The sequence below is a fragment of the Anabaena sp. UHCC 0187 genome (assembly GCF_009712035.1).
GTDB lineage: Bacteria > Cyanobacteriota > Cyanobacteriia > Cyanobacteriales > Nostocaceae > Dolichospermum.
The window spans coordinates 171,957-216,186 of record NZ_VILB01000001.1; the positions used below are offsets into that span (position 1 = coordinate 171,957).

Below are 44,230 nucleotides of genomic sequence, written 5' to 3' on the forward strand. Positions count from 1 at the left end.
CCCAAGGGATAGAATTAAGTAAGCTTGGACAAAATTAACCAAGTCTGTGAACAAAATATTTGTTTATAAATCCAGAAGTTATGTATAGTATTAGTGCCAATTCATCGGTTATAGCCGTAGCTGAACCGGGGGGATCATATCAATCTCAAACAAAATTGTCTCAATGGGTGGAAGTGCTTGTAGATCGTCCAAAATATCTAGATCGATTGACACAGAAGACACCAGCACAGGACTTATTGATACAGAAGACATCAGAACAGGACTTATTGATAGATGAAATACCAGAACAGAACCTATGGACTGATAAAATACCAGAAGAAGACCAATTATTAACCTATAAAATACCCGAACATTTAGAAATTAAACCAGGGGATATTTTAACTGTTCCCCTTGGTCAGATGCAGGTAGGTGGTGTTGCTATTCGTTTGTTAACTCAACCACCAGCAGACTTAGCACTGGAGAAAATTCGAGAAGTAGAAGATGTGGTTGTTCAAGCATTTTTTCCTTCTACTTATTTTACATTACTCAATCGTGTTGCAAGCTATTACTACACGCCCCTGATTCAGGTAATTCGTGTCGCTTTACCACCGAGTTTATTAAGAAAATCGCAACGTCGTCTGCGTCTTCGACCAGAAAATATTCCTCATGGTGCAGAGGAGTTTTTGCGTTCAAAAGCTGCACGCGAAATCCTGAAAATACTCCAATCTCAACCAGATGGAGACTATAGTTTTAAATACCTTAAACGTCAAGTTCAGGGCTTTGATTGGGGAAAAAAACAATTACTAGATCGAAAGTGGGCGGAAATCTATTTAGAATTACCTAGACGGTCTAAACCTCAAACAAAACAAGCAGTAACGCTAGTTGATAAGGGATTATACATGAACCTCAATAAGCGTCAATATGAAATCTTGAAACTTTTAGGAGATCATGGTAGTGAGTTGTGGTTGACTGAGTGTGTAGAGATTTGTAAAACAACAGCATCTACTTTAAAAGGGTTAGAGCAAAAAGGTTGTATTGTAATTGAAGACAGAGAAATATTACGCCGAGAAAAAGGGCCCACAGTAGCGGGAGATTGGGCGAAATCCTTAACACCAGCCCAAAATAACGCCTTAGAAACGATTAATTCCTTAACTGGATTTGCTCAAGTATTGTTACATGGGGTAACAGGTTCAGGAAAAACAGAAGTATACTTACAAGCGATCGCTCCCTTAATTGAACAAGGAAAATCCGCCTTAGTTTTAGTTCCTGAAATCGGACTCACACCTCAACTCACAGACAGATTTCGCGCCCGATTTGGTCAGAAAGTCCACGTTTATCACAGCGCCCTTTCCGACGGTGAACGTTACGACACCTGGCGACAAATGCTCACGGGAGAGCCACAAATCATCATCGGGACTCGCAGCGCCATTTTCGCTCCTTTACCCAATATAGGCTTAATTATCCTGGACGAAGAACACGATAGTAGCTTTAAACAAGATTCCCCCATTCCCACCTACCACGCCCGCACCGTCGCTCAATGGCGAGCCGAATTAGAACATTGTCCTCTAATTTTAGGTTCAGCAACTCCCTCTTTAGAAAGTTGGGTAAGCCGAAATCATCAATATTTATCATTACCAGAACGCATTAATTCCCGGCCATTACCCCCGGTAGAAATAGTGGATATGCGTCGAGAGTTAAAAGAGGGAAATCGGTCTATTTTTAGCAGAAAGCTGCAAAATGCTTTACAACAATTAGAAGAAAGACAACAACAGGGAATTTTATTTATCCACCGTCGCGGACATAGTACCTTTGTTTCTTGTCGCAGTTGTGGTTATGTGTTGGAATGTCCTCACTGTGACGTTTCCCTGGCTTATCATCATGTGGAAGAGGGAGCGCCAGAATTATTACGCTGTCATTATTGTAATTATGGGCGCTTACATCCTCCCCATTGTCCCGAATGTAGTTCTCCATATTTGAAGTTTTTCGGAAGCGGTACTCAACGGGTAGCCCAAGAATTAACTAAACAATTTCCCAATTTGAAAATAATTCGCTTTGATAGTGATACTACTAGCAAAAAAGGTTCGCACCGTGAACTCCTGACTAGATTTGCTAACGGTGAAGCCCATTTATTAGTGGGAACACAAATGTTGACGAAAGGATTAGATTTACCCCAAGTTACCCTTGTGGGTGTAGTCGCTGCGGATGGATTATTGCACTTATCTGATTATCGCGCCAATGAACGCACATTTCAAACTCTTACCCAAGTTGCAGGGAGAGCCGGAAGAGGAGATGATCCAGGTAGGGTAATTGTTCAAACTTATACTCCAGAACATCCGATTATTGAAGCGGTACAAAAACATGATTATCAATCTTTTGCTGATGCAGAACTAGCACAAAGACAGGCATTAAATTATCCTCCCTATGGCAGATTGATTTTATTGCGGTTAAGTAGTTTAGATCCCATTCAAGTCCAAAATACAGCCCAAATCATCGCCACCTTTTTGAATGATAAGGAAGGATTTGAAATATTAGGCCCCGCACCAGCTAGTATTTTACGAGTAGCTAACCGTTACCGCTGGCAAATATTACTTAAATTTGCTCCTGACGCATTACCAAATTTACCAGATTGGCCAGAAGTGCGATCGCTTTCTCCCGCTTCTGTGAGTTTAACAATTGATGTTGATCCTATTAATATTATGTAGTTGCGGAAAATGAAGAAGGAGTCAGGAGGAAGAATATAATACGTTTCCCCTAGTACATCAAAGAAGTTGTCGCCACAAGCAACACAGAATTTTAGTAGCAAAAAAGAAGTGAAAAATTTTCCCTCTTTTTGAATAAAACTTAATGCCAATTTGACTATACTATTATTGATATTAGTTGAGATTGCTTCAAAACTATTAGCTACAGTCAATGTTTGTTACATAGAAAAACGACAAATTATGAACAACAAATTATTTACTAGCATATCTATTAAAGAACAAGAAAATACTTCTGGTGGTGCGGGTATTCCTGATATTTCTGGTATTCTTGATATTTCTGGTATTCCTGATATTACTGGTATTCCTCCTTCTCTAATTTCACCACTAGGAGCTATCTATAGTACAACAGTGGTTGATTTATTAACTAACATATTACCAATATTTGGTTATAGAGGTCAAATTCCTAGTTCCATTAGTTTTTAGTTAATCAGCAAAAACAAAGCCTCTAGTACCGCAAGGCGGAATTAAGAATTAACAATTAAAAATTAAAAAAGCAGATTGTATAAGCTTTTTAGGAATTTTCAATGGTTATCTTACTTACGCCGTACTGTTCTAGAAGCATTTCTAGAGGCTTTTTATAGTAATTCCAAGAGTCAAAATTATTGGTTTATTCTGACTCCTTCTGCAATAATTTATCTTCTAAACTTCCGTTGTAAAAAAGCAATAATTTGTTCCCACGCTGAAGTAGTAGCAGCAGCATCATAACGATAACCATCATCTCTCATAAAAGTATGTTCTGCTTCATACGTGAAAAATTGATGGTGGACTTTGGCATTTTCTAAGGCATTAATTATAGTATGTCGATCATGTTCAGAAATATGGGGATCTTCAGTTCCAAAAATTAATAACATCTCTCCTTTAATTTCTGCAAATCTGTGCAAAGTATCCGCCACACCTTTACCTAATTTACCGCTAGGAATACCAGTCGGATAGCAACAAACAGCCGCTGCAATTTCACTTTCAAAAGCAGCGCGAAAAGCCAAATGTCCACCAATACAAAAACCCAAAGTTCCGATTTTATCAGCAATAACTGAACTATCATTTTTGAGAAAATCAATCACCGCACGAGTATCAGCATCATATTCAGATATTAACGTTTTTCGGGCATCATCATTACCGCGCATTCTACCAAGATCATTAGGTTCAATTATAGAACCCACAGGTTCAATTCGGTGAAAAATTTCCGGAGCAGCGACAACATAACCAAAACCAGCTAAATAATTAACTAACCGAATTATGGCATCACCTAATTGATAAATATCACTGTAAAAAATAATTCCTGGATATTTACCTGCTGTTTTAGGTGCAGCAACATAAACCCGCATTAAACTATCATCAACTCTTAATTCAATATTGCGTTTAACAATTTGCACTTTGCATATTTTGGTAATGTGTTAATTTGTAATTCTCCAGATTTAATAATAATCAGTAAATTTTTAGAAAAATATCTTAGACTTTTTGAATTTGAAAAGGTTAGTCTTTCTAAGACAATGTTTTCAAAGTGAACCCAAGTCAAAAATCATGTAAATCGTGAGTGAAGAAGTAATTAATATCGCTGGAAATTAAATATGAATTAATCTCATGGCTATTACTTATAAACAAAAATTATATATGTATAAATATCACAATACAAATTTATTATTTTCACAGTTTTACAGCCATAACCAGACCTTGATATATTCACAGAAGTATTTATATAAACAAGGTAAAAAAAATAACACTGAAATTTTTAAATTTCTTTTATAAAAAACCAGCCTAGCCGTGCTAAGGTTTTGATCTTGTTATCTTCCTTAGCTGCTTCAGCTTATGCATCTGCATTCTTTACATCCACAACACCTTGAAGAATTAGTCAAGAGTAGTGGTATAAACTTAGACTTAATTCGTTTAAATTTTACATCGCTCAATGGTACTAATGCTTATGAATATTTGCTAATTTCTGACCAACTTCCCCGCACTAATACGGGGATGATTAAAAATGCTTGGTTACAACGCTATACCCACATTACAGAGGGTGGCTGGTGGTGTTCTGGATTAGATCCCCTTAATGATTGGCATAAGATGGAATGGGGATGTTTTAAACCCAACCAACCGCGACAAAATCAAAAAGGCAAATCAATCAAATATGAACATCCTCCCAGCACACCCACACGCGTATTTTGTTTACGCATATCTTTACAAATTTGGCAACAAGTTGGGCAACGTCACAATTTAAGCTTACCGGAAAATATCACTATTAATCATGATGGTGAAGCCGAAGGTTTTTGGGAATGGGTAATTAAAAATAAAATATCTATTGTCATTTGTGAAGGTGTCAAAAAAGCCGCAGCCCTTTTAAGCCAAGGATATGCTGCTATTGCTATTCCTGGTATTAATAGCGGTTATCGAGTTATTAAAGATGAATTTGGCAAAGTTACCTGTCGGCAATTAATACCTGATTTAGCCGCATTCACAATTACAAAACGCAACTTTTATATTTGTTTTGATTTTGAAACTCAATCCAGAAAAATTGCGGCTGTGAATAATGCTATTTCTCAACTAGGTTGTTTATTTCAACAAAAAAATTGTCCTGTTAAAGTTGTAGAACTTCCAGGAAAAGAAAAAGGAGTTGATGAATTTATCATTGCTAAAGGTGTCACAGCCTTTGATAAAATTTATCGTCAAAGTGTAGATTTAGATATTTATATTGCCCAAACTAAACCCCATACAGAGTTAACAATTCCCGCTGCACTTACTGTTAACTGTCCTTATTTGGGAAAAATTGCCTTTCCTACTTCTGGCTTAGTTGGTGTAAAATCAGCCAAAGGAACAGGTAAAACCACAGCATTACAAAGTATTGTTCAACAAGCAAAAAGCCGCAACCAACCAGTTTTGTTAATTACCCATAGAATCATATTAGGACGTTTCTTATGTGAAAAAATTGGAATTAAATGGGGTATTGATCATGCAGCATGGAGTATAGAAGCTGATGAATTACCTGTTAAATGTCCTTTACCAATTACCCCATCTTTAGGATTATGTGTAGATTCAATTTGGAAATTAAAACCTGAAGATTGGCAAGGAGCAATATTAATTTTAGATGAGGTTGAGCAGTCTTTATGGCATTTACTCAACAGTGATACCTGTAAACAAAAACGAGTTAAAATTCTCCGCATTTTTCAACAACTAATTTCTACAGTTCTCACAACTGGAGGTTTAATTATTGCCCAGGATGCTGATTTATCAGATGTATCTTTAGAGTATTTACAGACTTTAGCAGGAATTAAGTTAACTCCTTGGGTGGTTGTGAATGAATGGAAACCAGAAAAAGGTTGGGATACCACTTTTTATGATTCACCCAATCCTACACCCTTAATTCATCAATTAGAATTAGATTTAATTGCTGGACGTAAATGCTATGTTACTACCGATAGTCGTTCTGGTCGCTACAGTTGTGAAACTATTGAACGTTATTTAAAAGAACGGTTGCAAAAACTTAGAAGAGAATTTCCTGATACCTTAGTAGTTAGCAGTCATACTACTAATACACCTGGCCATGAAGCCGTTGATTTTATAGCTGCTATTAATCAAAAAATTACTGATTATGATACTATTTTTGTTACCCCTAGTTTGGGAACAGGAATTAGTATTGATGTTCAACATTTTGACCGAGTTTATGGTATTTTTCAAGGGGTAATTCCTGACTCAGAAGCCCGTCAAGCTTTAGCAAGAGTGCGTGATAATGTCCCCCGTGTGGTTTGGTGTGCTAAACGGGGTATTGGCTTAATTGGCAGTGGAAGTACCAATTATCGGTTACTATCTCATTGGTATCAAGAAAATCAAAAAGAAAACTTAGCTTTATTAAGTCCATTGCATAAAATAGATGTAGATTTACCTCTAGTTTATGATCCTATTCATTTACGTACTTGGGCAAAATTATCAGCCAGAGTAAATGCTTCTATTCGTCTTTATCGTCAATCAATGCAAGATGGATTGATAACTGATGGACATCAAATTCAAATGCGAAGTAATGAAGTCCAAAATAATATTCTTCGTGATTTGCGGTTAGCATTTTTTGCCACTGAGCGTAGTGATTTTGAAAACCGCAAACGGTTAATCTTAGAAATCGTCAAAGTTCAAAAAGATTGGGGACAAAGTATTCAAAAAGCCAAGGAAATTAAACGCAAAATTAAAGAAATTAAGCAGCAAAATCAATCAGCAGCAGCAAATTCTGTAGCTACCGCTAAGGATATTGATTATGTGGAATATGAACAGCTATTAAATAAACATTCTCTCAGCAATGGAGAACGTCATCAACTTGATAAATATATCCTCAGACAAAGGTATGGCATTGTAGTTACTCCCCAACTCAAATTACAAGATGAAAAAGGATATTATGGACAATTATTAATCCATTATTATCTCACTCATGAAAGTGAATATTTTCATGTTAAAGATCAGCAAGAATGGAGTCAGCAGTTATTGTGGGGTGAAGGTAAGGTTTTTCTTCCAGATTTAAAAACTTATACCCTAAAAGTTGAAGCTATGCGGGCTTTAGGAATGCTGCAATTTCTGGAAATAGCAAGAGTATTTAAGGAAAATGACGCTGATTTAATTTGGCTGAAAAATGTGGCTGCACAAAGTAGTAGACACATTAAACGAGCTTTAGGGATTGATTTAGTCAGGGGAAAAGAATCTGTTTCAGGAATTAAAATATTAAGCCGACTTCTAAGTTTATTGGGTTTGAAGTTACAACAAGTAGATGATGGGTATAAAATTGACTTGAAAACTTTAAATGATGGTAGAGAAAAAATATTTGCAGTTTGGCAACACCGTGATGATTTGATGCTGACTTCTTTACATAATATGAAACATGAAATGGTTGATTTACCTGAGAAGTCTCGATATGAAGCTGTACTCATAAGTTAAATTCCCATATCCACAATACCTATATCTCTGACTTCTTTGAGAAGTCGGGGATCTATCTGTGGTAAAATCAGTTTTGTATCTGGACAAAGTATGAACAAATTTTTTACCATTTATGAATAAGAATATCAATTTTGATGTTGTTAATGCTTTACACCAACAGGGTTTAGATCATTATCATAGTGGTAATTATCAACAAGCAATTGCTAATTTTGATGCGACTTTAAAATTATATGCTAATTTTTCCATGGCTTATATTAATCGAGGTAATATCTTTCATATTTTAGGTAATTATGAAAAAGCTATTGCTGATTATAACCAATGTATAAAAATCAATCCTAATTTTGCTGAGGCTTACCATAATCGTGGTAATAGCTATTATGCTTTGCAAGAATATCAAAATGCGATTTCTAATTATAATCGTTCTCTAGAAATTAATCCCAAATTTAGTGCGGCTTACTACAATCGGGGTTTAATTTATGCCCATCTTCAAGATTATCACCAAGCAATTAAAGATTATAATCAAGCATTAGCAATAGTTCCTGATGATATTCAAGCATACTATGAACGGGGTTTAGCCCATAGCAATTTAGGAAATTATGAAAATGCAATTATTGATTATAATCAAGCATTACAAATTAATCCTACACTAGCTTTAGTCTATGGTTTTCGAGCCAAGGCACATCACCAACTGGGAAATTATGAAAATGCAATTATTGATTATAATCAAGCATTACAAATTAATCCTCATTTAGCTACAGCTTACTATGGCAGGGGTATGGTACAGGAAGCTATGCAGGATCTTGTTGGTGCAGTTGCAGATTATACCCAAGCTATAGAAATATCCCCGGAATTTGCTCCAGCATACTGTAAACGGGGTGATGCTCACAAGCTGTTAGGGAATATACAAACAGCAATTCAAGACTATAACCAAGCCTTAACAATAGATTCCGATTTTTTAGCCGCTTATTATCACAGAGGCAATAGTCGTTATATAGTTAAAGATTTTACTGGAGCAATTAGTGATTTTACTGAAGCTTTGCGGTTAGATTCCCAGTCTGCTGTATTTTATAGCGATCGCGCTAATGCCCGTTATGCCCTCAAAGACTATCAAAAAGCAATATCAGATTATACTCAAGCAATCAAGATTAATCCTAATTTAGCTGAAGACTGGTTTAATCGTGGTCGTAGTCACTTTCTTTTGGGAGAATTAAATAAAGCATTAACAAATTTAAACCAAGCTATACAATTACAGCCGCGTTATTCTTTAGCCTATTTAGTTAGAGCAGATATATATAGGCATCTAGGAAATAAGCTAGACGCAATTAATGATCTACGCAAATCCGCTGATCTCTATTCTCAGTCAGGAAATACGCGATACTACCAGGAAATTATCAATCTGATTTCCAGAATCGCTGAGTTATAGTTGTAATGGTTATCACTTAGATGAGATCCGGCAAAACCTTTGATTAATCAGCTTTACACTACTTGTTTATGTCCCTGATCTGAGAAAAAATTTTTTTGATGCCCACTTTGATAGAATAGGAATGGATTCTATATTCATTTTACTGTCAAACTCCCAGCAGCGACGGTAAAATTAAAATATCCGATTGAGTCCTATAATTAAGGTAAAAGTCCATATTCTTTAAGGTATTGCTTATTTGCTATTAATTAACTTAAAATATTCAAATTATTGACTATTGTTAAAATGATCAAATTAATCTTTTTAGGATCAGGTTCAGCATTCACAGTTGGAGCAGATAATTTTCAGTCAAATATGTTGATAGTTAATGAGCAAAACCAGAAGCTGTTAATAGATTGTGGCACAGATATTAGGTTTTCTCTTCATCAAGCCGGATTTTCTCATTGTGATATTACTGATATTTACATTAGTCACCTCCATGCTGATCATGTCGGGGGACTAGAATATATTGCTTTTAATACATTATTTGATCCCAGATGTAAAAAACCAAAACTATATACAAGTAAAGATATTGCTAGTGATTTGTGGGATAGAACCTTATCTGGTGGACTTAGGTTTCTGAATGATGATATTGCCGATATAGGTAGCTTTTTTGAACAGGAAAAAATCAAACATGAAGGTTATTTCCATTGGCAAGAAATCCAATTTAATCTTGTCCGAGTTACTCATGTTGATAGTGGGTATTATCTAATGCCTAGCTATGGACTATTTTTTCAATTAGCAGGAGTCAAGATATTTATAACTACAGATACTCAATTATGTTTAAATACAAATAATAAATTCTATGAGCAAGCTGATATGATCTTTCATGATTGCGAAACCTCTCTCTATCCCAGCCCTGTTCATGCTACTTACCAACAATTAAGCAACTTACCAGAAACAATTAAAAGCAAAATGTGGCTTTATGGTTATCAACCAATAGCACTTCCCGATGCTAAAAAAGACGGATTTTGTGGCTTTGTTCAACGGGGACAAATTTTTGAATTTCCTGCATTAACTAAATAATATTTATCTTACTAAAAATAAACTTATTAGGGTGGGTTAGACTGTTGTTAACCCACCATTCTTTAAGCAAATAATCCTAAATTTCTCAACTAAGAATTAATTAACAGATGAATTAATTTCTCGATACCGTTCCTGAAGATCCTGAATCGTAAATAAAGCCTCAAATTGCAACCCAGCAGACTCATATAACTCCCCACCTCCTTGCAACCTATCTATCAGGGAGATTACTCGATCTACCGTATAACCTGCTGCCTGTAAACGCTCCACAGCCTTGAGCGCAGATTGTCCAGTGGTGACGACATCTTCCAAAACTACGACTTTTGCCCCTGGAGATAAATTGGGGCCTTCAATATAAGCCATTGTCCCGTGTCCCTTGGCTTCCTTGCGAATAATCAAAGCTGGCAGCGGTCTATTTTCATACACAGAAACCACACTTACTGCTGATACAATGGGATCAGCCCCCAAGGTTAAACCGGCTACAGCCTGAGTATCTGCTGGTAACAGGGGTAACAGCAATCTTGCCATAGCCAAAGCGCCTTGGGGATGAAGTGTTACTTGTTTACCATTAATATAGTAAGAACTACGTTGACCAGAGGAAAGAACAAAATCACCTTCTTGATACGCAAGCTGGCAAAATAAATCTAGTAGCTTTTGACGGAGGGTAGTTAAATCAGTATTAGCTGCCCAAATATCTGAGTTGCTAGGGGTTTGAGTGGAATAAAACATTACAAACCATTAAAAGTTGTGTTACACCAAAGTTGAAACTCAACAGAGTTCTCAAATTAAGCATAAATTAAGATTCACCCAAAAATTGAGGAGTTGGCAATATGGGTATAAAATTTAAAGCCTTGAGTGGATTACTGGTACTTCTAGCTACCAGTTCCGCCTTTCCTGGGGTGGTTACGGCTCAAACTGAAACACCTAACGAGGAAACAACCAGTAATGCTTTTGAACGAGCTTACTTTCGCCATGATCCTAATTTTTACGATAATGGCAGTTTAAAACGGCAGGTAGATTCTTTACTTGGGCCTGGGAGTAAATTTGGTACTACCTTCCCTGACAATGAAATCGCTAAAGATGCTGAGTTAGTAAATACTCTCTATCATGATGCACTCGCGCAACAAGCGACAAATGATCCCTATCTTCGCACACCTGATTTACCCAATCCCTACGACTCTTCTCTGTTAATGTCTCCCCGCTATAATGGCAACAAGCTCAAAATCGGTACTGAATACCGTTTTGAAAACTTACCATCTCGGTAAACATCATCAGTTCTGGGTTTTGATTCACTCATCCCAGAACTTACTTTAAAACTTTTATTAACTGCGGAACTAAAGATTTTAAAGCATTACCACGATGACTAATTGACTTTTTTAAATCTGTCGTCATTTGGGCAAAAGTCAATTGTTTCTCTGGTACATAAAAAACTGGATCATAACCAAAGCCACCATCTCCACAGGGTGCAAACAAAATTTCACCGTGACAAATACCTTCAGATTGAATTACTATTTCTCCTTGAGGATTGGCAACGGCCATCGCACAAACAAACTGGGCTTGGCGATTTTTTTGATCACCTAATTCTTTTAATAACCTAGCAATGCGTTCTAGATCATTGTTACCATAACGAGCAGAATACACTCCTGGCGCACCATTGAGGGCATTTACCGCTAAACCAGAATCATCAGCGATCGCCCAATTACCTGTAACTTTGGCAATTTCAGAAGCTTTTAAACAAGCATTTTCCGCAAAAGTTTCTCCTGTTTCTTCTACATCTAAATCTTCCGGTTTTAAAGTTAATTCCCAACCAGAATCAGCTAAATAAGCTTGCATTTCCCGCAACTTTCCGGGGTTTCCTGTGGCTACTACGAGTAATTTAGTCATTAGTTAATTGTCAGTTGTTAGTTGTGAGGAAATAGGTAAAAGATAGGGATTTTATCAATTACCAATTACCAAATTACCAATTAATTTGATTCCGCCCAAGTTTTCGCCCAAGCTAGAGTTTGGTGAACTTGTTCTATTGTCGGGGCTTCACAATAAAGGCGTAAAACTGGTTCAGTTCCGCTAAATCTAATCATTAACCAACTTTGATCAGCTAGACGGAATTTATAACCATCAATTGTTTGACAACCGATTACCGTTTTACCCGCAATTTCTGTGAGAGGTTGAGATTGTAACTGTTGTAATAGTCGCCCTCTGACTTCCATATTTGCTAAAGGTAAATCAATGCGATCATAGGTTGATGAAAAATCAGTTTGTTGTTGTAAATAGCGATAATACTCGCCTAAATCCAACCCTGATTCCACCACAGCTTCTAATACATAAAGCGCCGATAATAAGGCATCACGTTCGGGAATATGGCTACCATAACCAATGCCGCCGGATTCTTCACCACCTAGTAATACCTGTGTAGCTAACATTCGGTCAGCAATGTATTTATAACCTACTGCCGTTTCATGGACAGAAAGGTGATGTAGGGCGGCTACACGGGGAATTAAGTCAGAACCGCTCACAGTTTTGACAATTTCGCCCTGAAAGTGACGGCGTAGGGTGAGATGGTCAATTAAAATGGGAATCAAGATTTGAGAACTGAGGAAATTAGCATCTTGATCTACTGCGGCAATGCGATCGCAATCGCCATCAAATACTAAACCTACCGTTAAACCCGTTTTATTGGTTTCTCGATGAGTTTTCATGACTGTAAATAGCCGGGAAAGATACTTTGGTAAAGGTTCAGGCGCACCACCTTCAAACAGAGGATCACGTTCGCTATTAATTTCCTGAATTTGTTCCCCTAATAGTCGTGCTAATCCTCCAGCCGCCGCCCCGTGCATGACATCCACAAATATTGTTAATTTGCCAGAAGCAATCACTTTTTTAATTTTGCCAAGATCCACTTTAGCCGCTAATGCTTGACAATAACTCGGCCAAGGATCAAAGGTTTCTTCTTTGCCTGGAGTTGCTGCCGGTTCAACTGTTTCTGATAATAAGGCTTCTATCTCTTGCGTAACTTCCTGTGGGACTGAACCACCAAAAGCACTTTTAACTTTTAATCCTAAATATGCACCAGGATTATGGCTGGCTGTAACAACTAATGCCCCCAACGCCTTGAGTTCTTGCGCCGCCCAGCTATAAGCCGGAGTTGGTGCAAAAGTTTCGCTAAATAAGACATTAAAACCAACTGCGGTGACAGCATTAGCCACAACCCGGGCAAATTCTTCCGCCATAAATCGGCGGTCATAACCGACAATAATTGTCCGACTACCCACTTCAGAAAAGTAAGTTTTATGTAAAACTTTGGCTGCTACAGTTGCTACTAAGGCCAGGCGTTCAAAGGTAAACTCCTCACCTATCACACCCCGCCAGCCATCCGTACCAAACTTGATTGGGTTAGTTAAAACTGGCATAAAAATATCCTAAATTTCTAGTTGACGATTTTAGCATTTATACAGGTAATGGGTCATGGCCTATTTCCTTTGACTTAACAGGGAAATTGCCATTGGTAAAATTCGATGCTCCTGTACTTGAATTCTAGCGTGTAGTGTTTCCGATGTATCATTGGCTAGAACTGGAACAGCCGATTGGATTAAAATTTCGCCACTATCAACTTCTAAAGAAACAAGATGTACACTACAGCCAGTAATTTTGACTTTAGCGGCTATTGCCTGTTCTACAGCTTGTACTCCCTTAAAACTCGGTAATAAACTGGGATGGATATTAATGATGCGATTAGGAAAAGCGTCAATTAAAACTTGTGTTACTAATCGCATCCATCCCGCCATAATTACGAATTCCACATCATACTGCTGCAATGTTTGGACAATTTTACTATCAAATTTTTCCCGATTTTTGCAGTCACGATGATTCAATAGTACAGCTTCTACACCCCATTTTTCAGCCCTAGCTGCTGCCTTCGCTTCAGGATTATTGTAAATTAAAACTTGAATTTGGGCGTTAATTTTACCCTCGGCAATAGCTTGGGCAATTACTTCAAAATTACTCCCATTTCCAGAAGCCATAATTCCTAGTTTCAAAGGCTTGTCAGATGAAACTTGGCAATTATAAATATCAGGAGAAATGAGACTAGCCGTAGTATTTATTAGGGAATCATGAATCATAAACAATGATTATTTTAACAAAATTGAGCCTGTTGGACATTGAACTTGCCCAGATGCTTTGGTGGGAATTTTAGGAATTGCTGGGGCTTTAGTTGCAGGTTTTACAGTTTCACAAATAGCGGTATTTGTCAATGTTTCTCCTTTAACTTTTGTGATAAATACAATTCCTGTATAGCTTTTTAATTCAGGTTTTTTAGCAGTAGCCGTGTTAACGACATTTTGATTATTTTTACCTTGAGAAATGATCTGATAACGGTAATTCTCAGTTTCCGACTCTATCCCCATTTGTAGGTCTTGAATGGTTTTTGCAAACTTATTTTGCTCTACAAAATAAGCCTGTTGGCTGCGATTCATTGATTTTACTATGGTTTCAGCTTCAGCTTGGGGATTATTAGCTGATTTTTCCGTATTCGGATCAATTAATTCAACATTTTTAGGTAATATTGCATTGTCAGAAACTTTTTTAAATAGAGATACATCCTCAGAAAACTTCGTAGGTCTTAGTTCTCCGGGATTAGTACCCTGTATTTGTAGCCGCATTTGACCATCCGCCGTAAAATCAAAAATAGTTAAAACTGGTTTAGGATTGTCAGGGAGAGTAATATCCAGATACATTGGGTTTGGTGTGGAGTTAATCTCATACTTTAATGGGTAGGCAGCAGATTTGTCACCAATTTCCATAACTAAAAACATTTTGCCATCAGGAGTGAAGACAAAACCGATATTTGGACCTGAAGAATCTTTACTTTCCCATTGTCCCACCAGTTTTTTCATAATAGTATCTTTATCAGAATTACCTGGTTGAGATACCATAGGTGTTGGTGTTGTTGTCGGTTGCGCTAGTACATTTGTTTGAAATGTCAATGGTAAAGCTACTAATAAGCTGTAAGTCAGGACTTTACTAGCAGTTTTGAGTTGATCAAGTTTAAGAACAATTTGTGGCATTTAGGTAGATTCCAATTTATTAACAGGATCTTAGCAGTCCTGATAGAGATTATGTAAACTTATCTATAAAGTTTGTTATTTTGCTGATATATTATGCCATTTTTCAGTCCTATTTAATCACATGATCATGAAACCATCCCATTCTTCTCAGGTAAAATTGCTAGATAATGATACCGTTGCTGCTTGGATTTTTCTCACTCCAGCACTGATTTTGTTAACTTTGTTTATAATTTGGCCAATTATCTATTTGTTTTACCTGAGTTTTACTGCTGGTAGTTTCACTTCTAGAGGTATTTATTGGGTAGGATTAAAAAATTATTGGCGATTATTACTCAACTCCGATTTTTGGCAAGTTATTTTTAATACGGCTTATTTTACCACCGCTACCCTCATTCCCAGTTTAGTGATTCCTCTCGGACTCGCGGTATTATTAAACCGTTCCATTGCCATGCGGGGAATTTTACGAAGTGCCTATTTTCTCCCCTCTATTATCTCCCTTGTGGCTGCGGGTTTAGGATTTCGTTGGTTATTTCAAGATACAGGTCCAGTCAATGGGTTGTTAAGTATATTTGGTATTGCTAAAGTCTCCTGGTTAGGAGATACATTTTGGGCAATGCCAGTAATTATTTTATTCAGTATTTGGAAACAAATCGGCTTTAATATGGTGGTTTTCTTAGCTGGGTTACAAGCAATTCCCCCTAGTCGTTATGAAGCTGCGGAATTAGACGGGGCTAATGATTGGCAACAATTTTGGCATATTACTTTACCGGGATTAAGATCAACGGTGATATTTGCCACTATTACTACTGCAATTTTCACATTACGTAGTTTTGAATCTGTTTATATCTTGACTGGTGGTGGACCATTAAATTCTACTAATTTGTTGGTTTACTATACATATCAAGAAGCCTTTAGCCAATTTGATTTTGGTTATGCCGCAGCGGTAGCAACGGTACTCTTAGGAGTAACATTGTTATTAGTTTATTTGCAATTAAAAACCTGGACAGATGATTGATTGGTAAGTGAGAGGAGAAAATTCTCATTAATTAATCATCTAAATCAAATTCATCACACAAATCATAGTTTAGATGTTATTTAAAACTCTCGTCGTAAGAAGATCAGAATGGCAATTGCTAATAACATAAAACTGTAAAGTAAGCCATAACCAGCATTGGCAATTAATGTAATTGTGTCAGGTAGTGCTTGTAAACCGTAAACAGCATCATTTTTTAAATCTAATCTCGATAAGTCTGGCAATATCAGATATAAAATTTTGGTGATGCGTTCCATCCCTGGGTTACTACTTAATCTACCTAATGCCACTAAATCTTGAGTAATATTCCCCATTAAATACATTGCAAATGTTAATGCTGTGGCTATGAGAGAACTGGTAAAAACTCCTAAAGTAATGGCTATAGCAGTAATTAAAGATAACTGCAAAAATATGAATAGCGTAGCCAGAAAAATACTGGTAATGGGATAGGATATTTTGCCAAATTGTAAAAATCCTAAATAAATAATTGTCATACTGACAACTAGGACAGCTATAACTGCTGATAGTCCTAAATATTTACTAGCAATAAATTCACTGCGGCTGATGGGTTTAGAAATTAATACTAAGATGGTGCGTTTTTCGATTTCTTTATTAACTAATCCCGTACCGATAAAGATAGCCACAATTAAACCGATAACGTTCATGGCTGCTAAACCAAAGTCTAAAAATATTTTATCAGAGGTGGTAGACGCAAATTCAGGAATGGCACGAAAGGCAATAGCCAGGATGATTGCATAAAAACCAATGATGTACAGAATGCGATCGCGGATCACTTCCTGAAACACATTTTTAGCCATGACAAAAGTTCTAATTACATTCATGGTAATTTTTAATTCTGAATTTTTCCCTTACTGTTGTGGTGGTGGAGAACCAATAATAAATTTATTCAAGCGTTCACAAGAAATACTGGCAACTGCGTTTTTACTATCTGCTTGTTTACCAGAGGTAGATGGTTGAATCAGACAAGATTTTTTCCAGTAATAGCCTTTAGAATTCGCACTAGGTCCTGCCCAAATTGTCAAAATATCTAGCCTATATCCAGATTTAATATTGACTACACGGGGTTCAACTCGCCATAGTATTTTCTCTTTAGATTTACCTAAGTAACTTTCAATGCTTCTTCTACCTAAGTTGCCTAGTTGCTGATTAGCTTCGAGTAACCATTTTTCTACTTCTGCCCAAGGTTTATTGGCAATTTGCTGGCTAATTAAGGGTTGGAGTTTATTTAAAATCAAATCACCATTTTTCGGCTTGGGAATCGGTGGTTCTAATCTAATCACAAAGGCACTTTTCTGAAAGTTGTCTGCACGTAAACTAGGATATTCTTTTAACCATTTATCTATGACGAAGTAAAACTGAAGCCAACAACTAATCAGCATACACCAAGCTAACAAAACTACAACTTTTTGACGATCTTGTATTTTAGGAAGTTTCGCTTTTGCTGATTTCCCCCCTGTACCTTCAAAGAAGTTAGGTATGGCGGTAACAATGGCGGCTATTGTCGGCCAAATAACTATAGTATTAGATGTTAATACATTCTCTTGATATCCAAAGGCAAAGACGCTGACTAAGAAGCCCGTGATTACTGCCCCTACTGGCATAAAAGTTCCCGGAATTCTCAAAGGATCATCGGTAGTATACCAAGCTGTTCCTGCTAATAAAAATAGCCACCCACAAAAGGCAATAATATCTTTGATATACCCGACGGCAAAATATGATATTCCCCAAGAAAAAATACTCAAGTAAATAAATGTCTGCCACGAGTATGCTTTGGGTGGAGTGAATAGCTTTTGCACTCCTGAAAATAAATCTTGGATATATTTAAATATGCCAAATACTTCTTTAAATATTGATTCCATTTGATTACCTCTGATTAATATTGATCATTTTACCGAGAGCGAATTAACATAATGAAGGTGATAGCACTATAACTGATAGAGTTGGCTATTAATGTTGCCGTTATCAGGCTAGTATTTTGCAATTTAGCTATATTCATATAACTGGATCTTTGTTGTGAAGAAACAATTTCTGGTTCTGTTTTTTTACCTCCTTCATCCATAAAAATTATCAGCAACTTTATTAGTAAAAATTTCACTAGAAAAGTCGCTATAAAAATAGTAAATGACAAGAGAACTAGCATGGTGCTAATACTGGGATCTTTCAGCTTATTAAAAAATATATAATTAATCAATTCCGCTTTGATAGCAATAGGTAACATGGGTTCGATCATGAAAAACACAATCCAGCCAATCACACTAGAAAAAATATTTATAGATATGGCATAAAAAATGCTGGTTCTTTTATCAAACTTCAGCCATTTATTGAGAACAAAAGCTTCTATCGGAATGGCAGTTAGTAAGAATAATGTTTCAAAAAATATCGCACCAATTGGCAAAATTATGGGTAGTGATAATTCATCAGACATAATAGTTATAACAAGGTGATTTTAGAGGTTAGATTCCCGACTTCTTCAAGAATTCGGGGATCTGGGGATTACGTTTTTTGACTTAGTTGTACAGAGTATAACTGAAAGAATACGGATAATCGGCAATTATCTCATTGTTATGGCATTTATGATCTGGGTATGCCAAGATATTTTGATTAATTTTATTAATACATCTGTCAAGCTTTAATACGTAGGGATAAAGCCGCACACCCTAGATTCTAGTTTCGTTAAAATAAGGAGTTGCCACTTTATAGCTTTTCAAAAGATGACAAGGAACGGTATCGGTATTCGCACAGCGCAAGTGCGTTCTGAGCGGCTTACGGGTCAAATTCACGTCTATGATGGTATTGGGAAAGGTAAGTCCCAAGCAGCTTTAGGGGTGGTTTTGCGCTCGATTGGTTTGGGAATTAATACACCCAGTGATTCTAGCCGGGTTTTATTGCTGCGGTTTTTGAAGGGGCCAGAACGGGATTATGATGAGGATGGAGCGATAACTGCTTTACAGCGTGGTTTTCCCCATCTTATTGATCAGGTTCGCACAGGAAGGGCGGAGTTTTTTGGCCATGATCAAATTACACCTTTTGATCGAACTGAGGCTGCACGGGGCTGGGATGTAGCCAAAGGTGCGATCGCTTCGGGGTTGTATTCAGTGGTTGTTTTGGATGAAATTAACCCGGTTTTGGATTTGGGTTTGCTATCAGTGGAGGAAGTGGTAAACACGTTAAAATCTAAACCCCAAGAATTGGAAATCATTACGACTGGACGCGCTGCACCGCAAGTATTATTAGATATTGCGGATTTGCATTCGGAAATGAAACCTCACCACCACCCCACAGCCGCAGAACTGTTTATTGAAGGGATTGAAATTTATACGGGTGCAGGTAAGGGTAAATCTACCAGTGCTTTGGGTAAGGCTTTGCGTGCGATTCGTTGTTAGCTGAATCACGGTAATCAGTCCGTACATAAGCTAACCAACCCAATCCAAGCATGGAGAAAGGTTGAACTCTCGGTCTGATATGGGTGAAAGCCCCATCTACCAGACTCAGGTATGACTCCCTATCTGCCCACGATGACCCGACTCGGTATCGGGAGGTCGAAGCTGGGAACAGGGCGCAATCAGACATCTGTTGTGAGATGACACTGGTGCTAACGGGGAGTTCCCACGGTGAAATATAGCCTAGAAAAGCAACCTAATTACAAGCAGGACACAACCCCAAAACCTGACTTCATTGGAGCTAATTCCCGCCGCATATGTAAGGAATAGCGGTAAGAGTCCAGGGAATCCAATGGTTGAATTGGCTACACCTAACGGAACTAACAATCAACCGAGGGAACGAATAAAAACGGATTGAGGGTCTAAGGGCGGTCGAACCCTAAGTAGGCTGGACGAGCAGCGGAATCCCCTTCAATTCGGGTAGGACAGACCGTAATTGGTCTGAGGTGTTCAGAATACACAAATGGTCGCAGAGCATGATTAGACACAGAGACAACTCTAGTGAATCCTGGAAGACACTACCGTGGAAGAAATTCCGCCGTAACTTATTCCGCCTACAAAAACGCGTGTATAAAGCGGTTCAAGTTGGTGACAAGCGCAAAGCGAAGTCTCTACAAAAGCTGATTCTGAAATCAACCGCAGCAAGATTACTGGCTATTCGTCAAGTAACACAGCTAAATGCTGGGAAAAAGACCGCAGGAATTGATGGCAAAAAGTCCCTTACCTTTAAGGAACGCTTTGAGCTTAATGAACTGCTAAAAGCATCCGCTGGCAACTGGAAACACCAGGGACTAAGAGAAATACCCATCCCTAAAAAGGACGGCACTATCAGGATGCTAAAAATCCCCACTATTGCGGACAGGGCTTACCAATGCCTTACCAAATACGCACTAGAACCAGCCCACGAAGCAACCTTCCACGCATACAGCTACGGGTTTAGGACTGGACGTTCAGCGCATGACGCACAGAGAATTCTGTTCAACAACCTACGCTCATCTTGTAATGGAATAGATAAACGAGTTATAGAACTCGATATCGAAAAATGCTTTGACAGGATAAACCACACCGCCATCATGGATAGACTCATAGCTCCTTATAGCATAAGACAGGGAATTTTTCGATGTCTCAAAGCCGGAGTCAATCCAGAATTTCCCGAACAAGGAACACCCCAAGGCGGGGTGGTGAGTCCACTATTAGCTAACATCGCCTTAAATGGGATTGAAAGTATTCACAGATACCACAGGGAACCTAATAAACGAATTACAGACAATACCCCAAGAGAAAGGATTATTGAGCCAACAATCCGATATGCGGATGACATGGTGATAATACTCAGACCTCAAGACGATGCCACAAAAATACTTGATAAAATCAGTCAGTTCCTAGCAGAGCGGGGAATGAAAGTCAGTGAGAAAAAGACAAAGCTAACCGCCGCGACAGATGGGTTTGATTTCCTCGGCTGGAATTTTTTAGTCCAGAAAAACGGAAAGTTTAGATGCGTTCCTTCAACGGACAACTTTAAAGCTTTTCGCAAGAAAGTAAAACACATCGTCAACAACTCGAATTATGGTGCTACCACAAAGGCTGAGAAATTAGCCCCTGTAGTTAGAGGTTGGAGGAATTACCACCGCTTCTGCAAGATGGACGGGTCAAGAAACTCGTTATTCCACATCGAAACAAGAGCATTTAGGGTATTCAACAAGGAAACTAAACAGAACCGCTACACTAGCAAGAAATTACTAGACAAGGCGTTCCCAGCAGTTCCTTACTCCGAAAGCAAACACATCAATGTTAAAGGTGAAAAATCGCCTTACGACGGAGATTTAACTTATTGGAGCGAACGCAACAGCAAGTTATATGACGATATCACCTCTAAAGCCCTTAAACGGCAAAACCATAAATGTGGTCATTGTGGACTGAAATTGCTCAGTGACGAGAAGGTACATTTACATCATGTTGATGGAATCCACCAAAACTGGAAAACAAAAAACCTTCTAGCAATTCATGAAAGCTGCCACGATTATATCCATAAGAGCAAATGCGAAAGCTAAGAACATCGGGAGCCGTGTACACGGAAACGGGTACGCACGGATCTAACTGAGAGGGGCGGGAAATAATATTCCCCCTCGACTCTACCAAGCTATTGGGAGAGGTATCAATCATCCTGGTTCTACCCGTGTATTAATTATGCAGTGGCTCAAAGGTGGGAGTGGTTATACTGAGGATGCAGCTATAGCGGCTTTACAACAATCTTATCCTGAAGTGGTAGATCATCAACGGTGTGGACGGGATGCCATTGTTTGGCGGAATTCTCGTCAAGATTTAGACTATATAGAAGCGGAGAGGGGTTGGGAAATTGCCAAAATTGCGATCGCTTCTGGTGTGTATAAAACTATTATCCTCGATGAACTCAATCCCACGGTGGATTTAGAATTGTTACCTGTTGATCCCATTGTTCAAGCTTTATTACGTAAACCCCGTGATACAGAAGTGATTATTACTGGGCGCTGTCAAAATCAACCGGCTTATTTTGATTTGGCTAGTATTCACTCTGAGGTTTACTGTCATAAACACTATGCAAATCAAGGTGTGGAATTGAAACGGGGGGTTGATTTTTAAACCGATAATATCCCCGACTTATTTAAGAAGTCGGGGATCTAGTTTTTAGTTTTTGTTTGGATTGAGAAAACCCAACCCAAAAATCACTATTAATGATGATCTTCTTGATTTAACCAAGTTACTAAATCAGCAATTTCGGAAATATTAAACAACGCTGCACCTAAATTTTCTAGCTGTTCAACAGATAAGACTTTTACTCTTTCAAGTATTTCAGAATCAAGTTGTCCAAAGCGTTGATTAAGTAACATTAGACAAAATTTAACTTCTCCCTTTAGTTCTCCCTTCTGCAAAATATCCTGATAAATTACTGATTCTTGCATAATATCCTCACTCAATAATTGACGAATAAAATCTTTTTCAAACCGTAAACCGGCTAAAATCTCTGTGTAAGCTGCAATATCCTGTTTAGTCTCCCTATCTGCAATTTTAGCAACATTATTGGCAATCTGGGATAATAACCCTTGGGGTGAATTTGTCCGGGTTAATGGTGCTAATGGTAATAATGCCAGATTATTGAGAAATAAAGCTGAATCTTGTTCCCACATTCTGATCACACGGTAACGGTGTCTGGTTGCTTCGTTAACATATTCTTCAGTAAAAACAATTGGATCATCTGTTTCTTGTAAGAAAATCACTACTTGGGTTACAGGAACTTCATATTTACGGATTAATCTCACTGAATAGTCTAACTCTCTAAAAGGAATGGGAGGTTTAGATTGTGGGTTGGTTTGAAATTCAATATGTAAAATCCGGTTTTCTGTTTGTAAGAAGGTGACAAAATCAGCGCGAATTGGTTCTATACTCAATTCGGTTTTTAAGACTTTGATTGTTTTTGGTTCTTGGGGAAGTAACCATTTAGCAAAATCAAAGGGATATTTTTCTGCTAGTAGTTTACAAACGTTGTCAAAACTCATAGGGTTATTAATATTGATGTGGCAATGAGAATGATAAATTGTAATATTTTTAATTTTCTAATATTGCGATCATGTTATATATAGTCACAAAATGTTATCAGAATATATCAATATTAGTATTTATGAATTTGGATGAATTTGATTGCATCTCAATCCGATGTTAGGTATAATATAATCCAACTTATTTGGTATTAAAATATGAGTAGCATTATGTCGGATACGCAATGGCAAAAGGAAATTACATCTTTGAAGAAGGATTTAAACAGTGAACTCCGCACAATAGAACGTGCTTTAGAGATTACGATACCTAACCATATTTGCATTAATAATCTAAAGTCAAAATTAGAACGCTTAGAAGAAATCGAGAAAATACTTAGTATAGATAAATATAGAATTGTTTTTATTGGTACTATTGGGAAAGGAAAGACTACAGCTATTTGTCATCTTTTTAACTTAATAAGTGAATTTAATGGTTCTAAGACTGTTGGAGGTAAAACTCAGAATGTAACCGAAACTAAAGAATTATTAGCAACAGGATCAGGACGAACTACTATATGTGAGGTAGTTCTTAAGGCATCTGAAAAAACCTACATCGAAATAGAGCCTTATACAGTTGATGAAATGGAAAATATTATCCTTGAATTCTGTGAATATATTGCTAATAAAGATAATCCTGAAGTAGAACTAAAAATATCTATTTCTAAAGAAATAGATAGAGCTATTAGAAATATAATAGATCTGAAAATAGTCTCTAAAACAGTTACTGATGGTGACAAAAAAAGAAACCAACTAATTGATCAAGCAAAGGCAAAATTTGAAGAATTAGGATTAGATGGATTTAGAAAATTTGCTTTGAATAATGCCAACCTTGAATCTAGAACTACAACTCGTATTCAATTCGATAATGAAAATAATGATGAAAAATTATGGATTAAAGATACCTTTGCTGCCATTAATGCTGTACAGCTAAGAGAATTTGCTATTCCGAGAAAGATATGCCTTTATGTAAGCTATGATGTTTTATCTGGTTCAAACTTGTCTCAGTTCCATTCGGTTGTTGATACAAAAGGACTTGATGAAAACCCAATTCGTAAAGACTTACAGAAATATATTGAGAGTCAGGATACTATCTGTCTCTTTATAACACCTTTCAATGATGCGCCTGAAGCTAATATTCGTAAATTAATAACATATCATCTGGCATCGAAATCTAAAGATTTTCACCATAGATTTGTAACTTTGGTATTACCCCACAAAAACGAACCTGAAAAAGCAAATGATGGTGATGGTACTTGGGACTTAGGAATTCAAATCAAGCAAGAAGAGATTCAAACTATATTCAATCATTCAAACTTAGAGTTTTTTCAAGAAAATATCTTGTTCTATGATGCTTTAAGATACTACCGTGATGATATAGTCAAGTTAAATAGTGACTTTTACACTAAGGAAGATGTCCAGGCAGATAAAAACGAATTTATCGAATTTATGGCGGGTGTTATAGAACGTAGACGAGATAAATTATTAGGTGAAATCAAAAATATTCAAGCAAGCTTTGTAAGAATAAAAAATGGTGATGCTTTGACAGAAACAGAAATTAAGGCAATTGAAAATGCTATTCAGAAAATAAAAGATATCAAAGACTTGAGTAAAAGAGTTCCTGCTTTTGTTTATGATAATTTTATTGATGAATATGTTGGATATTATCATACAACTTATAAAGCATGGAATACTAAACACGCTATCCATAGGAATTGTGGCTATTATAATCCAAGGAATATAGACATATATTATGATGCAAAGGTTGTTGCTGAGGGAATAGATGAGAATGCAATGCTGAAAAAATTTACTAAAGAAGTAAAACAGGAATTAGAAGATATTCTGAATGCTCTTACATCAGCAAATGAATCTTTAAAGACTTTTATCCCTGAATTAATCAACCGATTTTATATGTTATATTATAAAGATTTTATAGATGAAGTAGGGACAGAAATGGAAGCAGAACTCAACAGCAAACTATCACCTCAAAATGAAGATGCTCCTTTTTGGAATTCTCTAATTGCTGAGAAAGGTAAGCCAAGAGCGAGGGGAGAAAAATATGGAGATAATGTATGTTTGATATTTACGCGAGAGCTAGAAAAAGAAACAAACTTAAATGCAGTATTAAAGAGTAAAACAGAATATCATTGGGAAAAATTGATTATTAAAGTCCTAGAATTTTTTGGACAGAAATAGATAATTTCTTAATTGCAGAGTTAATAGACAGTTTAGGACGCAATATCATTATAATTGTGTCCCTAAAAAAATTATCCACTATTAGTTACTACCAAACAATATATGACTAATTTACGTAGAGAAATTGAAACCAAACTCAATATATATACAAAAAAATATCAAGAAGAATATATAAAATGTTTGATTAGAGGAATAGAAATTCCAATTAAGGTAAGACCAGAAGAGCTAGTTAGACAACTATTTCTTGATTTTATGATCAACGAAAGTGGATTATTTCCAGATTTGATTAATATCAAAGTTGAGGTAAATAATCATGATGTAGAAATATACAAAAAACCAAAAAATGATAATTTTCAGCCATATCAATCTCCTTTGATGATTATAGAAGTAAAACGAGAAGATGCAAATTTAGATAATCATTATAATCAAATTCAAAGATATCTTAAAAAAGCTAGTTGTAACATGGGTATTTTATATAATTATCATAAAATTATCGGGTTTATAAAAAAAGATGATAATTTTCAAATTAATGATCTCAATTATCTTAGAGACATCCTACAATTAATTTTTAAAAATAATAACAATATTGATAATGATTCATTAGCTTTTAGCCAAGCTCAAAAGGGAGATTTTCAAAGTTTTGTTTATTTTATAAACAAATATGGACAATATACAACTAATACAATTATTTTTAAACTTAAATCAAAAGAATACGCTATAGCAGGATATTGTTTTAACATTAAAAATAATAAAGTGCATTATGATGTTTGTGGTAAATATGATAAAAAACAGCAAAGTTTCGACTACGAAGATTTTGAAAAGCTAATTTCTATCACCTATTGATAATATATTAACGAGATTGTAGTTCCTCGGTAAATCTAAATAGATAAATATTACCAAATTCACTCATCTTCATACCAGAAGATATTAAAGACGAAGGTTGAACCATTAATTGAGTAGTCATTGTGTGTTCACAGTGTCTTTATTTGTATTATCTCATAAAAAATCCTGAAAATCCTTAAATCCTGGACATCCTGATATGGCTAACGCCACGCTTCGCTATCAGACAAAAAAATATACTTTATAACTCATCCTTTCCCAACCGCAGACAAGAACATTTTTGCAAAAAACTGGCTGCTTTTTGATCAGCATCTGGATTATTAAGATGTATTGGTGTTGGTCGAATAATCCCATTAAATAAATCATCTAAACCGTAGGGAGTAAAAAATTGCCATTCTCCCTGTTTAGTCATGCGAACCCCTACAGCAGTCGCCGTATGTAACCAATTTGTAATCCCATCTTCTGTACTATTAAAAATCATATTTCCAGCCCGCCAATTTCCAAAACTAGCTTGATTTTTGACATCAAACTCCTGTTCAGGAAATTGTGTTTTTAAAGTAGACTTAGCAAATAATTCTTGTTCACGATTTCCGAAATGATCAAAGAAAGCAATATCAAAATCTTTAATAAATAAATCACATTCTTGCCCAAACAGAGAACGCCAAACAGTGTTTCTGACTGCACCCCCAGCCAACCACCAGTTAGGTAAATCGAGTTGGGCTATTGCAGGTAAGACGGTGGCAATAATAGAATTAGAGAGAATAATTTGTAGTTGTGTATTATTATTCATAATGTATAATTTAGAGGAGCATGAATAATATGACCATAGATAATAATACTTTGGATTTAGTGACTGGAGGATTAGCAATGATTATTTTGGTAGGTGGGATGTTAATGATGTTTACCACCATTTTCAGCACTAAAAAATAATCAATTACCTCACCCAGTTTGGCTGGGTGATCAATAATATCAGTTAAGAAACATCAGCACCAAAAGCTATCCTAATTACCCAAAATATCATTAAAGTGGCGATCGCTAACCAATCCCCTGTTATTAACTTTAACTCTTGCCATTTAACTCGATGTTCATTAGGACTAGTAAAACCCCTTACCATCATTGCATTTGCCATTTGTTCAGCCCGCAACAGGAGATTTTCTAATAATCTCTCAGTCACAATTAACCAAACTTTTGCCCCTCCTTTTAATCCTAGCTTTTTCCAATTAATTGCCCTAGTCATCACCGAACGCACTAGGTTTTGGATTTCTTCTAAAACAAGGGGAATAAACCGCAAGGATAAAGTTAGAGTCAGGGTAATTTCTGTAACGGGAATATTGAACCTTCGTAGAGGCTGCATTAAACTTTCCAGACCAGAAGTAATTTCTTCCGGTGCGGTGGTGAGTAAATATAAATTAGTGCTGTAGATTAATGTAAAAACTATTGTACTCAAGCTAATTGCCAAATCCAAAGAACGGCGATTTACTTTGACAAATCCTTTCTGAAATAGCACATAGCTATATTTTTTATGACTATCTGCTAATGCGGTCGTAACTTGGATCTTTTTATCAGTTATTGGTTGGGTGAGGATTTGTTCATTTGCAGGTAAGCGGGGATGATAACTTACACCTAATCCATCAGGACTAATTGCGCCAATGACTAATACCATAAATGATAGTATCAATAACCAGCCCATTTGTTGTCGCCATACTCGCAGAGGAATTCTGGCAAATACAGTAAAAGTAATTAGCAGTAATACCAGTAATACCCGCCAATAGTTGTTAGCAACAACATAGCTACTTAGAAAGCTCAGTAACCAAAATAACTTAACTCGCGGATCGAGTTTGTGTAACCAAGTTTGCGGTTCTTCTAAGTAAAGTCCGAGGGGGAGCGATCGCAATAAATCCATATTTTGTTAGTTGTCAAACAATTTTGGATTTTAGATTTTAGATTTTAGATTGGGAAAGAGATTTTCAATTTAATCACTCCATACAATCCAGGCAATATTATTCATGTGTAAATTTTGAATCATTCCATCCAAAATCCAAAATTTAAAATCTAAAATTCCATCAGTTTCCTATTTTACACGAGTAGCTCGGTTTGGTCCGCCAATTTCCATGTCTCGAACTTTCTTACTGCGCCAAAATAGCCGAATGGGTGTACCTTGAAAACCTAACTGTTTGCGGAATTGGCGTTCAATGTAACGGCGATAGTTGTCATTAAAGCGGGTATTGTCATTAACGAACAGCGCGATAGAAGGAGGCTGACTACTCACCTGAGTACCATAGTAAATCTTACCCTGACGACCGCCCCGTGATGTCGGTGGTGAATGCCAACTGATAGCATCTTCGAGGACTTCATTAATGACTGATGTACTCACACGGCGTTTGTGTGCCTCAGCCGCTGTATTTACCAATTCTAAAATCTTTTCTACCCGTTGTCCCGTAACAGCACTCACATAAATGGTATCTGCCCATTCTGTAAAGTGTAAGCGTGATTCTAATTCTTTTGCATGATCATAGATGGTATACGAGTCTTTCTCGACAGCATCCCACTTATTAACGACAATAACACAAGCGCGACCTTCTTCTAAAACGCGACCTGCTAATTTTTGATCCTGTTCAGTTACGCCATCTACGGCATCAATCACTAATAAAACCACATCAGAGCGGCGAATAGCTTTGAAAGCGCGGTTAATACTGAAAAATTCCGTACCGTATTCGATATGTTTCTTTTTGCGAATACCAGCAGTATCAATTAACCTATAGGTTTGATCACCTCGTTCAACTACTGTATCAATTGTATCTCTAGTTGTTCCAGAGATAGGACTGACAATAGCTCTATATTCACCAACAAAAGCATTGAGTAGGCTGGATTTGCCCACATTTGGTCTGCCAATAATGGCAACTTTAATTTCCTTATTTTCCTCTTCTTCTACTATCAGAGGAATGTGATTCATTAACTCATCCAGGATTTCCCCTGTCCCACTACCATGAATCGCGGAAATGGGGAAAGGTTCACCTAGTCCCAATTCCCAAAACTCAGCGGCTTGAATCACCCCTTGATCTGGAGATTCACATTTATTCACAGCCAGTAATACGGGTACTGGTTGTTGACGTAACCATTCAGAAATTTCTTCATCTGCGGGCATCAAACCAGCTTGTCCATCCACAACAAAAATAGCAGCACAAGCTTCTGAAAGTGCTGTTAACGCCTGTTGGCGAATCATGGGGAGAAATTCGGTGTCATCGTTAAAAACTAAGCCACCTGTGTCCACTACGACAAATTCCCGATCATTCCAAAAAGCTGGACGATAGGTGCGATCGCGTGTTACCCCTGGTTCATCGTGGACTATCGCCGTTTGATCTCCGGCAAGACGATTCACAAAGGTAGATTTGCCCACATTGGGGCGACCGATAATTGCAACAATTGGCAATGCCATAAACTAGAGTTCTTTAGTGCTGAGTGTGTAGGTGTGCTGAGTTTTGTCTCTACGTTCTTCACCCAGCACTGTTTTAGAGAACTACTAATTATATCATACTTTTTGTCAATTGTCAGTTGTCATTCGTCAGTGGTAATAATTCTTTCCCCTGCTCCCCATCCCCTTTCACTCAACTATTGTAGCGATAGTTTCCTCAATGCCAGGAGATACACTAGGCAATTCTAGACAATATCCCGCACCGTACACCGTCTTAATGTAGCGTGGATGGCGAGGGTCAGGTTCAAGTTTAGTCCTTAAGTGACGAATATGCACCCGAATAGTTTCAATGTCATCATCAGGATCATAACCCCAAACTTCTCTGAGGATTTCGCTGGGGGAAACGGTTTGTCCATGACGTTGTAGGAGACAGTGAAGTAACTCAAACTCTAAATGAGTCAGTTTCACAGTTGCTTTGAACCAGATAGCCTCAAATCTTTCGGGAACGAGGGTAATAGGTCCATAGTTGAGAATTTCGCTATGTTTTGCAGCTTGGGGAATCCGGTCAGTGCGTCGCAACAAAGCCCGAACTCGTGCCAATAATTCTTCTAACTCAAAGGGTTTGGTCAGGTAATCATCTGCACCAGCATTGAATCCTTCTACCTTGTTTTGAGTTTGGCTTAAAGCAGTTAACATTAATACAGGAATCTCGGAAGTGCGTTCATCCCGACGTAAGCGTTGACAAACTGTAAACCCATCTACTCTAGGTAACATCAGATCGAGCATAATTAAGTCGGGTTGTAGCTGGAGAGCCAGCGCCTGACCTTTAATGCCATCTTCAGCTTGACTAACATCGTAGCCCGCCATTTCCAAGTTGACGGCAACAAGTTCTGAAATCGCTGGGTCATCGTCTATGACAAGAATCCTCGGCATTCTTAAAAATTATAACTACTTTATTTAAGGATAATTGACGCTCCCCCGACTGCCAAAATTTCGCTACGCTGATTCTGGAGAAAAGCTGAGGGATGATTAGATTATCAAGCAAACCGTAAACCTTCGTTTTCCTCGATATATAAAAAGATTACCACCTCAATTGTAAAAAATATGTTAAATCTAATATAAATATTAAAATCAAATAATTGTAAAATTCACTATTCTAGTCTTATGTATAAATACGAATATTTACCGCCCTATTTCTTGCAAAATGGCGTGACTATGACAACTTATACAGCTTTGTGGGCTAATCGTAATTGGGAGAGCAAAATTACTCACCCAGAACCAAAATATCACGAAGTCATCTTCACTGGTGGTCAAGGTGTGCCAATTTTTGGTCAGGTTGCTATTCCCCCCAATGCCCATAGTACGATTGTTGGGACTTATGGCATTACTGGAGAATTAGACCAGCAATGGTTTTTGCGAATTTTGGGACGGAAGGCTTATGCCCAAGGCTATGCTGTGGTGTTATTTGATTGGCGGGCGCATGGTAAAACCGCAGAACTATCGCCAACATTGACTTCTGATGGTTTGTATGAAGGAGAAGATTTTGTCAAAATTGCGGAAACTGCGGCAAAAATGGGTTGTCCGTCACCATTTTGGTTTACGGGCTATTCTTTAGGGGGACAATTGGCCTTGTGGGGAGTGAAAGCCGCAGCGGATTTAGCACCCAAAGATATTGATATTGCTGGTGGGGCGGTGATTTGCCCAAGTTTGGATTCCTTGCGGTCACTGACTTATTTAGTTACGCACCCATTTGGTAAATATATTGAATCTCGCATTGCCAAGGAATTGAAAAAACTAGCTTGGAAAATCCATGCTGCTTATCCTGAATCTATTCAACCGGAAGCTATTGAAAGGGCTAATAGTATTTGGGGATTTGATGAAGAACTGGTGATTGAACGTTTGGGTTTTGCCACCGTCGCTGATTATTATCAAGCCAGCAGTGGGTTAGAATTATTACCTAAATTATCCAAACCCACCTTAATATTATATGCTGCCGATGACCCCTTATTTGATCCGGCGATTATTCCTGATTTAGAAGCCGCTGCTACGAAAAACCCTGACATAGATTTATTACTGACTCGCTACGGTGGCCATGTTGGTTACGTGAGTAGCAAAAAATGTCAAAATCAATATGAAGATCCTGATCAATGGTGGGCTTGGAATCGTGTTTTAGAGTGGATAGAAACAAGACGTAGCCAAAATATTGAACAGGTTTCTCTACAAAAAAGTAAAGTTTAATTATTGGCAACTGTGTTTAATTATAATTGGCTACCTGCACCCAAAAACTTAATTTTATCATCTGATGATGTGCATATCTGGCGGATTAATCTAAATCAGTCAGAATCACAATTACAATCTTTTCGGGAAACTTTATCTAGTGATGAAATTGCTCGCGCTGAAAGGTTTTATTTTCCTGAACATCGGCAAAGATTTATTGCCGGACGTGGCACTCTCCGCGCAATTTTAGGGCAATATTTGGGTATTAATCCTAAACAAGTAGAATTTGAATATCAGCCCCGTGGTAAGCCTTTTTTAGCGGCTAAATTTGCTGACAAAGGATTATTATTTAATTTATCTCACTCCCAAAATTTGGCTTTGTGTGGGGTAAGTTATCAAAATAAAATTGGTGTGGATTTAGAATATATTCGCACAATGTCGGATTTGGAAAGTCTGGCAAAACGGTTTTTTTCATTCAGAGAATATGAACATCTGCGACTATTTTCTTCCGACGAACAACAACAAATATTTTTTCGTTATTGGACTTGCAAAGAAGCTTATGTAAAAGCTACAGGAGATGGTTTGGTGCAGTTAGAAGAAATTGAAATATCTTTAAGACCAAATCAACCCAGTCAATTACTTATATCAGGAGATTGGAGTTTAAGGGAATTAACCCCAGCGGAAAACTTTGCGGCTGCGGTTGTAGTGGCAGGTAGGAATATTAATTTGGATTGTTGGGAATATTGATAAAAATATATATTTCCTGAGCTTTGTAAGTTGTTAAATTCATGATTACGAAGTAAAATAAAATTAATTGTAAATTGCAAGGAGTGGAAAAGATGTTGTTAGAATTAAAGCGCATCCACGTACCACCAGGACAAACAGTTATATTGCAAGATGTCACCTGGGAAGAATTAGAAACAATTCTTGAAGAATTAGGAGAACATCGTGCAGCGCGAATTGCTTATGACAGGGGAATATTAGAAATTATAAATCCTTTACCAGAACATCAATTTGATAAAGAAATTATTAGTGATTTAGTTAAGGCTTTATTAGAAGAATTAGATATTGAGTTTAGATGTCTTGGTTCTACCACATTTAAAAATCAATTTATGGAGAAAGGGATAGAACCTGATCAATGTTTTTATATTAAAAATGAAGCTTTTATTCGGGGAAAAAAGCGATTAGATTTAACAATAGATCCTCCTCCAGATTTAGCCTTAGAAATTGATATTACTTCCCGCACTCATGCAAATATTTATCAAGCCTTGAAAGTTCGAGAACTGTGGCGGTTTGAGAATGGTAATTTAAGAATAAATATTTTACAAGATGGGAATTATCTAGAGTCGCAGTCAAGTTTGAATTTTCCTACATTACCTTTAATTGAAGTAATTCCCCAATATCTTGAGCAAAGTAAAACCGCAGGAAGAAATGCGACACTTAAAGCTTTTAGAAATTGGGTAAAACAGCAATAGTTATCCTCTGAGTCTAAATAAATGATCACAACAAATGATCTTATCCTTTATAATTTAAGAATATTATCTTGTTAAAAAGTAGCTATGAATCAGCAATTGGTTGATTCCCTTGTGCAAGTAATTGAGGCACTTTCCCCAGAAGAAAGAAAACTTTTAGAAAGTCGTCTCAAACTCAATGCTATACAGCAAACATCGGGAATTTGTGGTGGTCATGCTCGAATTCGGAATACACGGATTCCCGTGTGGATTTTGGTTTCATTTCGACAGCAGGGAGCGAATGATGCAGAACTGCTGCAAAATTATCCCAGTCTCACACCGGAAGATTTGACAGCAGCTTGGGACTATTATAAACAGTATCGTTCAGAAATTGATCTTGCGATCGCTACCCAAAATGAGGATGACTGATTGTGAGACTGTATTCTGATGAAAACTTTCCTCTAAACATTGTTCGACAATTGCGGCAGATGAAATATGATGTGCTTACTTCTTACGAAGCAGGACAAGCAAATCAAGGAATTCCAGATGATGAAGTTTTGGCGTTTGCGACTCAGGAGAAACGAGTTTTAGTTACACTAAATCGAGATGATTTTATTGAACTTCATCGAACAGGAATTTCTCACACTGGCATTATCATCTCTAAAGATGATCGGGATTATTTAGGACAATCTCAAATACTGCACAATTGCCTGAGTGAAAATCCAGATTTTGCTAATCGGCTAATTAGAATTAAAAAAAATAATCAACCTAAATCTGGGATTCAGGTTTTTATTTACCAGGAATATAAGAGATAACCGATAGTCCAGATTTAGTAATTGCTTTATTTAAATGCCATCTTTACCAATGACCAGAAAAAATTCAAAAAAGCAATTGCAGGATAAGTCCACCATACAATTTGCCACTGTACAGGTACTTGGGGTGGTTTTTTAAACCGTAAAATCAGATGACTAATTCCTACTGACATTAATGCAAACAAACACAATATAGTCACTATGTATAATATACTGTCTTTAAGAACACTCATTTGGTTAATAACTTGAGCTAAAATGAAAGCTGAAGGTAGCCAACCAATAAAATATTTTGGTTCAAAGGTGCAATCTTGAAACATGATGGAATTTCTCTAAATACTACAAAATTAAATTGTTGCTAGGATTTTAAAATCCTGCATTGATTTTTATGTTGATTAAAAAATGGGAAGAAATCATGCAAAAAGTTTATGTTTTTAGCTTTGAAATCACAATCACTTTGCAAGATTTCCCCGCATTAAAATCAATGTTTTTAAAGTAACTATGTTCTGGTATCAAGAACGTAATAGTGATAGACTATCTCTCGGTTTTAGTCTAATTCTTCAATTAATGGTTTAAGTTCACGCCGTTGGCCTTTCAGTTGACCTGACTCTTTCAATCGCTTAATTTCTTGCGCTTCTTCGTATTTGGGATCAGCAGATTCCCAACAAAAAAATAGAAGATTGACACCGGAATTTACAGCACTTCTAAGATTTCTATTACTACTACCATTCAAGTGAACAGAGAGTCTACCGTATATACAATCGTCAGATTTACCTATATAAACTGTACGAAAGTCAGCACTATGAATATAATAGATGCCTCTCATATTTCTGGTGACTCTATCAATACCATTTTTGTTAAAGTCTCCACCGTATTGTTTATCCCACATTTTAAGTTTCTCCTAAATTTATAATTTGCGGATTTTTGATGTTTTATTTGCAACCTAAAATTTGCTGGCTGTTTACCAGTTTGTGTATAATTTCATAGTGAATATTCATTTAGAGAAGTCCTTTCCCTTTTAAGTATGCTATAGCTGTACTCATAACTTCGCGCATTCCGGCTTTCTGGCGTTTACTGAAAGAATAGTGATTATATGTGAAATCACCTGTTTGAGGATTATAGTCAAAATTCGCATGAGGATATCTTGTTGACTGTCCAATTTTACGTACGGTGTATGTAATTGTACCATCTGGCTTTGGATCTGTTTCTTGCTGCCACTCATGTACTCCATCACTTGCTGGATACCATGTTCCACTCATAATTTACCTCACAATCAGGTTAGTTAAAAATCTTGTTTCTTGGCTTAACATTGTTTATTCATAACTATCCTCTCATTCATATCAGTAAATACGCTATAATAAAATGTCAGATGTTTTGTAAAAAAATATAAAACTAATATCATAAAATATAACATTATGCTATATTTTATAATGTTAAATCCTAGATAGTAGGTATTTATGGATGTTGGAGAAATTTTAAATTTTGCTGATCATGTTGTGTTTACTCAAACAGGAAAACATCTAAATAATCTGCAAAAAGAGGTTTTAGAAAGAGTTTGGCAAGATCAAGATTATTCCACAATTGCAGAAACTGTTCACAAAGATGAACAATATATTAGAAATATTGCTTCTGAATTATGGCAAGTTTTATCAAAGGGTTTACATGAAAAAGTGAATAAATCTAATTTAAAAACAGCGATAGAAAGACAAATTATTATTTCATCTAATAAAAATATTACTAATTTTAATTTTGTTGGAGTTGGTAATCTTCATGTCTGTCCTGAACATAACCCCAGCATTCCACCAATACATGAAACAAATACAAATGAATTTAAAAAAGATTTAATCACTGCACCCATAATAACTGAATTTTACGGACGTAATTTTGAATTACAAACTCTAGAAAATTATATTATTAAATCCAAAGCTCGGTTAATTAACCTATATGGAATAACTGGAATAGGTAAAAGCACCCTTGCTAAACGCTTTATTGATATTTATGACTCTGAATTTGAAGTCATTATTTGGCGAAATCTGCAATTAAAACCCCATGTTGATGAGGTTATAAATAGTATTTTATTATTTCTCAACCCTCAAGGTTACTTTAGTGAAAAGCTTGAAAAAAATTTTGATAAATTGCTAAAAGTCTTAGATGAAAAACGTTGTTTAATTGTCATTGATGGTCTACAGTATCTTTTTGATAGTGGAAAGCTTGCAGGAGAATATCAGCCTGAATATCAATCTTATCAAACTCTATTTAATACGATTATAGACATCCCCCATAAGAGTTGCCTTTTGTTGATAAGTCAGCAAAAAACGAAAGAGGTTACACAATTAGAAAAAGATAATAATTTAGTGTACTCCTTACAATTAAAAGGTTCAGATGAAGCAGGGATTGAAATCTTTAAATCAAAAGGATTACAAGATGAAGATAAATGGTTGAATTTAATTAACTTGTATCAATCAAATCCTAGATGGTTAAAATGGGTTGCTAATCTAACTCAAGAGTTAGCAAATGGGAGAGTAACAGAAATATTTACTGATGATTCTATTCTATTAATAGAAGAAGTAAAAGATTGTTTAGACCAGATATTTTTAAGACTATTAGATAGTGAAAAAGAAATTCTTCTAGCCTTAGCAAAATTGGATACTTCTGTAAGTATTATACAGTTAAAAGAGTTAGTTAGTTTATCCCAAATCGAGTTAGTCAATGGTATGCGATCACTTCTAAGACGGTGTTTAATTGAAACCATAGAAAAACCACAGGTTGTTTATTCACTTAACCCTTTATTGCGTGTTTATTGCCTGAATTTATCTGGATATTAAGTTGTAAAGTGGTTTACCAACAGCATAACCCACAATTAATCATTAATATTTAACCCTCAGAAATATGATCTTGATGGCTATGAAGTCCGCGCAGGCGGACTTTGTTTGTATAGCCCCAGAATTCTATTCTGAGGGATAGATTAAGCCGTGAAATACTTCGCTACAGGGTGATAAGTAATAATTGCCGTTGTAGACTGTTCAGGATACAATTGCTCACTTTCATCCATGTGCATCTTCATCCTATCAACTCCCAACAACTCCAACTGCTTAAACTGATCTTGGATATTCGGACAAGCCGGATAGCCGAAACTATACCGAGAACCTTGATAACGCTGCGCCAACATATCCCGAATATTATCCGGTTCAGAATCACCAAAACCTAACTCCCGACGGATTCTAGCGTGAGTCCATTCCGCCAAAGCCTCCGCCACCTGGACAGCCATACCATGAAAATACAGATAATCAGTGTATTTATTATCGGCAAATAGCTTTTGTCCAAACTCCGTCGCAACTTCCCCCACAGTCACCGCTTGCATAGGGAAAACATCAATAATTCCCGACTCCTTCGGTGCAAAAAAATCTGCAATACATAACCGATTAAAAGACCTCTGACGGGGAAACTCAAAACTAACTCTTACCTCCGCGTCCTCTGCGTCTCTGCGGTTAGTTTCATAAATCAATAAACTATTCCCCACAGACTGACAAGGAAAATAGCCATAAATCACTTGAGGATGTAATAAATTCTCCTCAATAATGCGCTGTTTCCACTCTTCCAAAACTGGATAAACCTTCTCAGCTAAAAACGCCTGATATTCCTCCTTAGATTGTTCCTTCGGCTTGCGGAATTGCCATTGTCCAGCGACCAAAGCTTGCAAATCCAAATACCAGAATAACTCCTCCAAAGAAATATCATCAGGTTGTAAAAACTGCGTACCCCAAAAAGGTGGTTGAGGACGTTCAATATCTACAGCCACAGCCTCAGAACGACGGGTATCAACCTCTTTGATAATATCAGAATTATCTATTGTGGGGTGGGCATCCTGCCCGCCATTTTCCTCAACAGATTGATATCCATTTTCCGCAACTTCATCTAAGAAACCTTGAAAATTATCCCAATTTCCTCCTGTTTTTGCAGGCATTAACTTATCCATAAAATGCAAATCAGAAAAAGCATCTTTGCCATAAATAACCTTACCTTTGTAAGTTCCTTGGCAATCTTGATTCACAAACTTAGGAGTTAAAGCTGCACCACCTAAAATCACAGGTACAGTAATTCCCTTTTCATTAAAAGTCTGTAAATTTTCCTTCATAAAAGCGGTGGATTTTACTAACAATCCACTCATGGCAATACAATCAGGTTTGTACTGTTCGTAAGCTTGAATGATGTTTTCTACCGATTGCTTAATTCCCAGGTTAATCACCTTGTAACCATTGTTAGATAAAATGATATCTACAAGGTTTTTACCAATATCGTGAACATCGCCTTTTACCGTGGCAATTACAAAAGTTCCCTTGGCATTATTGCCAGATTCCGACTTTTCCATAAACGGTTCTAAATAAGCAACCGCAGCTTTCATCGTTTCGGCTGATTGTAATACAAAAGGTAATTGCATTTGTCCAGAACCGAACAATTCACCGACAACTTTCATTCCGTCTAACAAGAAAGTATTGATGATTTGTAAAGGAGGATATTGTTCTAAGGCTTTTGTCAATTGGGTTTCTAATCCAATGCGTTCACCGTCAATAATATGGCGTTTCAAACGTTCTTCAATGGGTAAACTGGCATCAATTCCCGTATTCCGTTTGGTTTTAACCCCGGCAAAAATTGTGGTTAGTTCTCCCAAAGGATCATAAACGCAGACATTACCATCAAATTTACGTTGATCATAAATTAATTGTCGGCAAACTTCTTGATGTTGAGGTTCAATCTTAGCCAGTGGTAAAATTTTACTCGCGCTGACAATTGCTGCATCCATGCCCGCGTTCATGGCTTCATGCAAAAACATCGAGTTTAAGACCATGCGCGAGGCGGGATTTAAGCCAAAGGATATATTGGAAACACCCAACATAACATGACATCCTGGCAATTCTTGGCGAATCCGGCGAATTGATTCAATGGTAGCTTTACCATTTTCCCGATCTTCTTCAATCCCAGTAGAAATTGGGAGAGCTAAAGTATCAAAGAATATTTCTGTGGGGGCAATACCATATTCTACCGCTTGACGGTACGCCCGTTGGGCAATTTGAAATTTTTTCTCGGCTGTCCGTGCCATGCCATCTTCGTCAATTGTCCCAATAATGACACCAGCACCGTATTTTTTTGCCAATTCTAGCACTTTCAAAAATCGCGGTTCGCCATCTTCGTAGTTGGTAGAATTCAGTAAACACTTACCACCAGCTACCTTTAACCCTGCTTCCATTTTTTCCCATTCGGTGGAATCGAGCATTAAAGGCAATGTAATATTATTGACAACGCGAGAAACTAACTCGTGCATATCACGCACGCCGTCACGTCCGACATAATCAACGTTAACATCAAGGATATGTGCGCCTTCTTTGACCTGACTCCGCGCCATGGAGACTAAACCATCCCAGTCTTCGGCGTTGAGTAAATCACGGCATTTTTTAGAACCACTGGCGTTGAGACGTTCACCAATAATCAAGAAAGAATTTTCTTGATCGTAGGGTTGAGTCGTATAAATTGATGCGGCTGATGGTTCTAAACTTGGCTGTCTAACTTTCGGTTTTAATTCTTTGGCAATTTCCGCCAATTGTTGAATGTGTGCTGGTCGTGTCCCACAGCAACCCCCAATTACTTGGACACCTAAATCTTCGATAAAGTGCATTAACGCCATCCGTAATTCTATGGGCGTAAGTTTGTAATGTGCTTGACCGCCAACGTTTTCGGGTAAACCCGCATTGGGAATACAGGAAACTACGAATGGAGAATGTTCTGATAAATACTTGATGTGTGGTTTCATCAAGTCGGGACCGGTAGCGCAATTTAAGCCGAGAATATCAATGGGGTAAGATTCGAGGATAGTAACTACGGCGTTGATTTCTGTACCTACTAGCATTGTCCCCATGCTTTCCATAGTGACAGAGACCATTAAGGCTCTTCTTTCGCCTTTTTTGGCAAAAACTTCCTCGATCCCATTTAATGCGGCTTTAATTTGCAGCACGTCTTGGCAAGTTTCCACCAGGAATAAATCCACTCCACCATCAAATAAGGCTTCTGCTTGTTCAGCAAAAGAGGCTTTCATGGTGTCAAAGTCAATATGTCCCAAGGTGGGGAGTTTGGTGGTTGGCCCAATAGAACCAGCCACAAATCGGGGTTTTTCGGGGGTGGAAAATTCCGCAGCCACACTTTTAGCAAGTTCGGCGGCTTTTTTGGTGAGATAATAAGCCTGGTCTGCTAGGTCATATTCTGCGAGAACTATGGACATAGAACCAAAGGTATCAGTTTCAATGACATCAGCACCAGCAGCGAGAAAATCACGGTGAACTTTGGCGACGGCTTCGGGTTTGGTGTGAACTAAATACTCGTTACAGCCTTCATACTGTGCGCCGCCGAAATCTTCAGCGGTCAGGTTTTGGGTTTGTAAGTTTGTTCCCATTGCGCCGTCAAAGACGATAACGGGACGTTCGGGACTATGTAGGTGTTTTAGAAAAGGATGGGTCATAATTGTGTGAAAAAATAGAATTAGTTTTGCGATACTAGACTTAATTTATTATTCTCTAAGATTTTGATAGTTTAGATAGGTTGTTAAGAAAACAATATGCTAGAAAGTACAGAGGATGGTTTTGTACGCTTACAAATAGAATTAATCCAGCCTCAGTTTTTAAGTATCCTCAGTGACGTAATCAGTAAGAAACAGCGTCTCGTTTTGGCAAAGGGGGAGAAAGATTTAGCTGCTATTATCCCCTCGGACGAGTTTGAACGCTTGGAGTGGTTGAGGTATGATATCAAATATGGGCAATTTCAGCTAGATGCAGAATACGATGAAGATGATGAATCTGGTATCTCATGTATTAGCATTAATGAATTAGAATTTAATTTTGAGCAAATAATTAGTCAGGTAATGGGTAATGATGCAATCTTTGGTTTAACTTCTCCGACAGCTTCCTTTGAGGATAACAATGAGTTTTTTACGCCAGTGGTAATTTTGATGAATATTAATAATTTTTGGATACCAGATTATTGGATTGATAATTAAAGACAATTATATCGAGGAAATGTAAAAAAGTTATTTAATATACTTTTTAGTATAGTAGTAGTCTTTTTTTTGACTATTAAAATCATAATATTTAATGTCAGCTATATTACCAATATTAAAAAATATGAGATTTAAAGATTGGGCAACTAGAATAATCCTGATTTTTTTGATGTTAGCTACGCTCATTGTGGCAGTATTTATTGGAGGTGCGAGACAAGCGCAAAATCAAACAATTGCATCAAATTCAGAAGCTACGACTTGGAATCAATACCTACCAGGACAATTACAGCCAGCAATAACTAAACCAGAAAAAAAGCAAAATTTCATCCCGTCTCCAGCCAAGATTAATAAAATTAATCCTGTATATATCACTACTGTTGCTTTTAGTAAGTATAGACCTAATTTTGCCCAGGCTAAGGTTGATCCTAGCAATTATGGCGATCGCTATTTAGCAGATATTAATGGTGTACCCTTTAATCATCAGCCGATTATTGTCATTCATGAAACAACTAATTCCACTTCTAGTGCCATTAATTTTTTTCAAACACCTCATGATGATGAAAGTGTTCAAGCTAGTTATCATGCCATCATTACTTTAGAGGGACAGGTTATTTATCTAGTTCCTCCAGAAAAACGCGCTTTTGGGGCTGGTAATTCGGTGTTTAAGGGTGTTAATGGTGTGGAAACTGTGCAAACTAATCCCAATTTACCTCCATCTGTGAATAATTTTGCTTATCATGTGTCTCTAGAAACGCCTCCTGATGCTTGGGGTAAAAGTGATATAGCGCAACATACTGGATATACAGAAGCTCAATATAATTCTTTAGCTTGGTTAATTGCACAAAGTCAAGTTCCAGATGATAGAATTACCACTCATAAAGCTGTAGATGTGGCAGGTGGAAAAGTTGATCCCTTGAGTTTTGATGGTGATAAATTTTTAAAGAAATTACATTCTTTCCGGCAGTTAAGAACTTTTAATTAGGGCTTATTCACAGCGATAGCTATGTCGCAGACATCACAAGTTCCCTCCACTGTCACCTCATATCGTTCTACTTTCAAGCCCTCCCGCAGTTGACTGACATCAATACCAGGAAAAGTATTCCAGTTAATATCTTCAATCGCACCACAGCAGTTACACCGGAAATGATGATGGGGGGCAACATTGGCATCATAACGGCATACCCCTTCCTCTAATAGCACTTCTCGCACCAAACCCACCTCCCGCAGTGCCTGAAGTGCCGCATACACTGTGGCTTGGGAGGAAGTAGGTACTTCCTGATTCAAGTCCCTTAAAATTTGATCAACCGTAGGGTGATCTTCCCTTGCTAATAGGTTTGCATAAACTCCAAATCTCTGGGGTGTGACTCGCAACCCTTTATTTTTCAGGGTCTTGATAATATCATTAGCTTTTTGCTGCATAGGATTTACTTAACTATATAAAGATATAAACTCCCATTATAACTTTTCTGTTCTAAGAACTAAAGCTTTTTAAAAAATACATTGTAAAATAAGTATTTATGACTATTGACTAATTCCTAAATCAGAATTATTCTGATTTACAAGATAAGCTATTGATGCCCAGCAATCAAGCAGCAACACGAGTTAAAATCTTCCATCTAAAAAAGAGGTATTTATGACTGCTATTACTCACGTTCCAAATGTAGTATTCAAGACTCGTGTTCGGGATGAATCTATCGGTGGACCCAATCCTTACACTTGGAAAGATGTAACCACTCAAGAGATTTTTGCCGGTAAGAAAGTAGTATTATTTGCTCTCCCTGGTGCATTCACTCCTACCTGTTCTTCCACCCATTTGCCTCGCTACGAAGAACTATTTGCAGAATTCAAAGCCCAAGGTGTTGATCAAATCATTTGTTTGTCAGTTAATGACGCATTTGTTATGTTCCAATGGGGCAAACAACAAGGTGCTAAAAATGTCTTCTTGTTACCAGATGGTAGTGGAGAATTTACCCGCAAAATGGGAATGTTAGTTGATAAATCTAACATCGGTTTTGGAATGCGTTCCTGGCGTTATTCAATGGTTGTCAATAACTGCGAAATTGAAAAAATGTTCATTGAACCTGGTTTTGAAGACAACTGTGGTAGTGACCCCTTTGAAGTATCTGATGCTGATACCATTCTTGCTTACCTAAAAGGTGTAGCCCGTCCTACTGAAGTTGCTCCTCGGTTATCATTTGTTGGTTAATTACTAAAGCTAGAAAATTCAAACCTTTGATAGAGGTTGATAGTTTTTAATTCATCTAAGGCAAAGGAAGTTACCCCAATAAAACTTCCTTTGCTTTTTTGTTTTCATAGACAAAAGATTTGGAATTCTGTCCATTAAATCAGTTATAAAAACTTGAATTAATGCCATAAAAACCGAAAATATAAGAGAAGAAATGTTAAATTCATAGTCTAATTTTATCCCAGATTAGATTGGGAAAGGAGCGTAAATTATGCGGATAACAGTTTCTGACATATATCCTCTAAGTAGCGAACAGATTCTCAAAGACCTCACCATTAGGGAATTAACAACTGTTATAGGTGGTTACAGAAGACAACGCACATTGCCGGGTAATATAGAGACTCAACTTCAAGAATGGAGGGTAGAACTAAATACAATGAGAAACAGGCTCAGATAAGAATTCGGTACTTAAGAAACATACTAATAATTGAATATTTTCGTAAAAATCGTGTGTTTTCATAGTTATAAATGGAAAACGCACGATTTTTCTCTTGTTTAAATTAGAAATATCATTTTTAGGAAAAGAGAGGAAAAGATAGTCTTTTCTTTGCAGCTATATCTATATATTTTCTGGATAACCCAGACTCAAATCATTTAATTATGTCTTTTTGACCTTGGTTTTAGCCTTGATTTTTTCTAATTATCTGAATAAAAATTAGATGAGCGGTTAAGAGAAGGCAAGCTTAACTGATTCTCAAAAAATATCAATTGCCTAATGATTAATCTAGGAGGAAAAAAATCATGGCTAGTATTAAACTTTCTCAATT

At 37.0% G+C, this 44,230-nt stretch carries 38 protein-coding genes and 2 pseudogenes; 21 read left to right on the forward strand and 19 right to left on the reverse strand.

All coding sequences use genetic code 11. The features are described 5' to 3' along the window. The first annotated feature begins 80 nt into the window (after positions 1 to 80). Both priA and FJR11_RS00870 read left to right on the forward strand, forming a co-directional pair. A complete protein-coding gene (priA, locus tag FJR11_RS00865) occupies positions 81 to 2,681 on the forward strand; it encodes a primosomal protein N' (protein WP_168501835.1) in 2,601 nt (866 codons plus the stop codon). Between the two features lie 237 nt (positions 2,682 to 2,918). After that, positions 2,919 to 3,161 (forward strand): hypothetical protein, encoded by a 243-nt coding sequence (locus tag FJR11_RS00870; RefSeq protein ID WP_168501836.1) that lies wholly within the window; start codon positions 2,919 to 2,921, stop codon positions 3,159 to 3,161. A 209-nt stretch (positions 3,162 to 3,370) separates the two neighbouring features. On the opposite strand, the gene FJR11_RS00875 is transcribed toward FJR11_RS00870, so the two are convergent. Next, the gene (locus FJR11_RS00875; RefSeq protein ID WP_168501837.1) at positions 3,371 to 4,111 is read right to left on the reverse strand and encodes a dienelactone hydrolase family protein; all 741 of its coding nucleotides are present in this window, start codon (positions 4,109 to 4,111) and stop codon (positions 3,371 to 3,373) included. A gap of 433 nt (positions 4,112 to 4,544) precedes the next feature. Here FJR11_RS00875 and FJR11_RS00880 point away from each other — a divergent pair, with 433 nt between their 5' ends. The 3 genes from FJR11_RS00880 to FJR11_RS00890 all read left to right on the forward strand — a co-directional run bounded on the left by FJR11_RS00880 (position 4,545) and on the right by FJR11_RS00890 (position 10,128). After that, positions 4,545 to 7,643: a plasmid replication protein, CyRepA1 family gene (locus FJR11_RS00880; RefSeq protein WP_168501838.1), complete on the forward strand. Its 3,099-nt coding sequence runs from the start codon at positions 4,545 to 4,547 to the stop codon at positions 7,641 to 7,643. A gap of 112 nt (positions 7,644 to 7,755) precedes the next feature. After that, the gene (locus FJR11_RS00885) at positions 7,756 to 9,066 is read left to right on the forward strand and encodes a tetratricopeptide repeat protein (protein ID WP_168501839.1); all 1,311 of its coding nucleotides are present in this window, start codon (positions 7,756 to 7,758) and stop codon (positions 9,064 to 9,066) included. A gap of 282 nt (positions 9,067 to 9,348) precedes the next feature. Next, the gene (locus tag FJR11_RS00890; protein ID WP_168501840.1) at positions 9,349 to 10,128 is read left to right on the forward strand and encodes an MBL fold metallo-hydrolase; all 780 of its coding nucleotides are present in this window, start codon (positions 9,349 to 9,351) and stop codon (positions 10,126 to 10,128) included. Positions 10,129 to 10,224: 96 nt separating this feature from the next. On the opposite strand, the gene pyrE is transcribed toward FJR11_RS00890, so the two are convergent. Beyond that, complete coding sequence (pyrE, locus tag FJR11_RS00895; protein WP_168501841.1) at positions 10,225 to 10,854, reverse strand: orotate phosphoribosyltransferase; 630 nt, start codon at positions 10,852 to 10,854, stop codon at positions 10,225 to 10,227. A 101-nt stretch (positions 10,855 to 10,955) separates the two neighbouring features. Here pyrE and FJR11_RS00900 point away from each other — a divergent pair, with 101 nt between their 5' ends. Continuing rightward, on the forward strand, positions 10,956 to 11,390 hold the full coding sequence (locus FJR11_RS00900) for a hypothetical protein (protein WP_168501842.1): 435 nt from the start codon (positions 10,956 to 10,958) through the stop codon (positions 11,388 to 11,390). A 40-nt stretch (positions 11,391 to 11,430) separates the two neighbouring features. On the opposite strand, the gene rdgB is transcribed toward FJR11_RS00900, so the two are convergent. The 4 genes from rdgB to FJR11_RS00920 form a co-directional block, all read right to left on the reverse strand. Continuing rightward, a complete protein-coding gene (gene rdgB, locus FJR11_RS00905; RefSeq protein ID WP_168501843.1) occupies positions 11,431 to 12,009 on the reverse strand; it encodes an RdgB/HAM1 family non-canonical purine NTP pyrophosphatase in 579 nt (192 codons plus the stop codon). An 80-nt stretch (positions 12,010 to 12,089) separates the two neighbouring features. Next, positions 12,090 to 13,532, reverse strand: a complete 1,443-nt coding sequence (locus FJR11_RS00910) for a phosphoglucomutase/phosphomannomutase family protein (protein ID WP_168501844.1) — start codon at positions 13,530 to 13,532, stop codon at positions 12,090 to 12,092. 60 nt (positions 13,533 to 13,592) lie between these two features. Then, positions 13,593 to 14,243: a phosphoribosylglycinamide formyltransferase gene (gene purN / locus FJR11_RS00915; protein ID WP_168501845.1), complete on the reverse strand. Its 651-nt coding sequence runs from the start codon at positions 14,241 to 14,243 to the stop codon at positions 13,593 to 13,595. Between the two features lie 9 nt (positions 14,244 to 14,252). Then, entirely contained in the window at positions 14,253 to 15,188 is a 936-nt protein-coding gene (locus tag FJR11_RS00920) for a type IV pilin-like G/H family protein (protein WP_168501846.1), read from the reverse strand. 127 nt (positions 15,189 to 15,315) lie between these two features. On the opposite strand from FJR11_RS00920, the gene FJR11_RS00925 reads away from it, so the two are divergent. Continuing rightward, positions 15,316 to 16,203 carry a carbohydrate ABC transporter permease gene (locus tag FJR11_RS00925; RefSeq protein WP_168501847.1) on the forward strand — a complete coding sequence of 296 codons (888 nt, stop codon included), beginning with the start codon at positions 15,316 to 15,318 and terminating at the stop codon, positions 16,201 to 16,203. Between the two features lie 80 nt (positions 16,204 to 16,283). Here FJR11_RS00925 and FJR11_RS00930 read toward each other — a convergent pair whose 3' ends face one another. The 3 genes from FJR11_RS00930 to fraC are packed head-to-tail and all read right to left on the reverse strand — an operon-like array spanning position 16,284 to position 18,667. Next, positions 16,284 to 17,063, reverse strand: a complete 780-nt coding sequence (locus tag FJR11_RS00930) for an ABC transporter permease (RefSeq protein ID WP_168501848.1) — start codon at positions 17,061 to 17,063, stop codon at positions 16,284 to 16,286. Positions 17,064 to 17,090: 27 nt separating this feature from the next. Then, on the reverse strand, positions 17,091 to 18,101 hold the full coding sequence (gene fraD, locus FJR11_RS00935; protein WP_168501849.1) for a septal junction protein FraD: 1,011 nt from the start codon (positions 18,099 to 18,101) through the stop codon (positions 17,091 to 17,093). A 29-nt stretch (positions 18,102 to 18,130) separates the two neighbouring features. Next, positions 18,131 to 18,667: a filament integrity protein FraC gene (gene fraC / locus FJR11_RS00940; protein ID WP_168501850.1), complete on the reverse strand. Its 537-nt coding sequence runs from the start codon at positions 18,665 to 18,667 to the stop codon at positions 18,131 to 18,133. A 286-nt stretch (positions 18,668 to 18,953) separates the two neighbouring features. Here fraC and FJR11_RS00945 point away from each other — a divergent pair. The 3 genes and pseudogenes from FJR11_RS00945 to FJR11_RS00955 all read left to right on the forward strand — a co-directional run. Beyond that, positions 18,954 to 19,616 (forward strand): annotated as a pseudogene (locus tag FJR11_RS00945) (cob(I)yrinic acid a,c-diamide adenosyltransferase); the annotation flags it as partial. A gap of 542 nt (positions 19,617 to 20,158) precedes the next feature. Continuing rightward, positions 20,159 to 21,733: a reverse transcriptase domain-containing protein gene (locus tag FJR11_RS00950; protein WP_168501851.1), complete on the forward strand. Its 1,575-nt coding sequence runs from the start codon at positions 20,159 to 20,161 to the stop codon at positions 21,731 to 21,733. 82 nt (positions 21,734 to 21,815) lie between these two features. Then, positions 21,816 to 22,301, forward strand: a pseudogene (locus tag FJR11_RS00955) (cob(I)yrinic acid a,c-diamide adenosyltransferase); the annotation flags it as partial. Between the two features lie 89 nt (positions 22,302 to 22,390). Here the strand turns inward: FJR11_RS00955 and FJR11_RS00960 are convergent. Then, positions 22,391 to 23,215: a DUF4351 domain-containing protein gene (locus tag FJR11_RS00960; protein ID WP_168501852.1), complete on the reverse strand. Its 825-nt coding sequence runs from the start codon at positions 23,213 to 23,215 to the stop codon at positions 22,391 to 22,393. A 210-nt stretch (positions 23,216 to 23,425) separates the two neighbouring features. Between FJR11_RS00960 and FJR11_RS00965 the strand changes: the two genes are divergently transcribed. Together FJR11_RS00965 and FJR11_RS00970 are read left to right on the forward strand one after the other, a co-directional pair. Continuing rightward, entirely contained in the window at positions 23,426 to 25,447 is a 2,022-nt protein-coding gene (locus FJR11_RS00965; protein ID WP_254444642.1) for a hypothetical protein, read from the forward strand. Between the two features lie 102 nt (positions 25,448 to 25,549). Further along, a complete protein-coding gene (locus FJR11_RS00970) occupies positions 25,550 to 26,290 on the forward strand; it encodes a type I restriction enzyme HsdR N-terminal domain-containing protein (protein ID WP_168501854.1) in 741 nt (246 codons plus the stop codon). Between the two features lie 238 nt (positions 26,291 to 26,528). Here the strand turns inward: FJR11_RS00970 and FJR11_RS00975 are convergent, their stop codons facing one another. From FJR11_RS00975 to FJR11_RS00990, 4 genes are all read right to left on the reverse strand, one after another. Beyond that, a complete protein-coding gene (locus tag FJR11_RS00975; protein ID WP_168501855.1) occupies positions 26,529 to 27,077 on the reverse strand; it encodes a nucleotidyltransferase family protein in 549 nt (182 codons plus the stop codon). Positions 27,078 to 27,260: 183 nt separating this feature from the next. After that, positions 27,261 to 28,190, reverse strand: coding sequence for an energy-coupling factor transporter transmembrane protein EcfT (locus FJR11_RS00980; protein ID WP_168501856.1), 930 nt, complete (start codon positions 28,188 to 28,190; stop codon positions 27,261 to 27,263). Positions 28,191 to 28,358: 168 nt separating this feature from the next. Next, the gene (gene der / locus FJR11_RS00985; protein WP_168501857.1) at positions 28,359 to 29,723 is read right to left on the reverse strand and encodes a ribosome biogenesis GTPase Der; all 1,365 of its coding nucleotides are present in this window, start codon (positions 29,721 to 29,723) and stop codon (positions 28,359 to 28,361) included. A 165-nt stretch (positions 29,724 to 29,888) separates the two neighbouring features. Next, positions 29,889 to 30,632, reverse strand: a complete 744-nt coding sequence (locus FJR11_RS00990) for a response regulator transcription factor (protein ID WP_168501858.1) — start codon at positions 30,630 to 30,632, stop codon at positions 29,889 to 29,891. A gap of 231 nt (positions 30,633 to 30,863) precedes the next feature. Here FJR11_RS00990 and FJR11_RS00995 point away from each other — a divergent pair, with 231 nt between their 5' ends. The 5 genes from FJR11_RS00995 (at position 30,864) to FJR11_RS01015 (ending at position 34,182) form a co-directional block, all read left to right on the forward strand. After that, a complete protein-coding gene (locus tag FJR11_RS00995; RefSeq protein WP_168501859.1) occupies positions 30,864 to 31,937 on the forward strand; it encodes a YheT family hydrolase in 1,074 nt (357 codons plus the stop codon). 12 nt (positions 31,938 to 31,949) lie between these two features. Continuing rightward, positions 31,950 to 32,663 carry a 4'-phosphopantetheinyl transferase HetI gene (hetI, locus tag FJR11_RS01000; protein WP_168501860.1) on the forward strand — a complete coding sequence of 238 codons (714 nt, stop codon included), beginning with the start codon at positions 31,950 to 31,952 and terminating at the stop codon, positions 32,661 to 32,663. Positions 32,664 to 32,755: 92 nt separating this feature from the next. Continuing rightward, entirely contained in the window at positions 32,756 to 33,391 is a 636-nt protein-coding gene (locus FJR11_RS01005) for a Uma2 family endonuclease (protein ID WP_168501861.1), read from the forward strand. 84 nt (positions 33,392 to 33,475) lie between these two features. Then, positions 33,476 to 33,796 (forward strand): DUF433 domain-containing protein, encoded by a 321-nt coding sequence (locus tag FJR11_RS01010; protein ID WP_168501862.1) that lies wholly within the window; start codon positions 33,476 to 33,478, stop codon positions 33,794 to 33,796. Between the two features lie 2 nt (positions 33,797 to 33,798). Then, the gene (locus FJR11_RS01015) at positions 33,799 to 34,182 is read left to right on the forward strand and encodes a DUF5615 family PIN-like protein (RefSeq protein ID WP_371417422.1); all 384 of its coding nucleotides are present in this window, start codon (positions 33,799 to 33,801) and stop codon (positions 34,180 to 34,182) included. 26 nt (positions 34,183 to 34,208) lie between these two features. Here the strand turns inward: FJR11_RS01015 and FJR11_RS01020 are convergent, their stop codons facing one another. From FJR11_RS01020 to FJR11_RS01030, 3 genes are all read right to left on the reverse strand, one after another. After that, complete coding sequence (locus FJR11_RS01020) at positions 34,209 to 34,496, reverse strand: hypothetical protein (RefSeq protein ID WP_168501863.1); 288 nt, start codon at positions 34,494 to 34,496, stop codon at positions 34,209 to 34,211. A gap of 227 nt (positions 34,497 to 34,723) precedes the next feature. After that, complete coding sequence (locus FJR11_RS01025) at positions 34,724 to 35,065, reverse strand: GIY-YIG nuclease family protein (RefSeq protein ID WP_168501864.1); 342 nt, start codon at positions 35,063 to 35,065, stop codon at positions 34,724 to 34,726. 109 nt (positions 35,066 to 35,174) lie between these two features. After that, complete coding sequence (locus FJR11_RS01030; RefSeq protein WP_168501865.1) at positions 35,175 to 35,435, reverse strand: hypothetical protein; 261 nt, start codon at positions 35,433 to 35,435, stop codon at positions 35,175 to 35,177. Between the two features lie 198 nt (positions 35,436 to 35,633). Between FJR11_RS01030 and FJR11_RS01035 the strand changes: the two genes are divergently transcribed. After that, a complete protein-coding gene (locus FJR11_RS01035) occupies positions 35,634 to 37,001 on the forward strand; it encodes an NB-ARC domain-containing protein (RefSeq protein ID WP_168501866.1) in 1,368 nt (455 codons plus the stop codon). Between the two features lie 140 nt (positions 37,002 to 37,141). Here FJR11_RS01035 and metH read toward each other — a convergent pair whose 3' ends face one another. After that, positions 37,142 to 40,684 carry a methionine synthase gene (gene metH / locus FJR11_RS01040; RefSeq protein ID WP_168501867.1) on the reverse strand — a complete coding sequence of 1,181 codons (3,543 nt, stop codon included), beginning with the start codon at positions 40,682 to 40,684 and terminating at the stop codon, positions 37,142 to 37,144. Positions 40,685 to 40,780: 96 nt separating this feature from the next. On the opposite strand from metH, the gene FJR11_RS01045 reads away from it, so the two are divergent. Both FJR11_RS01045 and FJR11_RS01050 read left to right on the forward strand, forming a co-directional pair. Beyond that, positions 40,781 to 41,218 (forward strand): type II toxin-antitoxin system Phd/YefM family antitoxin, encoded by a 438-nt coding sequence (locus FJR11_RS01045; RefSeq protein WP_168501868.1) that lies wholly within the window; start codon positions 40,781 to 40,783, stop codon positions 41,216 to 41,218. 124 nt (positions 41,219 to 41,342) lie between these two features. Beyond that, the gene (locus FJR11_RS01050) at positions 41,343 to 42,200 is read left to right on the forward strand and encodes a peptidoglycan recognition family protein (RefSeq protein ID WP_168501869.1); all 858 of its coding nucleotides are present in this window, start codon (positions 41,343 to 41,345) and stop codon (positions 42,198 to 42,200) included. Here FJR11_RS01050 and FJR11_RS01055 read toward each other — a convergent pair. Beyond that, positions 42,197 to 42,637: a Fur family transcriptional regulator gene (locus FJR11_RS01055; protein ID WP_168501870.1), complete on the reverse strand. Its 441-nt coding sequence runs from the start codon at positions 42,635 to 42,637 to the stop codon at positions 42,197 to 42,199. The two genes, FJR11_RS01050 and FJR11_RS01055, sit on opposite strands and share 4 nt — an antisense overlap. 214 nt (positions 42,638 to 42,851) lie before the next feature. Between FJR11_RS01055 and FJR11_RS01060 the strand changes: the two genes are divergently transcribed. Next, positions 42,852 to 43,424 (forward strand): peroxiredoxin, encoded by a 573-nt coding sequence (locus FJR11_RS01060; protein WP_168501871.1) that lies wholly within the window; start codon positions 42,852 to 42,854, stop codon positions 43,422 to 43,424. The last annotated feature ends 806 nt before the right edge of the window (positions 43,425 to 44,230 follow it).

Excerpts from the sequence above, each read along its gene's own strand:
- metH (WP_168501867.1), bottom strand. The coding sequence starts at position 40,684 with ATGACCCATCCTTTTCTAAAACACCTACATAGTCCCGAACGTCCCGTT.
- FJR11_RS01025 (WP_168501864.1), bottom strand. The coding sequence starts at position 35,065 with ATGTGGGATAAACAATACGGTGGAGACTTTAACAAAAATGGTATTGAT.
- FJR11_RS01030 (WP_168501865.1), bottom strand. The coding sequence starts at position 35,435 with ATGAGTGGAACATGGTATCCAGCAAGTGATGGAGTACATGAGTGGCAG.
- FJR11_RS00880 (WP_168501838.1), top strand. The coding sequence starts at position 4,545 with ATGCATCTGCATTCTTTACATCCACAACACCTTGAAGAATTAGTCAAG.
- purN (WP_168501845.1), bottom strand. The coding sequence starts at position 14,243 with ATGATTCATGATTCCCTAATAAATACTACGGCTAGTCTCATTTCTCCT.
- FJR11_RS01055 (WP_168501870.1), bottom strand. The coding sequence starts at position 42,637 with ATGCAGCAAAAAGCTAATGATATTATCAAGACCCTGAAAAATAAAGGG.
- FJR11_RS00930 (WP_168501848.1), bottom strand. The coding sequence starts at position 17,063 with ATGAATGTAATTAGAACTTTTGTCATGGCTAAAAATGTGTTTCAGGAA.
- FJR11_RS00970 (WP_168501854.1), top strand. The coding sequence starts at position 25,550 with ATGACTAATTTACGTAGAGAAATTGAAACCAAACTCAATATATATACA.
- fraC (WP_168501850.1), bottom strand. The coding sequence starts at position 18,667 with ATGTCTGATGAATTATCACTACCCATAATTTTGCCAATTGGTGCGATA.
- FJR11_RS01045 (WP_168501868.1), top strand. The coding sequence starts at position 40,781 with ATGCTAGAAAGTACAGAGGATGGTTTTGTACGCTTACAAATAGAATTA.
- FJR11_RS01005 (WP_168501861.1), top strand. The coding sequence starts at position 32,756 with ATGTTGTTAGAATTAAAGCGCATCCACGTACCACCAGGACAAACAGTT.
- FJR11_RS00965 (WP_254444642.1), top strand. The coding sequence starts at position 23,426 with ATGTCGGATACGCAATGGCAAAAGGAAATTACATCTTTGAAGAAGGAT.
- FJR11_RS00910 (WP_168501844.1), bottom strand. The coding sequence starts at position 13,532 with ATGCCAGTTTTAACTAACCCAATCAAGTTTGGTACGGATGGCTGGCGG.
- FJR11_RS00995 (WP_168501859.1), top strand. The coding sequence starts at position 30,864 with ATGTATAAATACGAATATTTACCGCCCTATTTCTTGCAAAATGGCGTG.
- FJR11_RS01010 (WP_168501862.1), top strand. The coding sequence starts at position 33,476 with ATGAATCAGCAATTGGTTGATTCCCTTGTGCAAGTAATTGAGGCACTT.
- FJR11_RS01035 (WP_168501866.1), top strand. The coding sequence starts at position 35,634 with ATGGATGTTGGAGAAATTTTAAATTTTGCTGATCATGTTGTGTTTACT.
- FJR11_RS00900 (WP_168501842.1), top strand. The coding sequence starts at position 10,956 with ATGGGTATAAAATTTAAAGCCTTGAGTGGATTACTGGTACTTCTAGCT.
- der (WP_168501857.1), bottom strand. The coding sequence starts at position 29,723 with ATGGCATTGCCAATTGTTGCAATTATCGGTCGCCCCAATGTGGGCAAA.
- FJR11_RS00870 (WP_168501836.1), top strand. The coding sequence starts at position 2,919 with ATGAACAACAAATTATTTACTAGCATATCTATTAAAGAACAAGAAAAT.
- FJR11_RS00990 (WP_168501858.1), bottom strand. The coding sequence starts at position 30,632 with ATGCCGAGGATTCTTGTCATAGACGATGACCCAGCGATTTCAGAACTT.
- FJR11_RS00950 (WP_168501851.1), top strand. The coding sequence starts at position 20,159 with ATGATTAGACACAGAGACAACTCTAGTGAATCCTGGAAGACACTACCG.
- pyrE (WP_168501841.1), bottom strand. The coding sequence starts at position 10,854 with ATGTTTTATTCCACTCAAACCCCTAGCAACTCAGATATTTGGGCAGCT.
- FJR11_RS00960 (WP_168501852.1), bottom strand. The coding sequence starts at position 23,215 with ATGAGTTTTGACAACGTTTGTAAACTACTAGCAGAAAAATATCCCTTT.
- FJR11_RS01060 (WP_168501871.1), top strand. The coding sequence starts at position 42,852 with ATGACTGCTATTACTCACGTTCCAAATGTAGTATTCAAGACTCGTGTT.
- priA (WP_168501835.1), top strand. The coding sequence starts at position 81 with ATGTATAGTATTAGTGCCAATTCATCGGTTATAGCCGTAGCTGAACCG.
- FJR11_RS01020 (WP_168501863.1), bottom strand. The coding sequence starts at position 34,496 with ATGTTTCAAGATTGCACCTTTGAACCAAAATATTTTATTGGTTGGCTA.
- FJR11_RS01050 (WP_168501869.1), top strand. The coding sequence starts at position 41,343 with ATGAGATTTAAAGATTGGGCAACTAGAATAATCCTGATTTTTTTGATG.
- FJR11_RS00885 (WP_168501839.1), top strand. The coding sequence starts at position 7,756 with ATGAATAAGAATATCAATTTTGATGTTGTTAATGCTTTACACCAACAG.
- FJR11_RS00890 (WP_168501840.1), top strand. The coding sequence starts at position 9,349 with ATGATCAAATTAATCTTTTTAGGATCAGGTTCAGCATTCACAGTTGGA.
- FJR11_RS00975 (WP_168501855.1), bottom strand. The coding sequence starts at position 27,077 with ATGAATAATAATACACAACTACAAATTATTCTCTCTAATTCTATTATT.
- FJR11_RS00980 (WP_168501856.1), bottom strand. The coding sequence starts at position 28,190 with ATGGATTTATTGCGATCGCTCCCCCTCGGACTTTACTTAGAAGAACCG.
- FJR11_RS00920 (WP_168501846.1), bottom strand. The coding sequence starts at position 15,188 with ATGCCACAAATTGTTCTTAAACTTGATCAACTCAAAACTGCTAGTAAA.
- FJR11_RS00925 (WP_168501847.1), top strand. The coding sequence starts at position 15,316 with ATGAAACCATCCCATTCTTCTCAGGTAAAATTGCTAGATAATGATACC.
- rdgB (WP_168501843.1), bottom strand. The coding sequence starts at position 12,009 with ATGACTAAATTACTCGTAGTAGCCACAGGAAACCCCGGAAAGTTGCGG.
- fraD (WP_168501849.1), bottom strand. The coding sequence starts at position 18,101 with ATGGAATCAATATTTAAAGAAGTATTTGGCATATTTAAATATATCCAA.